This is a genomic window from Thermoplasmata archaeon (genome assembly GCA_038851035.1).
GTDB lineage: Archaea > Thermoplasmatota > DTKX01 > VGTL01 > VGTL01 > JAWCLH01.
Genome location: JAWCLH010000012.1, coordinates 1 through 57,671, shown reverse-complemented (window position 1 = coordinate 57,671; position 57,671 = coordinate 1). Strand labels below are relative to the sequence as shown.

The window sequence follows — 57,671 nt, the reverse complement described above, 5'->3', positions numbered from 1 at the left end:
TCGAGGAGGGCGCCACAACCGGCACCGGAGGCCCTTCCGGCCGTGAGAGGGGGACCGGCGATGCAGGAGCGGTATCGGCCGGAGGCTCGTCCGGGAAAGTAGATATCCCCAGCGCTGGGGTGTCCCGGACCGAGGAGAGGGGCACGGGGGAGCGGGTTAAGGACGAGAGCGAGCAGACCCAAGCTCCGGGCCAGAGGGGCTTCGTCACATCTCTTTTCGGTAGGCTATTGGGGAGAGCCCCCACGGGAGCTCCAAAACCATCCGAAGTGAAGGAATCAAAAGGCACCCATCCGGGTAGCGGGGAGGGGAAGAGCGAGGGTGAGGGAAAAGAGGCCGGGAGCGAGACGCGTGGGAAGTCGGAGGCAGGCGAGGTCGGAGACGGTATGGGGACCGCTGCGGGCCCCCCAGCCGGGAGTATCGTAGTGAGTCCCGCAGCGCCTGAAAAAGAGGGGACTGAAAAAGGCTGAGGCCCCCTCTTGGCCAGACGAGGTCAGAAGAGGGCAGGACGCCAGGAATGGATTTTAAAAATCAATTAATACTCTAACAGCAATTCACGGTCGGTGCGCCCATGAGCGCAGATGTGCCAAGAATCGGGATAATCGGCGGGTCCGGGTTGTACGACATGGAGATGTTCAAGAATGTGGAGTCTGTGAAAGTGGGGACGCCCTATGGAGCTCCATCTGGGATTGTCGAGGTGGGAGAGTTCAAAGGAAGAAGGGTGGCTTTCCTGCCTAGGCACGGGAAGGGGCATCAGATCCCACCCCACAAAATAAATTACAGAGCCAATATCTGGGCCCTGAAGAGCCTGGGTGTGGAGAGGGTTATATCGCCCTGCGCAGTGGGCTCGTTGCAGATGAGGCTGCGACCAGGCACCATCGTGATTCCCGACCAATTCATCGATTTCACCAAGACGCGCCAGTATACTTTCTACGATGGCGGGAGGACGATGCACGTCTCGACCGCCGACCCCTTTTGCGAGGAGCTGAGGGGCCTGCTCATATCCTCTGCAAAGCGTCTCAGATTACCCCTCTCTGCAAAGGGGACCTACGTCTGCATCGAAGGACCCAGGTTCTCGACTCGGGCGGAGAGCCGGATGTTCAGGCAGTTCGCTGACATAATAGGAATGACACTGTGTCCTGAGGCCCAACTCGCCCGGGAGCAGGAGATGTGCTATGCCAGCGTCGCTATGGTCACTGACTATGATGTCTGGGCCGAGAGACCCGTGAGCGCAGAGGAGGTTATGAAGACCTTTGCGGAAAACGTCAGAAACACCCGAAGGCTTCTGGAGGATGTGCTTCAGAGAATTCCATTCGATAGAAGGAACTGCGCCTGCGGGGAGGCGCTGAGAAATGCGGGGGTCTGAAAGAGGTATGCGTCTTGGCAATGAGTGAAAGAAGAACGGGTGAGGGGTGAAAGCGTGGAGAAGGGCGAGGCAGTCGAATCGTTCAGGTGCAGGCTGGTTAGATGGGATGAAATCGCGAAATGGACTTCGGAGGTTGCACAAAAGATTCGTGAATGCGGCTGCCGGCCGACGATCGTAATCGGCCTCACGCGGGGCGGCTGGATTCCCGCCCGCCTCCTTTGCGACCACCTGAAGGTCAAGAAGCTCTACGCTGTCAAGACTGAACACTGGGGGGTCACCGCCAATCCAGATGGGAAGGCCTTACTCACCCAAGAGCTGAACGTGAGTATTGAGAAGGAGAGCGTGCTCGTGGTCGACGACATCACCGACACTGGGGAGAGCATGACCCTAGCCCTCGCGCATCTGTTCAAGATGAGGCCGAGGGAGATTCGAACCGCGACCCTCCTCCACATCACTCACTCTAAAATCGAGCCAGACTTCTATACAGTCAAGGTGCCGAAGGAGAAATGGACCTGGTTTATTTTCCCGTGGAACTTGAATGAGGACATGCGCACCCTGACGCCCAAAACGCTCGACAGGCCCAAAACCGTGAAGGAGATAAGGTCGGCCTTTAAAAAGCAGTTCTTCATCAGCCCTCCAGAAGCGCTCATCAGAACCGCCCTCGCCGACCTCGAGGCCGAGGGAAAGGTCAGGAGGAAGGGCGCGCTTTGGGAGAGAGCTGTCTGACCGCGATCAGGTTGTTCGTGCTGCACTTTGGCCAGTGCGACCCGAAGAAGTGCACGGCAATGAAAATGGCGCGGTTCGGCAGGGCCGTTCTCGTCAAGGACCTACGCTCCCTACTTCTGCCCCACGGCGCGCCGCTTCTTGACCCCTTCGCACCCAGATTTCTGTCGAGGGAGGACTCACCGCTCGCTGAGAGGAAGGGGCTGATAGCCCTGGACTCATCTTGGGACCAAACCGACGGCCAGAGCTTCCGCGCAATGACGAGAGGGTTGAGGACCCAGCCCCGGGCGCTTCCGTATCTATTAGCCGCCAACCCGGTGAAGTTCGGCCAACCGTTCCGTCTCTCGACGCTAGAGGCCTTGGCCGCCGCGCTCATAATACTCGGCAGAAGAAGGCAGGCCGAGGAACTGCTCGGCCTCTATACATGGGGTCCGAGGTTCCTCGAGCTCAACCGGGAGCCGCTGAAAGACTACGAGGAGGCTGTGGACGAAGGGGCCATTAGGAGAGCGTCATCGAGCTACTCGGGTGTTGTCGAGGGAACATTGGAGGGAACACAGGAGAAAAGGTATTAATATGCAAATCGGTATTTGAGCCGGCGGTAGCGTCGTATGGCTAGGTTCGTCGAGGCTGAAAGGAGGAGACTGGACAAGAAGATCTGCATGAATTGCAGCGCGCGGAACTCGGTGAGGGCCACGAGATGCAGGAAGTGCGGGTACGAGGGACTAAGAATAAAGACAAAGGAAGTGAGGAAGACCTGAAATCCGCGTCGGGCGGAATGGGTCAGAGAAGAATCGGGGGTGGGCGATTGGGTGAACAGGGAGAATTGGGAGAGGAAGCCTTGCCAGAGGGTGAGGGAGGTCTCACGAGAAGGCTTCAGACCGAGATGGAGATTCTCCAGAGGCACGTGCTCATGCTTCGAACAATCAAACAGCACGGACCGATAGGCATTATCCGGCTCGCCGAACTCCTCAAGCACCCCCAGCATAAGATTCGGTACTCTCTGAGAATTCTTGAGCAGGAGGGGCTGATTCGGCCCTCCCCGGAGGGCGCGGTGGTCACAGAGAAGGTCGGGGAATTCCTTCCGCGCATGGACGCCCTCCTGAGCGAGATGGAGACTACGATAAAGAAAGTCAGGGAGTCGCTTGGTCCCCTGAGACAAATGCCGCCGTAGCTCAGTTGGTGGAGCGTCCGGCTGTTAACCGGGTTGCACCCGGCGCGGCAACCGGGAGGTCGATGGTTCAAATCCGTCCGGCGGCGATTAATCATTCTCGGAAAACGACCTCCCCCGAACTCCGGATGAACAACAGGAATCACCCAAATAGCCGGGTATCCATGAATTTTTCATCTCTCTATGTTCCAATCTCTCTGTCTTTTTATATTTTTACTATTATAACAGAAAAATAATATACTACTAATTTTATGATTAAAATAGAGGAGTTGAAAAGATGATTCGGTCTAGAGCCCCCCCACGGCGGTTTAGTGCTGTACTCCTTGGTGCTCTCCTCGTCCTGAGCGGCCTCATTCTTCTTATTCCAACGGCCACCGCGGCAGACTACTGGATAAAGGTCGACATGGGAAGGCCATATGGAGGCCAAATCGGCTCCGGCCTCTGGGGAATCGACGTTGGGGACGGGGACAGGGACGGGAGGACAGAAGTCTACGTGAGTTGTAACCAGAACGGCATTATCTACCGTTTCAATTGCACAAACGATACTTGGTCAAGTACCGAGGTGGGGCCCATCGCCAGGGCCAATGAGGCCCAGGCTTTCGCACTCGCAATAGGCGATGGCGATGATGATGGGAAGTTAGATATCTACGTTAGTGGCAGGTATAGGGACCAGTTTTGGCAGGCGTGGGTGAACAGGATGTTCCAGTTCTATCACAACGGCACAACTTGGAACAGGGTGGATATGGGTGGGGCGGGAGGCGAATACATCACAGGAATCGCTATAGGTGACGGAAACAACGACAGCAGGAAAGAGGTCTTCTGCTCCAACAGGGACGGGCATATGTACATGTACACGAAGGGTAACGACTGGAACACCCAAGACATGGGGAACGCCACGAGATATTATCGGAACAATCAATGGAACACCCCCATTATGCGAGACGTGGCTGTGGGGGACGGCGACAACGACGGGTACCCTGAAGTCTATGGCGCCGCTTCTGACCAGCAGGTATACCAATTCAAGTACACCGGCAATAGCTGGGCAGTGAAGGAAATGGGACGAGGGGAGGACGACGGAACGGACAATGCCTGGAGCCAGGGGATGTACGCCGTGGCCGTGGGCGACCCGGACGGGGACGGCAGGAACGAGGTCTATTCCGCTTCATACATCAATGCCACTATCTACAGATACAACTACAATAAAAATACCACAAAGTGGGATATTCAAAAGCTCGTCTCCCTCGGCGGAAGCATCAACGCGCTAACCTTGACAATCGGCGACGCAAACATGGACGGCAAGGACGAGCTTTACGCCGGCTGCTCCAACAATCAGGTCTATCAGATTCTCTATGACAGCGTTGGCGCCAAATGGGTATCGTCCTCCGTTGGGTCAGGGGACGGAGCCATCAGGGGCGTCGCTGTGGGGTCGGCCACCGGAGACCCGAGCCTAACTGAGGTTTACGCAGCCTCCGCCGACGGCCACGCGTATCAGTTCTACGCCGACAAGGTACCCCCTCCCAACCCGATAGTATGGAGCGATACGCACCCTGAGACTTCAAAATGGTACACCAATGCCACCGTGCGAGTTCTCTGGAAGGACGGGGGGAAGGACATCAGTGGAATCGACGGCTACTCATATCTCTGGGACACTAAACCCCTCACCATCCCCGACGACATCAAGGATTCCGAGGAATCGGTCAGCAGCTACACCACTACCCTTCCTGACGGAATCTGGTACTTCCATATTAAGGCCCGGGACAATGCCCTGAACTGGAACAAGAGCGCCTCGCATTATGGCCCCATCTGGATAGACACAACCCCTCCGGAATCCGTAAAGGTCTCAATCAATGACGGAGCGGATTATACAAATGAGAAAATCGTCTCGCTGTCCCTGAGTGCCACCGACCCATCCCCCGGCTCCGGGGTGGCGTGGCTGGCGATAAGCAACGACGGGAGCGCATGGACTGGCTGGGAGGTCTGGACCGGCTCCCTCTCCGGATGGGACCTGACCAACTCGGCCTACGGAGGTACGAACACTGACGGAGTTAAATGGGTTTATGTGAAGGCCAAAGACGCGGCCGGGAACGAGATGCCCTCGGAGAGGAAAGGTAGCGACAGCATCTTTCTTGATAGGGTGGCGCCCCAAGAGCTGTCCATAGTTATCAACGGAGACACCGAATTCGCTACAAGCGCGAACGTCTCCCTGAAGCTCGGAGCGACTGACCCCTCTCCCGCTTCGGGCCTCTGGAAGATGAGCCTGAGCAACGATGGAATAAGCTGGAGCGATTGGGTCGACTGGTCCGGAGAGTGCTCGTGGTCCCTCACTTCGGGCGCTGGGGGCTCGGAGGCCGACGGGGACAGAACGGTCAGCCTGCGCGTAATGGACCGCGCCGGCAACATCGGGGGCCCCGTCCGGGACAGCATATTCCTCGACAGGAGACCCCCGGAGGGCCTGAGCATCGTGATAAACGACGGGAGGGAATACACCAACTCGAGCTCAGTGTCCCTCGCAATATACGCAACGGACCCGACCCCTTCGTCTCAGCTCTCAGAGATGGCTCTGGCGAACGAGGAGGGTGCGCTCATCAACTGGGAATTCTTCTCGACCTCGAAAGACGGCTGGAGCCTCACGTCGGGCCCGGGGGGAATAGACGCGGATGGAGAGAAGGGGGTCTACCTAAAGGTCCGCGACCGGGCCGGAAATGTTGCTGGACCTGTGAAAGACACGATATTTCTCGACCGCGTGAGTCCCGTGAATCTGAGTGTAACGATTAACGATGGAGCGAGCTATACCACAAGCCCCGTGATAACCCTGTCTCTCAGAGCGACCGACCCCGCACCTGCTTCGGGCACATATGCGATGCGATTCAGCGAAGACCTCTCAGCCTGGACAGACTGGGAGGCTTTCTCTACAATCCGGAGTTTCACCCTCAGCCCTGGCGATGGGACAAAGACAGTCTATTTTATGGTCAGGGATAAAGCGGGCAATGAGGCGGGGCCGGTCTATGACTCGATTGTGCTCGACACGCACCCTCCTGTCATTTCCTCGGTCTCCGTGAGCGGCATTACCGACTCTTCAGCAATCGTCTCCTGGGTCACGGACGAGGAGGCGGACAGCCGGGTCGAGTTCGGCACAACGACCTCGTACAGCTCCTCAGCCGGAGATGATTCATATGTCATCGCCCATTCTGTCACCCTCCAGGGGCTCTCGCCCGGTACCACGTACCACTTCAGGGTTCGTTCTATGGACCGCGCAGGAAACCCACCCTCCTATTCCGAGGACTACATTTTCATCACCGCCCCTGCCCCCGACAAATTCCCGCCAGTAATCACATCGGTGTCGGTATCCGGCATAACCGACAGAATAGCGATTGTCAGCTGGGTGACCAACGAGCCAGCCGACAGCGTGGTTCTGTATGGAAGGGACACATCCTACGGCCTCAGGGCCGGCGATCCCGCCTTCGTGCTGAAGCACATCGTGACGCTGACAGATCTCCAGCCCTCGACAACATACCACTTCATCGTCCAGTCCACCGACACGAGCGGGAATGGGCCCTCAACGAGCGAGGACATGACATTCACGACTCTCGCGGAGCCTGATACAAAACCGCCCATAATATCTGGTGTGAAGGTAGGAGGTATAACGGACAACGTTGCGGTTGTCAGCTGGGAGACGGACGAGCCCGCCGACAGCGCGGTCGAGTACGGCACAACAACGGCCTATGGCCAGAGCGTGAGGGACGCGTCTCTACTGCAGCTCCACTCTATCGTCCTGCGCAACCTCCTCCCCTCGACGACTTATCACTTCCGGGTCAGCTCCACCGACGCCACCGGAAACGGGCCATCCTTCAGCGAAGACCTCACCTTCACAACCCTCGCCGAACCGGACACGAGAGCACCCGTGATTTTGAACGTGAGGGTTGAGGGAGTGACGGAGAGCTCGGCGACAATCATCTGGGAAACGGACGAGCTGGCGGATGCTGTGGTCGAGTATGGTAAGACCACCGCCTACGGCCTATATGCATCGGTTCCAGACTACACCCTACAGCACAGTGTTCTTTTACTGAAGCTTGAACCCGACACCACCTACCACTTCAGAGTCCGCTCCAGGGACCCGAGTGGCAACTCGAAGACGGGCGAGGACATGAGCTTCAGAACGAGAAAGAGCTCTCCAGGCCCTGACAAAGTCCCCCCTGTTATCTCGGAGCTCGTGGTCGCAGGCGTTTCGGACACGCGCGCGGTAGTAATGTGGAGAACTGACGAGCCAGCTAGTGGAGAGGTCGAGTACGGGACCACAACCGCCTACGGCTTAAGAATGAGCGAGGCCGCCTTCGGGATAATCCACAGTGTTCTTCTTGATGGCTTGCAGCCATCCACGGAATACCATCTCAGGGTCAGGTGTTTCGACGTTTATGGTAACGGCCCATCCCTCAGTCCTGACATAACCTTCACCACGGGCTCGAAGCCGGACACCACTCCACCTGTCATAACCGGGGTTCAAGTGGTCAATATCACAGACAGCAGCGCGACCATTATCTGGAACACCGATGAGCCCTCGACCAGCTCGGTCGAATTCGGGACGGACTTATTTTATGGCCGGAACGTGTCCTCGATGATGATGGTCCTGAACCACTCGATTCACCTCACGGGACTCAGTCCAGGCACCACCTATCGCTTCAGGGTGGTCTCTGTGGACCCTGCCGGGAACATTGCTAGATCGATAGCTGACCTCAACTTCACGACATTGAAGGGCCCGGGACCGCTGCCCAGCCCCAACCCCAGGGCTGTGAGGAGTGAGTTTCCGTGGATGTTGGTGGTCCTCGCCGTGGCCTTTATACTGCTCCTTGCAGCCAGCGTGGCCATTTTCCACCGCCAGAGGCCCCGGCCAGGAGTGCCCTCGGGCCCTGCTACGGAAGAGCCAGAAGTCGAGGTGCTCGAGATGGAAGACAGGGGAGCGGAGGCCCCTGCACCCAAGGACTCAATATCGAAGTCAGCAGCGTCAACGCCAGAAGTCGGAGGTGGGGCAAGACAGGGTGAAATAAGGGCCGCTGGGGCTGCAGAGGCTCGGAGTGCGGAGGTTGGAGCGATTCCAGTGGGGCCACAGAGGAGCCAGCCCATGGAGGCCCCCGTCCGGGAGCCGGTGAAGCATATCCGGTGCCCCGTATGTAGAACGAGAATTCCGCTTTACCACGACGGTCCGCAGGAGGTCGTTTGCCCCATCTGTGGCAGGAGAGGCCCCTACAAGCCGGGTGGGGCCGGTAGGGGGACGCAGGGGACGCAACAGGGGGGCGGGGGTGAAACTATCCCAGGCGCGGCCCAAGCAGGAACTCAGGGGGCTCCTGGACAACAGACACCCCCGGCGGGGGAGGCACCTGCTCCCGTCAAAACAATACGATGCTCTGCCTGCGGAGCCCGGGTCCCGATATATACCAGCACCTACCCTGTGAAAATCACCTGCCCCGGATGCGGGAGGAGCGGGCTCTACAAGGGCCCCAGGGCGACCTAGTCAGAAGGCCGCGCCCGGCCCGGCTCCTCCGGAATCGGTTTCCGCTCCAGAGGAGGAGCAAAGCGGCGAGGAGGCCGGCGGCCTCGAAGCCGGGCATGAAGCCCCCTTTCTTCCCGGGTGGCTTCTTCACCTTTATTGCGACGGGTGCGGAGGAAACGGTCTCCTTTCCGTCGCTGACTTTGACTGTGATTGAATGGTCGCCGGCCTTCAGGGCCTTGGTGCTCACCACCCTCCCCTTGCCCAGCTCGCTCCCGCCGGAGTACCAGGTGTAGGTCAGCTCGTCCCCATCCTCGTCCTCCGCCTCCGCCTCGAGCGTCACCTCCTTTCCTTCGATGAAGCTCTGGCCCTCCAGAGGACTCAGAATTCTCACCCTCTCAGGCGGGTCGTTGACATTGAGGACGGTCAGGTTGAACTCCACCGACGCTCTCGCCCCTGCGCTGTCTGTCACTGTGATGCGGACAAGGTGCTTTCCGACGTCTTTCTGGGTCGGGGTGAAGGATATCTCCCCGGCTTGGCTTATAATGAATAGGGATGTCGAGGAGCTGAACCTGAGCGAGTCTCCCGCGTCCTCGTCCGTGGCGTTGAGCTTCATATAGAACGGCCGGTCCTCCTCCGCCGTCAGGTCGCCGGGGTTCAGGAGCACGGGCGGGTCGTTGACATTGAGGACCGTCAGCGTCATGCCTTTCGTGTCCGAGAGACCGGTGGAGTCCGTCACAGTGAAGTTGACCCTGTGGACGCCGACGTGCTCGTCGTCCGGGAGGAAGCGTACGAGACCCTCCGGAGTGGTCGTCACCAGCGGCGAGTCGTCCGAGAATCTCAAGGCATCGAGACCGAGCTCAACGTCCGGGTCCCGGGCCTCAAGTCTCATCGTGAACTCCTGCCCCTCCTCCACCGTTGCGTCCTCAGGCTGGGAGAGCACTGGAGGGTCGTTCACGTTCTCTACGACGAGGGTGAAGTTGAGCGAGTCCCTGCCCCCCGCCCCGTCCTCGACAGCCACTTTCAACATGTGGACGCCTATGTCCCTAGCGGAGGGTGTGAAGCGCGCCAGCCCGGTCGATGGGTCGATGCTCATAATGCTTGAGTTCAGCGAGTAGGTCAGCCTGTCCCCGTCCACATCGGTGGCGTTGAAGTCGTACTCGAATGGGACCCTTTCCCTCGCCCTGAGCTCGCCCACGGGCTCAAGCACCGGCGGGTCATTCACGGGCATAACCCGCACCTTGAACGAGTTGGAGACCGCGACCTGACCCTTGGCATCGGTAGCGTTCACGTGCGCCCTGAGGTCACCGTTCCAGTCCGGAGCCCGGGCGAAGAGGCTGAGCACCCCGCCCTCTATCACGGCCTCGACCTCGCCGCTCCCGCCCTCCCACACGAACTCAAAGCTCAGGTTGCCGGCCCCTCCGTCGTCGCTGAAGTGCTCCCTCAGGTCCAAAGCGCCCGTGATGTTGCCGTCCTCGGGGAGCTCGAGAGCGGGGATGCTCCTGACCAGCGCGGGAGGCAGGTCCTTCGGTCCATAGCCGATGCTCAGGTTGGAGAGGAAGAGCAGGCCGCCGCTGGTGGAAGTGAATTTGAGGGGAATTCGCACGGTGCCGCCATGGGCTGCGTCCACAGCCTTCTGAAGCGCGCTAACAAAGGCGGCCCCGGAGAAGATCTCGGTTGCGTTGAGGGGCCCCCGGCGCTCCCACTCCACGCTCCCGTCCGCGCCCACGTCGAGAGTGAGGTTCTCCGGGTAGGACGCGTAGTACGCGCCAAAGGTCAACTTAACATAATCCGTCTCGAGTTCGTTACTGTATTGAATTCGCTTGGGGGCCACGAAAGCATATATGTACCCTTCTTGGTCGATGTATCTCAAGGGATTCACCGTCGAGCTCGCAGTCAGGACAACCTCCATGGGCACTTCGGGCGTGCCTTGGGTGTCCATCGCTACCCAGACCCTCGCGACGCGGTCCCAGAGATAGATGGTTGCGCCGTTGTCTCCGAAGCCGATCTGGGGCTGGGTGAAGCCTATGCCCTCCCAGGTGATGTTGAATGCGCTCACATTCGCCTCACCGACGTAGAACTCGAAGAGATGGTAGGGGGCGGAGTTGATGGTGTAGCTCTCGTACCTGACGTCGTCGCTCTTCTTGATTCCCGGCGCAGCCGTGATATTCAGGGCCTCATAGCTCGCCGGGGGCAGAACCGGGGGTAGAACGCTGGCGTTGCCTGCCCACGCCAGGTTCCTCTGCGGAATGAAGAAGTCGGTCGTGTAGTTTGTCGAGCCGTTCAGGGCCCGCCTGCCCTCAAGGTCCATCGAGGCGTTGAGGACCTCGACCCCCGCCGGCAGCTCGACGGCGACGGAGGAGTTCTCGCCACCCCCGGGAGGGAACAGAATGAGCTGGTCCGGAAGGCCGCCGGCGAAGAGCGTCTGCTCCTCCCCGCCGATATTGACCGGGGCCGATGCGATGAGCACGGCGGCGAGCAGGAGACATCCCGCTCTCTCTCTGCGGAGCATGCTTGTCACCCACTTTTACATTGACTCCTAATCTATAAATTTCTTGTTGTGCAGAGGGCCTGCGGTGGGAAAACTTTTCCTACGGGAGCGCTTTGAGGGTTGGGGGAAGGGAATGGTCGAGAGAGTTGAGAGCGGTTCGCTCGGTCCGGCGGTCCCGATGCTCAGGGCAGCGGAGCTTAGGTCCAGGAGCGGCCATCCGGCGGCCATCGGGGCCTTCAATGTGAACTTCTACAGCCAGGCCGAGGGAATTCTCGAGGGCCTTCGCAGGGCGGGCGCCCCGGGCATCCTGCAGGCGAGCCGCGGTGCGAACAAATTTCAGGGCGGGCCGGACAGGATAGCAGAGATGGTGCGCCTAGCCATCCGCGCCTCTGGACATTCCCTCCCGGTCTGCCTCCATCTGGACCACGGGGACGAGCCCTCCGCGCGCGAATGCATAGAGAAAGGCTTTGGCTCGGTCATGATTGACCTCTCCAAACTGGATTACGAGGCCAACATCGCGGCGACGGCGCGCATAGCCGGGCTCGCTCACGCGAGAGGTGTCTCCGTTGAGGCGGAGCTTGGCCAGCTCTCGGGCGTAGAGGAGGAGGTGAGGGCGGAGAGGACGACCTACGCCGACCCTGAGAAGGTACCCGACTTCTTGCGTCGTAGCGGGGCGGACATGCTGGCGATTGCATACGGAACCTCCCACGGTCCCAACAAGGGCGCGGGTCTGGAGAGGCTCGCGATTCATATCGTGGAGCGAAGCTACAGGCGCATGACGGAAGCCGGGCTGAGCGGCGAGCGCTTCCTGGTCTCCCATGGCTCCTCCACCGTCCCGCAGGAGCTGGTGCGCGAGATAAACAGCTTCGGCGGGGAGATAAAGGAGGCGAGGGGCATACCGATGGACCGCCTCCGGGCCGCCATCGGGGCGGGAATAAGGAAAATCAACATAGACACCGACCTCAGGCTGGGCATCACCGCCACCTTCCGAAGGTACTTCGTCGAGCACCCGGCCGTGGAAAGGAAGTCGGCGGAGCTGGCGGAGGTCAAGCGTGCGATCGAGGCAAACCCCGCCGCCATCGACCCGCGCGAGTACCTCGGTGGCTTGGATAGGACCCTTCTACGCGCAGACCCCCGGGGAACCCCCCTCGAAGAGGTGATGGGGATGGTGAGCGAGCGGGTGGCAGCTCAGGTCGAGCGCCTTTGCAGGGAGTTTGGGTGCGCGGGGCTGGCTCCGGAGGTCAGGGGGCACTCGATGGAGGAGATGATGGTCCATTACGGCGTCCGGAAGGCCAATTAAATTCTATGAACCATGAATCTTGTCAGTTGCCCACCGATGAGGAATTGATGCGCAGGAGTATTTGGTCCCTCGCTGTTATCGGTCTAGTCGGATTAATGACTCCTCTCGGGCCGGCTCCGGGGTAACCGCAACTCGAATCGGCCGGCTCCGTGAGGGCCCAATGATGCCCTCCCGGGCGGTTGAGCGTCTGGGTAGCACTTGCTACCCCAACCTGACCCCGACCTGAACAGGAGCGTGCTCGACTCTATGGTTCATTCTGATATTGGGGACCGGGAGCTCGCCGCCGGACCCCTCTCCCAACTTTTCGAGATAAACACACGCGGGCTCGAGAACGGCCCCTCAAGTCATCAAGGCAAAAGCACTCGACAGCCCGGTGAGTCCAGCGTTTTTGAGGGGAGCCTCATCGTAAACAACCGGCAGCCAGAGATGAGATCCCAAGCTGCAGAGGGCGACTAGAGATGATCCCGCTTCCCGGAAAAGCTGCAGTTTTTCTGCCGCCCCTAACGAGATGTCTTCAGAGGTTGGGGCGGGGCGGTGGGTTGCGACCCCGCCTCGCCTTCCTCCCTGACCAGGACTATCTCTATAGAAGATACGTTGGTCTGGCCACCCTGCTCCGACGCCAGTGACTCGGTCGATATCCTTATGTCCTTGACCCTCGCGCTCTGGACGAATTTGTTCCTGAGAATCTCCGCGACATCCACGGCCCTGCTTATCGCCTTACCTCGGGCTTTGATGACGACCTCTCTTGCATCGGAGTTTATCTGCATCACCGCTGCAAGAACATAGCTCATTAGGGGTTTCTTACCGACATAGACATAGAGTTCCTCGCCTTTCACGCAATCGCCTCCATTGTTCGGTTGTGTGGATATGCGGACCGTTTACATCCGCACGGCAATCAGCGTCTCAGTGCTCACGACGCCGTGTATCTTGCGGATGTCCCTGACCACTATTCCGAGAGCATCAGTGATATACTCTCCTGTGACCTTAACAATCAGGTCGTAGGCCCCCGTGACCGCAGAGACCTCTGTAACCTGGGGTTTCGCTTTTAGCTCCGCTATTATGTTCTCAAGCAGACCGGGCTCCGTCTTGACCAGGACATAGACCGTTTCCATGCGACCACCCACTGCGGTGAGAGCTCCCTGTCCTGTCGCACCGTGAAAATCCTTACTAGCGGAGGATAATATAAGCTTGTTCATTGAATAATATTAAATACGCGTTCAGGAATTCTCCAATCATGTTCCTACCGAACTGTGTGAGAAGAGTTAATCTCCTCGCCTGCTCCCTGATTCTGGTATGCCTCCTCTCCTTCAACACTCCCGGCGACCCATCGGTCTCAATTACCGCTCCTGAGGAGGGGGCGGTTTTGCTCACGTCCCACGTGAATGTTACCGGCAGCGCGCTGGGCTCGCCTAAGGATTGGACTCAGACAACTTTTGAGGACTTCAGCACCGGCACTACGGAGAATCTGACCATGGAGCCCAATGGCGACATGAGACTTCAGACTGTCATATACGACGACTTCAATGACGGCGAGCTCGACGCCTCGAAATGGACGAAGGAGGAATTCGGGGGAGTGGTTGTCTCTGAGACCGGCGGAAGGCTGGTGATAGGCGGCCCTGGAAACTCGGAGGGATGCTGGACGGCGCGTGCGGGTGTCAGCACCCTCGGCATGGTCTCTAGCCGAGTCTCCGCTGAATTATGGTCGTTCAGCGGCGCCGGGACTGGATATCGCGCAGGCTTCGGGTTCAGGGACGACACCGGTAACGAAATTCTTCTGGAGCTTGCGTTCGATATAGAACTCTATGGGCTCCAGCCAAAGACTGTGCTCGCCTACAATGTCTCCGGCGCAGCTTGCGAGACCGCTCTCGGTGACGCAGCGACGGGGGTCCACACATACTCCCTGGTGTATGAGGGAGGCCGCGTCTACGCCTACCGTGGAAGCACCCAGCTGGGCAGCTACTCGATCACTTTGAATAGCCCGCGGTGCGTTTTCCGGAGCAGGGTCTACATGTATGGAGGCGTCGTCGGGTCTGTGTGGGACAATGTTACTTGCTTTTTCAGCAAAGAGGGCCGGTACCTCTCAGAGGTGTATGACACCGGGTCTCCAGCGCCCACCCTGACGAAGGTGGCATGGTTAGAGACGGTCCCCGCCGGTACCCAGCTCTCTGTAAGAATTCGCTCCTCGGCGAGCGCGGACATGTCTTATCCCACACCATGGACAACAGTAACCAACGGCCAGAGCTCTAACCTGCCGGAGGCCCGGCGCTATATCCAATACTCTTTCGAGATGTCCAGTCCCCAAGGCCTGTCAAGCCCCATTTTCAAAGAGATACAGCTGAGCTACCGTGCAAATGTCCTCAAGGTCGAGGTCAGCACTGACAGCAAACAGACCTGGATACCGGCCGAGGGGACGGAGAGCTGGTACGTGACAATCGAGCTACCCGACGGCCACCACACGATTTGGGCCAGGGTGACCGATTATGAGGGCGACATCAAGGACACCGCCATCGAGCTGGACGTCGATACAACCAGGCCCATAGGCTCCATACTTATCGACCTCGGGGCACCCATAACCCCTCAGAGGGAGGTCGAACTACAGCTTAGGGCCACGGACAGCTACGGCGTAATGAAAGTGATGCTGAGCGAGAACTCTACCTTCAGTGGTGCTCAATGGCAGTCCTACCAGAGCTCGGTCAGGTGGATTTTATCTCCGGGCGATGGAGAGAAGACCGTTTATGCAAAATTCAGAGACGCCAACGGCTGGGAGTCGGAGGTCTGCAGCGACTCCATCATTCTTGATGAGACCCCCCCTAGGGGGAGCGTGGTTATTAATGGCGGGGCAGAGTTCACAGCCACGACCACGGTACGACTTACCCTAGATGCTTACGACCTGTCCGGGATATCGGATGTGATGCTCAGCAACAGGCAGTCCCTTGACGATGCGGAGTGGATTGACTATCAGCCCAGCATGGTGTGGGAGCTCAGACCGGGCGATGGGGAGAGAAGAGTCTATGCGGTCTTCAGGGACGCCGCCGGCCATACCTCGGGCCTCGAGAGCGATAGCATTATTTTAGACACAACCCCTCCGTCTCTCTCCCTGACCATTGACGGTGGTGCGGAATACACTATAGACCGCGCCGTGACGCTGGAGCTAGAGGCTTCAGATAATTACGGCGTCGCAGAGATGATGATATCCACGAACTCGAACTTCGTGGGTGAATCGTGGCAACCATTCAGAACCCTATGCACCATCGAACTCCCTTCCCAAGAGGGCCTGGTCCGCGTTTACGCAAAGGTGCGTGACCTAGCCGGAAACGCCGGTTATCCGGTCTCGGAGGCCATCATCTATGATGGCACTCCCCCCTCATGTGTGGTCTCGACCCTCCCTCCAGTGACGGAGACGGAGAGCTTCACGGTGCGTTGGAATGGCGCTGACGAGACGAGCGGAGTTAAATACTACGACGTCCAGGTCCGGGTGGGAGAAGGTCCATGGACCGACTGGCTAACGGGGGTGAATTACACATCCGCTGTCTTTACCGGGCGACACAATGAGACCTACTCGTTCAGGGCCAGAGCCGCCGATGTTGCAGGCAACGTTGGAGCTTATCCGGAAGTAGCCAAGGCTACCACGAGAGTTAGACTGCCCTGGGTCGATGAGAGCCCCATTAAAGTGAGCGTCTCGGGACCGGCTCCGGGAGCCACGGTGAGGGGGAAGGTTGTGATATCTGGGACTGCGCTGCACAAGCAGGCCGGAAAGAGCGTCACGCTCGTTCAGATTCGTATTGACAACGGCTCGTGGCAGGACGCCTCCGGCACAGAGAACTGGGCGTTCACCTGGGATACCACCAAAGAGAAAAATGGGCCCCACACGCTCCGGGTTAGGGCCTTTGACGGCGAGAGATACTCGGAGCTGGTCGAGCTCCGGATTGTAGTCAGGAATGAGCCCCTGAGCACCGCTTCCGCGGGGAGCGGTGAGATGGTGATAATAATTATTGTAATGATGATTATTGGGGCAGCCGTGGGCGCGGGGAGTTTCCTGTGGTCAAGGAAAAGGAGGTCCGGTGTCCCTCTTGTCCAACCCCCTTCCCTACCGCCCGCTGGAGCCGCATCTCCTAATCCCCTTGAAAAGGAGCCTGCCCGGGGTGCGGGGCCGTCCCCGACAGCTCTTTCAAAAGGTAAAGTGGAGGGAAAAAAGGAAAAGGAGGAGGAAAAAGAAGCTCTAGAAGAAGCCGAGCGTCTCGAGAGGGAGTATCTGGCGTCGCAAGACAAGAAAGGAGCTGCTCCGGGGGCGCTAGGGGAGGTCGCTGCGGAAGCTTCCTCCGCGCCGCAAACGGTTGTAGAAGGGGAAAAGCCGCTGGAAGAAGGGGCCGCGATGCCGCCAAGCCCTGCCCAGACAATAGAGGAGGCCGTTCCCAGTGAATTGTCCGGAGGAGGCGAGAGGCCAGAAATGGAAGAGGAAGAGACAAAGCCGGCCGGACCGCGCTGGATTCCCGAAGGTGAGACCGTCGCGCCGCCCGAGACAGAAACGCCGAGCTCCACCATTCCCGGAACGGAGGTTGGGGTCGGAGCAATAGAACAGGAGCAAACCGGCGGCAGGATAGCTCTTGAGCTGGAACCCCCTGTTGGAATGCAGCCCCAGGCGGATTACGACACTGTCCTCAGGACGATAAACTCCATGCGCCCCATGCTCCCGCTCGAACTTCAATACCTGAGTCCGGAAGAGCTCGCGAGTATGGTGGTTGATGGGGAGAGGGGTATGTCTCCACAAAACGAGCCACTAGTTGCTATAATGGGCAAGTGGTACTATGCAGACGAGAGCCGCCCGGAGTTCCTTCAGAGGTACAAGTGGTAGGAGGGCATCGTCTCTTCCGGAGCAGTGGGGGCGGGAGGTCGGCCCAGACTCCCTACCGAATCAATTCACCCAGCCGCAGCACTGACTATCCCGCTCGGGGATGCTTACGCAGCCATCTCTCAAATAGCGAATGGCGGCGAAACGGATGATGGGATAGTTACATGCTCGTACCAGCATATTTTAATATGGATTGGGCCCAATATTCGAACTGCATGGGGCAGATGCGCTCAGCGACAGTATTGCTCCTAATCGCTACAATCGCTGGAGCCTTCTTTACCATTCCCGTCCCGAGCGAGAGCCCCGCCAGTCGAGCTGGCGGGGACGAGGGGGTCGAGCCCAACGATGACCTTCCAACGGCCCACCCCCTGAAGTCGGGGGAGACCGGCCGGTACTGGCTCGGCGAGGGAGTGGATGACGTCGACTGGTTCAGCGTTCAGGCGGAGAAGGGGAAGGTCCTGAACGCCACCCTCTACACCCTCGATTGGCCATTTTTAAACGCCTCGCTTGAGGTCTACACGATAAGGGAGGGTATCCCCTTCAGGGAGGGTTACTCGACCTCGCCCCACCGTTACGAGACTGTTGTCGTCGTCACTCCCCTGACCGGATCCCACTACATTAGGGTATTCGTTGAGGCTGGAGGTGGTTCCGGAAATTACACCCTAACCGTCAATATCCAGGAGCCATACGAGGTTAAAAATGGTGGGCATTACTCTGGCACTCTCTATAATAACACCAACCATCCGTCAGATATTTATAAGGTGTGGCTCAATGCCGGCGACATTTTCAGGGCAGGGATGAACGAGACTCCCATTCCGCCTGCGAGTGACGTCTCAATAGACCTCTACCTGATGGACCTCTGGCCCCTCTCCCATCTATACACCTACCTCGACCTCTCTTGGTGGGGGGATCCCAGCGAGGCGCTGGAGGCCCGAGCCCCTCACGAGGGCTACTTTTTCATTCTCGTCACGGCCTTCAACGGCTCCGGCAGGTACGAGCTAAATATTACTATTGAGGCCGGTCAGCCGGGCGAGGACGATTTTCCGCCCCGTACTCGAGCAGTCTATGCCACCACAATATTTAACGACACAATTCACCAGTCCATGGACCACTACGACTGGTACAGATTCAGCGGGAAAACCGGAAACTCGGTCTCCGCCACGGTCTCTCTCCGAGACGGATGGAGGAGTGGACTGTTCGAGCTCTTCTTGCTCGATGAGAGGCTCACTGTGATTCGTTCCGTGACCAATTTCGTCCCCCCGCCGAGTCCAAAGGGAAAAGCCGCCACCACCGACCGTCTTGAGCTGGCGTGGAGAATTGAGGCAGATGGGATATATTATTTCTCGCTGATGGCAAAGTGGGGCCTCTCGATAGCCAACCCCATGGACCTGACCGACGCTCCAGCTGCCACTGCCTACAGCATCAGCTTTACGGTCGCTCGCGAGAACAGACCCCCTTTCGTGGCAACTCCCCCGCTTGTGTTATATACAGAGGAGGACACGGAGCTCCACCTTGAGCTAAGTGAGATATTCAGCGACCCGGACCTACCAGACGGCGACAGAATCAGCTTTACCGCTATAGGCTCAGGGCACCTCTCGACGCGGCTCACCGGCCCCTCAGAGCTTGCCGTGGTGCCGATTCCGAACTGGTCTGGAAGTGAGGAGCTGGTGGTGAAAGCGCTTGATTCAATGGGCGCCTCTGCGCGGTGGAGGACCACAATCACAGTCCTTCCTATCAACGACCCGCCTCTCCCGCGAGCACCTCCCCCGCCCCTTGTCCTGAGCGAAGGGGTCACCTATCCCTCTCTAATCAATGTCTCCGAGCTATTTGAAGACCCTGACCTGTTTTATGGCGACAAGCTAACATTCAGTGTTTCACCCTCGCCTCTGGAGCTTCGAATCGACCCCGGTGGCATGCTCGAATGCGGTCCGGTCCGCGCACCGCCCGGTGACTACAGAGTCAATGTCTGGGCTTTCGACACCTCAGGGGCAGAAGCAAGTGTCGAGCTCAATATCAGGGTGCTCAGGGTCCCGAAGCCCCCTATGGCTACATCCCTCTCGTTCCTACTCCATATTGACGAGGACACAGTCCACGTCGGTCCCGCCATCTCCGAGCTATTCTACGACCCCGAGGGCCAGTCCCTAAGCCTTGTTTTCAGGAATGAGGGCAGGGTCTCGGTCTCGGTCGACGAAACCGGTCTTCTCCGCATAACACCCAAGGAAAACTGGAGCGGGAGCGAGGAGATATATATCGAAGCGTGGGACACAGAAGGGCTCTCAACCAGTGCCACCCTAATGGTGGTGGTGAAGCCCATCCCCGACCCGCCCACTTTTATCTCAATCCAACCACCCGAGAACCTAAGCGCGCTGGAGGGAACAGATCTGGTCTTGCGCGTTACGGCCACCGATTCAGATTCAACGAACATCTCCTACGAATGGAGGTTGGACGGGAAGACCATTAATGCTTCATCAAAACATGGCAATGCCCTTTCCATCAAGGCCCTCACACCTGGAAATCATATAGTGACGGTAGTCGCCTGCGACCCAGAGGGCCTACTGTGCTCCCATACTTGGGCGCTGACGATTCTGGAGAAACCGAAAGAGCCCAACGGTCCAAAGGCGGCAAGAGCCATACAAGCTTCGGGGGCCGCTGCCGTGGTAGGGCTGGCTGCATGGGTGGCCGTACTGGTTGGCGTCTCGGAGCACGGGAAATATGCCATATTTAAGATGCTTTTCATTCCCCTCTACACCAAGCTCCATAAGGAGGAGGTACTCGACCACTTTACCAGAGGACGAATCTACGGTCTGGTTGAGAGCAACCCGGGAATTCACTATACGCTAATTAAAAAGAGGTTGGGAGTGGGCAACGGGACCCTAACCTACCACCTCTCCACCCTTCAGAGAGAGGGCTTCATCCGCTCGGAGTGGGATGGTCTCTACAAAAGGTTTTACCCCGCCCAGATGCCCTACTCAAAGAGGGGCGATGTGGAGCTCACGCCAGTCCAGAAGGAGATTCTCGAGCTCATTAAAAAAACCCCGAGCATCTCCCAGAAGGAGATATGCCATAGCACTGGCCTGAGTAAAAGGGTGGTCTCATACCACATTTCCAAAATGGTTGAAGCGAAGCTCGTGCGTGTCGAGAAAAGGGGTAAGGGTTGCCATTGCTACCCCTCTGAGCGCGCTTGGTGATTCATCTCCCCGGGGTCAGGAATGGTCCTAGCCGTCCCCGGCTATGCAGGAAGGGGTGGGCAGGGAGGCACGGAGGCACGCTATAACGGGCACAGGGGACTCCACCTTCCGCCGCTTAGCAGTCGTTCAGTTACATTTTTGTCCCACATAATATTTAAATGGAGGAACTATATTAGTCCAGCCGTAGGCAAGTGGAGGTCAGAGAATGCGGAGGCTTTCGGGTGGAGCAGCCAAGGGACTAATGCTCGGCTTGTTAATGGTCATTTCAACCCTCGGGCTTTCCAACGTCTCCTTTGGGGACGACGCTGGAAGAGTTTACGTTCTTGAGGGACCGGACACAGACGTTTCGAACAACGATGATTTTTCGACGGCCCAGGAGCTGAACAGTGGCGACTATGTGACGGGCATGACGGGCCTTGGGGATCCCCACAGAATAGATACGTATGTACTACGGAATGTCCCCGCTGGCAAAATCATCAACGCTTCCTGCAGAATAACCAATTTTAACAACCAGGCTCTCATCCTGAAGGCATTCAACAAGTACCATCTTGATACACTAGCATGGTCTAACAGGGAGGACAATCCCGACCGGAGGCAGTGGGAGGCCCTCACCCTCTTGTGTGTTATTACGGGCGACTACTACCTCCAGCTCAACCCGATTGCCGGAACGGGCGACATCAGCTATATCCTCCATGTCCAGTATTCCGACGCCGAGGATATCACGAGCAAGATAGGCACGGGCGGAATGTACGGGGCGACGATACCCGGCCAGATCTCCTCCTTGAAATGGTATCCTGGCAAGTGGTATAGATTCAAACTCACGGGCGAACAGACAATAGGCGACCAAAAGATGAATGACTATCTTTATGTCAACGTTACCGAGCCTGGGGCACCAGAGCAGAGACTTTGGGGCGATGTTTATGTTCGGAACTTCGAGCCCGAGACCTTCTCCTATTGGCTCAACCACTCGTGGTGGTTGGATAGTTATGTTCAGTATGAGGAGGTACATGCGGCCGCCTGCTATCCGGGCGAGAGATGGTATTACTTAGATATGCAGGCCTACAACACCTCAGGGGGAAGGTCCGAGAACTATGAGCTTCGCCTGACTAAAACGCAGATAGAGAGCGACGGCGACAACCATTTACTGACTGCGACGCCAGTGACCTACGAGCAGGGCAAGACCACCGTGACAAAGTACGGGAGCGTAATTCGCGGCGAGGACATGTTCGACTGGTACAAAGTCTATTTGAAAAAAGGCGAGGGCGTCCAAGCCACCATGACCCTATTAGAGAGGTCCTCCGCTATATTCAGGCTTTCCATCTATCGCGAGAATCTGACATCGCCCTATCCGGAGAAGGGATACGATCTGATGAGCTCTTGGACCAATAAGCCCGAGCACACGATTCTCAACCGGGTGACCTCACTGGCCACAAACGTGACGCAGGAGGGTTGGTATTATATAGGTGTTATTGCCCAGATAGGGCTCGTTCCCGGAAACATATCCAACCTAGCCGACTGGACGGTTCAGACCGCCTGGTGCAAGTACAAGCTCGACATCACCCTCCCAGACAGGACGCTACCCCCCATCATCCAGAACGAGCCGCCCCAGATAGTGATGCCAGAGGACGGTGTCGACACCACCCTAAAGCTGAACTACACCGGAACTAATAATGGCGTCTTCACCGACGTCGATTTCACAAAAGAATGGGGTGAGGCCCTGACATTCACATCCAGCGGCCATCCGGACTTCCAGATAAAGATCAACAACAATTGGAGCGAGGACCCGGAGGCGACAGCAACCATCAAGCCCAACGAGAACTGGAACGGTGAGGCCGACATTACCTTCACGGCCACAGACCTCTACGGAAAATCCAACTCAACGGTGGTCCATGTGAGGGTGCTGCCCGTCAACGACCCACCCCTTATTAAGACGAGAATTCCCGACTTCACTGTGCGTGAGGGAGAGTTCAACGCCACAATGAAGGATATCAACCTATTCAACGTATTCACCGACCCGGACATGCCTCCGTTCGGGGACGATAACATCACTTTTTATGTGGACAACTCGACCTTCCCCGCTTGGATAAAGGACGACAAGTTGACATTCGGAACCGCACCAAGCTTCCCAGGTAAAGAGAATGTGGTGGTGGTGGTGAATGTGACCGCAAGAGACAAATCTGGTGCGGAGGTCATCCACCCGGTCAACATCACAGTTTTGAACTTGAACCATCCTCCGGAGTATCTTGAGGCAAACAACCTTCTCGCAATCAATGAAGACGAGGTGTCTTACTTCGACCTAAACAGGCTATTCTCCGACCCGGACAACGACCCCCTGACCTTTGCCTACCTCGGAGGTGCTTCGGACAACCTGACCGTGAATATCGCAGGTAACGGCAGCGCGGTCTTTACCCCCTCCCCCAACTACTTCACCGCGCAGGAGGTCGTCAGGTTCAGGGCGATAGACCCGCTAGGTGCGAACCGCTCCGGAGAGCTTCTGATTCGCATCCAGAACATAAACGACCCGCCCTACCTCCTTCCGGGCGGCCAGATACCCGACCCCTACGAGCAGCTGATGATGAACGAGGGAGAGATGATGACCTTCAGGGTCTCCGCCGCCGACATCGACAATAAGACCTCCGAACTCAGATACATCTGGTTCGTGGACGACGTTGAAAAGACCAAGCTCGGCACATCGGCCTATACATACCGCGCAAGTTTCGACGATGCAGGCCTGCATGTTATAAAGGTGAGAATAAGCGATGGAATTGATTTTATAGACGCTGAGTGGAACATCACGGTCAACGAAACAAATCAGCCCCCTGTGATAAACGAGGTATGGCCCCAGAACAACACCGAGGTGGATGCGGGTAAGAAGATAACCTTCACCGCCAATGCCACCGATCCCGACAACGACCCGCTCACATTCTACTGGAGGCTCGCGGATGGCACGCTACTCAAGACCACAACGGGAAGCACCACCTCTACCTTCTCTAAGGTACTCTCCGCCGGGAAACAGCACGTCGTGGTGCTCGAGGTTCAAGATGGACGAGGAGGGGTTGCGAGGCATTACATTTACATAAAAGTCAGGCCGGAGAGTAAGGGCACCGGAATTCCCGGCTTCGAAGGCCTCGCGGTCGGAATGGCCCTTGTAATAGCGGGTCTGGGTTACGCGTTGCTTAGGAGAAAGTCCTGAGGACCATCTATTCCCCCTCCCTCTCAAGCCACCCAGAGGAATCTTTATCTCTGCCCCGCCCGATGATACTGCCCGTTGACACGGGTCCGTGCCTCACCAGCCATTCCACCCTGGAACGCGCTACTCTGGCGGTGAGAGGAGGCAGCTACAATTGCCCTACGACCCCCGTCCTGGGCTGGATGGAAGGGGAGTGCGCGCGGCCCAGAACTAGAAATTGGGGGGGATTGCTCATGGAACTCGTCGAGGCGATTGAGGGGAGGAGGAGCGTCAGGGCATTTAAAAATGAAGAGCTGCCGGAGGGTTTTATCGAAGAAGCTGTCAGAGTAGGCAACCTGGCCCCCTCCGCGGGGAATCTGCAGGCCCGGGACTTTGTCGTTGTGAGGGACGCAGGCACAAAGAAGAGACTTGCTGAAGCTGCGCTCGGACAGGATTTCATAGCAGAGGCGCCGGTGGTACTCGTTGTCTGCGCCAACGCGCGCAGAATCGCTCACTATGGCGAGAGGGGAAGGGAGCTCTACATGCTCCAGGACACTGCGGCCGCAATAGAGAACATACTTCTATATGTCCACTCAAAGGGGCTGGGCTCCTGCTGGGTGGGGGCCTTCAACGACGCAGAGGTCTCGGAGGCGCTCGATCTCCCGAACTGGGTCAGGCCCGTCGCGATTCTGCCCATCGGTGTCCCAGCAGAGAGGCCGGCGAAGAGAAGGAGGCTGGCGCTTTCAGAGATTCTGCACCATGAGAGGTGGTGAGCAACAGTAGAAGGGGCAGCCGTGCCCCAGAGCGATATTCGGGGGGACGGGTGCCGGATGTTGTACTCCGACCAAGGTGAGGATCCCTCAACAGCCGCCATATTGGTCAAATGCCTGAAAGCGCTTTAATCAAAGGTCTGGGCCCATGAGCCCAAATATGGGTAGAATATTTTTCCCGTGAGACGAAATAACAGATGTGCCTGTAGGTCACAGGCCAACAAGCCTGATTCTCTCTTTATCGCTATCCTTGCCCCCTCTTGGGACAAGGCTCTCGAAGAGTGGAATCTGAATCGGAATGGCGAATCTGGTGAACACGGAGCTGACGAGCGCCTCTCCCTTGTCGAGGGCTGCTATCATGTTGCTGTCGCTCGAGAGGTCCTGCGAAGCACTGCCGATTATCGCTTCCCTCTCGGCCCTCATCTCGTTGCCCAGAATAATTTTTGTGTTGAGGTTGGCTAGAATCTCTCTCGGTATCAGGCTGGCGAGCTGGGTGACCGCAACCAACCCCACCCCAAACTTGCGCCCCTCGCGGGCTATCGTCCCAAAAACGTTGCTCTCCTCGCTGGTGTGCAGGACTCGAGGGGCCTCTTCTATTACGATCGATATCACCGGCCTTCCGGTCGATTCTCCATCCCCCCTATAGCTCTTGTACCTGTCCAGAATCTCATTGGCGATTATACTGCCGATGATGAGCTCGGCCTGGTCGGTGAGTCGGGAAGTGTCGACCAGGACCTTTTTTCCCTCCTCGAGATGGCGCACGATGTCCTCCACTGTCGACTCGCCGCCCTCCGAAACAAATACCTGGTTCCTGCTGCGCAAATAGCCTTCCTGATTGACATAGATGCCCAGCACGAGGTCTAGGCGCCTCTTCAGGGTCAGGGCGGTGATCGGCTGCACCTTTAGCCTGTTCAGCGCCTCCTCCTCTGGCGTCTGCATCAGGGCCGAAATCCAACTCTCCCCATGGCGGTTGTAGAATGCCCTCATCGCTTCGTACTGGGCATCGGTGAGGGGCACGATGCCCCTGAAGTGCCAGGGCCGGAGGAGGGAGAGGTTGAAGCGCAGGGACCGCGCTCCCTTGGGCGGGGATGGTGAGTAGTAGACAAGTCCCTGCGAGGCCTGGGGGTGGTCCTTAAGCCCGGGCCCCGAGCGGCCGTAGTACTCATCGTGCGAGTCGAGAATCAGCACGCCGCAGTAGGACTGGCCTATCACACTCCAGAGCATGACCTTCACAAGATTACTCTTGCCCCTGCCGGTGGTCGCGGGAATGAGGACGTGGTGAGAGAAGAGCTCTCGGCCGTCGAGATAGACATCCACATCCACCACTCTCGAGCCGCTCCTGACCTTACCCAAATAGACCGGGTTGGGCGGCCGCTCGAGAAAGGCCAAATGCTCGGCCGAGGCGCTGTACACCTCGGAGAAGAACGGGGGAAGAATCTTTGGTGTCTTAATTATCCAGCGGCCGTCCTTTCGCCTGACATGCACGAGCGCCTTAGCTTTCGCAAGAATATATGCCCTCAGATTTCGATCCATGAAATCCGCGCCCTCTCCGTACCCTTCAAGCTTCATCCCGCTCATCATCTCAATGACCTTCGGTTCGAGCTGGCTTCCATAAAGGAGGTCGAAAACCTGGAGGATAATGTACTCATCTCCCGAGGAATTGAGAGGGGCAACAAGCAGCTCCCCTAGCTCCAAACCGCTCTCGCTCCTCTGGCGGAGGACGAGAGCCCCGTGCTCCCCACCAGTTAGCTGGCCAACGACGGTCATCGAACCCCGACCCCCCTCCAACGAGCTGGAGGATGAAATCGTTTCTGGGCAACATTTATATCGGAGCCCCATGATGGGCTGGGGGAAGGGTTTCGATGACAGGAATAGTGGCAAAACCGGTGAGCGACTTTGTGGAAGAGGTGGCGTCGAGCTCTCCCGCTCCCGGCGGGGGTAGCGTCTCCGCCCTTGCGGGCGCGCTCGGTGCAGCGCTCGGGTGCATGGTGGCCCGGCTAACAATCGGGAAGCCTGGCTACGAGCGGGTCAGCGGCGAGCTCCAGAATGACCTCGAGAAACTGGAATCCCTGAGGAAAGAGATGCTTGAAATAGTGGACCGGGACACAGAGGCCTTCAACAGGGTGACCGCCGCTTTCGCGATGCCGAGGGAGACGGGCAACCAGAAGCAGGAGCGCTCGAAAGCGATTCAGGAGGCGCTCAAGGGCGCCGCCCTCGTGCCCCTGAAGCTGGCGGGTAAATGCAGCGCCGCGCTGGACGGTCTCAGGGTGTTGGCTGAGAAGGGCAACCCGAGTGCGGCGAGCGACGCCGGCGTGGGCGCGCTGCTCGTTCACGCAGGTCTGATGGGGGCCGCCCTCAATGTCGAGATCAACCTAAAGAACATCAGGGACCAGGATTTCAATGAGCGGATTCTCAAGGAGTTAAAGAGCTACACGAGCTTCTCTGACGAACGCCTCAGGGATATTCTGACCGCCTGCCGCTCCCGGATGGGTTGATATTATGGGAAGAAAGGTGGCGGAGGAGGCGGGCGGGGGAAGAGGCGAGAAGAACGGAGGAAGAGGCTCAAGTGAGAACAGCGGCAACGGAGCGGGAGGCGACGGATGGGAGGGGTGGAAGAGCGATAGGGTGAACGGCGGGGGCGAAGCCGGACAGAAGAGACCAATCCAATTCTCCGGCGCGCCGGAGCTCCAGCCCCTTGCTCTGCTGTTCGCGTGGTTCGAGGGGGGCGACAGGCTTCAATTCGGCGAGTTATGTGCATCCTGTCCGGATGAGGCGAGGAGGGAGTGCGGGGCCTGGAGGGAGAGGACGCTCAGCGGTCTGAGGGCCCAGGAGCCGGGCACCCTGCGCAAATGCCCCTACTTCCTCGCCTGGAGTTCTCAGGAGCTGGATATTGGTTCACTGACCGAAGAGGAACTCAGGGAGGGGGCGGCGAACCTCTCCCTCTGCCCCCGTTGCGGAAAGGAGACCATGGCTACAGCCGCGCGCGTTGCATCTGAGTTTGCCACCCGCCTCAACCCCCGTCTCACACTGATTCACTGGTGCGGGTGCGGGTATTTCGCGACCGAGAAAAAGGAGCTTACAGGAGACAGAACAAGGTGCGTGCTCTGCGGGGGAGAAGTGGCCAGGGATGCAGTTTATCCCAGAGCGGGTACCGGACCAGACCAGGGCGGAGAAGCGGAATCGGCAACCGCAAGGGGCGCGGATGGCGCCGAAGGGGAAGGAATAGCCGCGGAGGCCGGGAGAGGGGGTACCGTCTTCCGGGGAGCGCTCTACCACATCGATTGCTTTCTCAGGCTCAGGTATTTTCTTGCAACGAGCGAGATGCTCCGGGTGGCCCAGAGGTACCTGCAGACCGGTGAGCCCCTCACTCCAGAAGAGGCGGCCTCCGCGCTCGTCAAGACCCTCGAAACAGTCAGGGCGTTCAGGCTCACAGGCAACTCAAATGTGCTGGGCGTGAATAGGGTGATTCATTGGCTCGAGGGCGACTCACCACTGATATCGAAGATGACAGTGCTGCGCAGCCGAAAGGCTCTCTTGGAGAGCCTTCGGGAAAGCTTTATCGGGGAGAATGAGGGGTCCGTGGGGGTGCACATCCTCGAGGATGCTTATATCATCTATCAAAGAGCTGATGAGGTCCGGTGGATAACCCACGGTACCTACCTACCCGCCCGGGGCGTTGAGGATTTCATCGATAAATACGTGGACTCCGCGGCTAGGGGAGAGTGGCAGGAGCTGGAGCCGCTTCTCATTAGAGAGGTTCCTGACGGCAGGTGCGTTCTCTGCGGCTCCATGACGCGGAGCCATAGGGTCGCAACGGGAGAGAGCGGCGAGCCCGTCTACATCTGTCACCACTGCTGGACGGGGAGGGCAAAGAGCTAGGTGCCCGCCCGCAGCAGCATCGGACGACATTAAACATTTCCCCGAACGCCACCGGACAAGCCATAACACCCGATGAGGATGAGCCAGTATAATTAATAAATACAAGACCCATTACCTTAATGAGTAATTGAACGCGGGGCCTCGCTATGCCCAGATGCAGCAAGTGCGGTTTCATGAACCCCGAGGACGCAAAGTCCTGCTCGAAGTGCGGCCAGCGAATCACGGGTGGAGCCCTGCTCGACGACACGTCCGGTCTCCGCAGGAGACCGGCGGCCCGCGCCTCGACCTCAATCTCCGTGGGCCCGACGACATACGGCGACGCCCTGAGCTTCGTTTCCGAAGGTGACGTCGTCCAGCAGATCAAGAGCATAAACGTGCGCTCGCTGACCGAGGCCCAGCTCGAGGCGATGGCAAACCAGCTCAACCTTCTGATGAACAGGATGGGCGTGTCGCTGGACATGGACAAGGACGCCAAGCTCCAGCTCGCCAAGGGCGACAGGGCCGTCGTGGAGTTGATAAGCCAGAAGGTCAAGGAGGTCGAAGAGGCGACCGGGAAGCTCGTGGGCAACCCCGAGACATATCTGAGGCTTGGCAATGTCGCGTACAGCTACGGCGACCTGCAGAAGGCGATAGAAAACTACGATAAAGCCCTGAAGCTTAAGCCCGACTACGAGACCGCCCTATACAACAAGGGCAACGCCCTCGACGACATGAAGAGGCATCAGGAGGCGGTCGAGTGCTACACAAAGGCCCTCCAGCTCAACCCGAAGAACGAGAAGGCCTGGTACAACAAGGGCGTGGCGCTCTACCACCTCGAGAGGCATATAGAAGCGATACAGGCCTTCGACCGCGCCACTGAGCTCAAACCGGATTATGAAAAGGCCTGGAACAACAAGGGCGTCGCCTACCATTACCTGGGCCAGTTCAACGAGGCAGTCCGGTGCTATGATAAGGTTCTAGAGCTCAACCCCAACGATGTCGATGTCTGCATAAACAAGGGCGTGGCGCTGAAGAAGCTTGGAAGGGTTATGGAGGCGATTCAAGCCTATGACAGGGCGATTTCGATAAACCCCACGCGCATGGAGGCATGGTACAACAAGGCCAACGCGCTACACGAGATAGGCAAGTACAGCGAGGCCGTCATGTGCTTCGACCGGGTGCTGGAGAGTGCCCCTGGAGACAAGGACGCCTGGTTCAAGAAGGGCGTCGGCCTGACGAAGCTGGGCAAGCCCGCGGAGGCCCTCTCCTGCTTCGACCGGGTTCTGGAGATAGACCCCCTGAACGCCCTGGCCCATTTCGAGAGGGGACTGGTTCTTAAGCACTTCCAGAGAAAAAGGGAGGCGATGGAGGCGCTTGATAAGGCAGTCGGCATAGAGCCGACCCACTGGGAGGCTTGGTACGAGCTCGGCCTACTCGCGCAGGAGGCGAGGGACTGGGGAATCGCCATCAAGGCCTTCAACAGGGTGACGGAGCTAAACCCGAACCACAAGGACGTCTGGGGCCCGAGGGGGGAGGTCCTGCTCAGGCTCGGGAAGCACATTGATGCTGCCCGGTCCTTCGAGAAGGCCCTCAGCCACTACCCCGACGAGAAGGCCTGGATGATTGGAAAGGGCCACGCTCTCTATGGTCTGGAGCGCTACGAGGACGCTCTAAAGACATATGACCGTGTTCTCTCCATCGACCCGTCCAACGCGGAGGTCCTGAACGCCCGGGGTAATATTTTCTACAAACTCGAGAGGTACAAGGAGGCTGTCGAGGCGTACGAGAAGGCTCTGAAAGTGAAGCCCAACCTCGAGGAGGCCTGGAGGAACAAGGCCGCTGCCCTCCGCAAAATGAAGAACCCGGGTGAGGCCGTGAAGTGCTACGACATGGTAATCAAGCTCAACCCGAATGACGCGGAGGTCTGGCTGAATCGGGGAACCGCCCTCGCAGAGCTGGGCCGCCACCAGGACGCTCTGAAGAGCTACAACCGCTCTCTGGAGCTTGAGCCTCGCGGCGAGAGGTGTTGGTTCGAGAAGGCGGTGACGCTGGAGCAGCTCGGCCTCTTCCAGGACGCCCTTGACGCCTGGGACCAGGTGACCAAGCTCAACCCGAAGAACACCGAGGCCTGGAAGAGGAAGGAGGAGGCCCTAGTCAAGGCCGGGAGGCTCGAGGCGGCCCTCGAGGTATACGACAACGCCATCCGCCAGAACCCCAACGACTACAATGCGTGGTACAAGAAGGGTGATGTTCTCATCAAGCTCAAAAGGCCCGAGGAGGCCATCCAGTGCTTCGACCGCGCCACGCTGATCAACCCCAATTTCGTCGAGGCTTGGAAGGCCATGGCTCGGACCCACTATGCTCTAGGCAGGATGGCCGAGGCCGTAAAAGCCTTGGACCGCTTGCTCGAGCTCAGGCCTGACGACGTCGAGAGCTGGCAGATGAAGGGCGACGCCCTCTACGCCCTCGAGCGATACGAGGAGGCCCTGATGGTCTACGACCGACTGATGGAGATGAGCCCAAGCGAGAGGGTCTGGCACGGGAAGGGCTATACGCTATTCAATTTGGGGAGGTATGAAGAGGCGATATCGTGCTTCGACTGGCTTCTCGACCGGAACCCAAAGGACCATGACGCCTGGACGAACAAGGGCAGGGCGCTCCACTTCCTCGGAAAAGAGGAGCTGGCGCTGAGGGCCCTGGACATGGCCATCAAGCTCAAGCCCGACCTCGAGATAGCCTACAGGTACAAGGCCGAGACCCTGCGCGCCGGAAAGAAATGGGTCGAGGCCGCGAAGGTATACGACCAGATTCTGAAGTTCAACGAGAACGACGCCGAGGTTCTTTTCCACAAAGGCGAGGCCCTCCTGAACCTTGAGAAGAATACCGAGGCTCTGGCGGCGCTGAAGCGCTCCCTGGAGCTCCAGCCGAACAACGAGATGGGCTGGTTCTACCGTGGCGTCATCGTGGAGAGGATGAGGCTGGTCAACGAGGCCGTCGAGGCCTACAACAAGGTTCTGGCCCTGAACCCCAAGAACCAGGAGGCCTGGAGCAGGCTCGAGGACGTTTTGGTCAGGGCGGGGCGGTTTGAGGAGGCGCTCGCGTGCTACGATAACGCCATAGCCAACAACCCCAACGACTACGATGCGTGGTACAAAAAGGGTACCGTTCTAAGGAGGCTGGGCAGGGACGAGGAGGCGATTCAGTGCTTGGACAAGGCCACGATGATAAATCTCAATTTTGAGGCCGCCTGGTTCGACCTCGGGGAGCTCTACCTCTCTAGGAAACTCATCGACGAGGCCCTGCGCTGCTTCGAGAGGACGGTGGACATCAACCCAGACAACCTGAGGGCCTGGCAACACAGAGGCGGAATTCTCTATTCCCTTGGCAGATATATGGAGGCTCTGCCGTGCTTCGACCGCGTTCTCGAGAAGGACCAGAAGAACGTCGAGGCCTGGAACAACAAGGGCAACGTCCTTTTCAAGATCGACCGGCTGGAGGAGGCGATAAAGTGCTACGACAGAGCGCTCGAGCTCAGGCCTAAGCTCGAGGAAGCCCTTCAGAACAAGGCGACCGCGCTCAGAAGTCTGGGCAGGGACGAAGATGCGATTAGGGTTCTTGACACCCTCATCCGAATTCGCCCGGAGGACGATTCGCTCTTCAGAACCAAGGCCGAGCTCCTCAGGCGGAATGGAAGGCTCCAGGATGCAATTATATGCTACAACAAAATCCTCCGCCTGAAGCCCAAGGACGAGGAAATATGGTTTAAGAAAGGGACCGCGCTCCACGAACTAATGAAGGTCGAGGAAGCCCTCAAGTGCTACAGGCGCTCTTTGAAGCTCAACCCGAAGAACGAGGAGGGCTGGTGGAGGGTCGGGGCGATATTCGAGGAGCTTAACGACACCGAGAGCGCCATCCAGAACTACGACAAAGCGCTTGAGGTCAACCCCAACTACGACAATGCATGGAAGAGCAAGCTCGACCTTCTCGAGAGGCTGGGGAGAATAGAAGAGGCAATCGAGTGCCTGGACAAGGCGATACAGGCCAACCCCAGCGACCACAGTGCCTGGAACAGCAAGGGGAGGGCGCTGCGCAAGCTCAACAGGAATTCAGAGGCGCTGGAGTGCTTTGACTCGGCCTTGAAAATAAAGCCCGACTTCGCCGAGGCCTGGTGGAATAAGGGACTTACGCTTCAGGCGCTAGGGCGCGACGGTGATGCTCTGGACGCGCTCGATCGAGCCATTGAGCTACTGCCCTCGGAGAAAGAGCTCTGGGTCGCAAAGGGCAACTCGCTAACGTCCCTCAAGAGGGTCGAGGAGGCGATTGAGGCCTACGACAGGGCACTAGAGCTTGACGCAAAATGTGTGGAGGCTTGGGTTGGGAGGGGCAGGGCGCACGTTGAAGCCGGCCAACCAGAAGAGGCCCTGAAGGCCTATGATAGGGCCATCCTGATAGATCCCAATTACCCCAAGATATATTTCTACCGGGGGCTTGCGCTCAATGCGCTGAAGCGCCACCATGACGCCCTTCAGGCCTATGAAAAAGCGGTGGAGCTCGACCAGAAATTCATGGAAGCATGGCTCAACAAGGGCAAAACACACTCTGCGCTGGGCCAGCCGAGAGAAGCCATCCGCTGCTTCGACAAGGCCATAGACCTCGACCCTGCAAGAGAGGAGCCATGGAACCTCAAGGGGTGGGAGCTGAGCAAGCTGAGCAAAATCAAAAGGGCTTTGGAGTGTTTTGACAGGGCCATCGAGCTCAACCCAAAAAACGGGGAGGGCTGGTTCAATAAAGGCTCCCTCAACCTGCAGCTCGGGAGGCTGAAAGAGGCGGTCGAGTGCTTTGATAAGGCGATAGACCTCAACCCGGGCTACGACAGACCCTGGGACGAGAAGGGCCTCGCCCTCCTCGAAATGGGCGAGGTCGAGGACGCTCTGGACTGTTTTGAGAAGGCGCTTGATATCAACTCGAACAACGCGGAGGCTTGGTACCACAAGGGCGCCGCCTTGTATAGGCTGGACAGGGCAGAGGAGGCCATCGAGTGCTTTGACAATGCGCTCGAGCTCGTGCCGGACCATCATAAGGCTTGGGTGGGGAAGGGGAGCGCGCTGGTCAGAGAGGGGGAGCATGTGGCCGCGATAGAGTGCTTCGACAAGGGTTTGCGCCACGGTCCGAACTACGATGTGGGATGGTACAGCAAGGGCAGCGCCCTGCACGACCTCGGCCTGATAAAGGAGGCTGTGAAGTCCTACCATAGGGCGATATCCATTAACCCGAGTCTAGAGGACTGCTGGGTCGATATCGGAGTTGCGCTTCACGAGCTCGGGAACAGCGAGGCTGCGGTCACATGTTTCGATAAGGCCCTGGACATAAATAGCAAGGACGAAGTGGCGTGGATGAACAAAGGCAGTGCGCTCATCGACTTGAACAGGAACGAGGAGGCCCTGAGGTGTTTCGAGAGGGCGACGGTGCTGGCGCCGAAGGACGAGCGAACCTGGTACAACAAGGGAGTGGCCCTGATGAACCTCGGGGACGTGAAGCACGCCCTCAGGTGCTTTGACATCGCTGTGAATTTGAACGAAAAGTATGTGAAGGCACACGTGAACAGGGGGGCCGCCCTAGCCGCTCTCAACAGGCATGAGATGGCGCTCGACGCCTATGAGAAGGCCATAAAGCACGACCCCAAGTTCGCGGCCGCCTGGCATAACAAGGGGAGGGCGCTGGAGCATCTGGGAAGACTGGACGAGGCCGTCGCCGCTTATGAGAAGGCCCAGGACCTATCCCCCAAGGACATTGAGATTCAGAGGGACAGGCGCATTTGCGCCGAAAAGTTGGACAAAAAAATCAAGGAGGAGGAGAGGGCCCGCGAGAAGAGGGAGCTCGAGGAGGACGCTAGAACGCTCCGCGAGGCGGAGCGAAGGATAAGGCCCTCGGAGATTCTTTGAAAAAAGCGTCTGGGGAGCGCCCCGTCCCATTCCTGACGCATGCCAGTAGATTTACGCCCTTGAGAGGAGGCTCTAGAGGGGGCACTACCTTGTGAGTTCGCCGTAGATGCCGAGAAGCGCCTCCGTCACGGCATCCCAGTTAAAGTGCCTCCGGACACGCTCGCGCCCCGCCTTGCCCATCCTCCTCCTAAGGCCCTCATCGGCCAAAAGCCGGGAGATTCCCCCAGCCAGAGCGCCCGCGTCTCCATAGTCAACCATCAGCCCGCAGGAGGTCTCGACAGCCCCTCCGAAGCGCCGCTCCGCACCTCCCTCCTGGGGAGCCTCGCGCCTCCCCAGTCCAGACCTCCGACGACCACTCCACCCATCGACTTCTCGGGAGGCAAGATTCTTCTCGGTATACTCAAGCCCTAGGACCTCCGGCACGCCGCCCACCGCCGTGGCGACCACTGGCTTTGAGGAGGCCATGGCCTCCAGAAGCACAAGCCCGAACGCCTCGTACTCCGAGGGCAGAACGAAGACGTCGCAAGCGCCGTAGGCTGACCTGAACAGCGTCTCATCGGCAATGTGGCCGGTCAGGAGGAACCGCTCCCTGATGCCGAGCTCCTCCAGCCTCTTCAGAAGGGCGTCCTTCACACCCATGTCCCCACCCGCGAGCACGAAGCGCGTATCGGGGTGCTCTCGGAGCACGAGGGGGGCAGCCTCCGCCAAGACCATCAGTCCTTTGTTTACCGCAAGCCGACCGGTATACAGCACTACACGCTCACCGCGTGGGATGCCGAAGAACTCTCGGAACTGGGTGCCGTCCGGAGGGGGATCGAATTTTGAGAAATCGACCCCTGCGGGCAAGACCCTGACCCTTTTGCCTGAAGTGTCGAGGCCGAGCTCTGCCATCAGACGGACTTCGCTTCTTGTGTGAGCGATGATGATGTCGAAATGATTGAGCGCCCATTGGCCGACGGTCGAATCGTAGATACCACGCAGCATCCTTCTCTTATCACCGCCCCATGTGGACCAGCGGGGGTGAAAGTGGGCTGTCAGCACGGTGTGGACTCCTCGAATTCTCCCGACAAAGGGTGCGACATTGGCCTGAAAATAGCCATAGGAGTGTGCGTGTATGATGTCCGCATCGTGGCTCAGGGCTCCCGTTATCATGCCGGGATAAAATACGTAGTGGGCTTCTCCCCCGGGAGTCCAGGCTCTAAAGCGCCTGACCGGCACCCCCTCGACCTCCTCCTCCAACGGTGCGCGTGCTCCGCCGGTTGCCATCCCAATCTTCGGGTCCCGCTCCTGGAGCCGTAGAAAGGGGGTCTCCGAGTATAAATCAGAGGTTAGCACGGTGACTTCATGTCCACGGGAACGCATTGCTTTGGATATCTCCAGTACATGGGTCTCGACCCCTCCCGGGGCCGGAGGGAAGCGGGTGCACAATTGCAGAATTCTCACAGCCCCAAATTGATGCCCCCCATATTAAATATCTATCTCAATTGTTCTGGTTCGCCGATTTCTTCGTGCCAGATACAACAGGCGCAATAGCCCTCGTCCATAGCCCCCGCACCAACAATTAATTATATTATCGTCGAGGTATTGAGGGTGGGAGAGGAAAAATGTCAGCAACCGGCGGGGGGCGACCCCGGTGGCTCTTTCTTTCAATCTCCATTGCAATCCTACTCGTCTCCCTCCCCTCGGCATCCCTCCCGGTCGAACCGGCGACCCCCAAACACCACACCCATCTACCGGCTCTCCCCAGACCGGATTCGGTGCTTGACCGGGCCCTTGCTGAAACGCTCGCCCTGAAGCGCCCCGGCGATGAGGTCGGGGTTATCGCCCAATTCGTCGGGAGGATAACCAGCGAGGACCGGGAAGTTCTGAGCAACCTCGGCATTCGCGTTTTAAGGGAATACCGGGCCCTCCCAGCGGTCTACGCGATCGGCACGAGAGAGGCCATCTTCCTCCTCTCCCAGTACCCCCGAACCTTTTGGATGGAGCACAATTCGAGAATGGAACTCCTGATGAACGGAACGACGACCGTTATAAATGCCACAACAGTGTGGGCCTCGGAGATAATCGAGAGGGGAGGCTACACCCGTCATCCGATAGATGGGACTGGCGTGACGGTGGCTCTGGTGGACACGGGGTGCGACGGTGGCCACCCGGACTTCGACTACGGGGAGAAGGTGATAATCAATCTCAAGTCGGACTTTGACCAGAGCTTCACTGAGATGCAGGACACGGACACTGGGAGCGGGCACGGGACTCACTGCGCTGGGACCATCCTAGGGAACGGCGACGCCTCCGCTGGAGCCCGGAGGGGCGTGGCACCTGGTGCGAGGCTGGTCTCAATTAGTACCGGGGAGCATTGGCTGCAGAACGTCGTGGGCGCGCTGGAGTGGGTCTACGAGCACAGCCGGCCCGGAAACAACCCCTGGAATATAAGGGCCTGTAGCAACTCTTGGGGCGCCGGAGCAGGAGAATATGACCCTCAGGATGCTGTTAGCCAGCTAGCAATGAAGCTGACCTACGAGAACAATGTCGTCGTGGTCTTTGCAGCCGGCAACTCGGGCGAGAACAACCACGACGGCCACACCATAGAGACCAGCACCTACGGCAACACTCCATGTATAATCGAAGTCGCGGCGGCGCTGCACGATGGTGGGGGTCTGGCCTACTTCAGCTCGCGGGGACAGTCGGACCTAAACCAGACATGGCCCGACGTCGCGGCCCCCGGCTACAGAATCTGGGCCACTGAGGCCAGAGGGACGCAGATAACCGCGATGGTCAAGCTCAACAATCCATCCACGGACGCTCCTGATGCATATTATATGGCGATAAGTGGCACATCGATGGCCACGCCGCACGTTTCCGGTCTGGTGGCCCTTCTATGGCAGGCCTGCCCGAGCCTAAGGGTTATGGAGCTCCACGAGAACTACAACGGCTCCGACCCAACATGGTGGACAGACCCCCTGACCCGAATTCACGAGGCGGAGTACATCCTCGAGGTCACGGCCGACTACATGGTTAACGAGAGCACCAACGGCGTCCCTCCCAACAACTCGACCTCTCCGACCCACTTCAACCACCCCTACGACTATGGCCAGGGCTATGGCCTAGTCAACGCAAGTCGGGCGGTGGAGGTGGCGCTGACTCTCGAAGAGATGAGGAGGACCGACGTCTGCGCCACCGCCCAGCAAGCCTTCGAGGCTTATATGAGGGCTCAGGGCCTGCTTGTTAAAAAGGAGGTGAAGAAGCAGACCGATACCATCGTGACGAGCTGGAAGGGTGACTGGGGATACCTCATGGATAACCGGAATACCCTAGTCACCCACCACGCCCGGAAAGTGCTTATTCCCGAGAACGCCGGTAAGCTCATCATAGACCTCAACTACAACCCGACCATAGGCAAGCAGAGGGCGCTCGGGGAGCTCACTGTTGCAGTCGATTCCAACGGCGACGGGAGCATAGACTGGAGGGGCCACGGGGGGTGGTCCAATTCGGGCTCGAAGCACGACGAGGTGGATGCGAGCGCGATAGGCCCCACGGGCTCCGTATGGGACTTCTACATCGAGGGAAACTTCATTAGGCTACCGAGCTGGGACGGGAACCCGATAACGAACCAGTTCAGGGAGCTTCTGGTGGAGTACACCATTGGAATTCAGGCCCAGCTCAATCCGGTGGACGGAGGGGCGAGGATACCGGAGGTGGACCTGCACGCTGCCTATGCCCAATGGGAATTCGGCCCCTACACCGGGGGTAATATGTCGGTGACCATGGAGCGCCTGTTCTACGACCTCAACAGACTAACCCCGCCGGAGAGGCCGCGGCCCTCACCCTCTGAGGGTGCCCCGGGACCCTGGCTGGCGGCGCTCGCGCTGGGTCTGGTCGTCGGTGTTGCGTTGTTCTGGTACGCCCGAAAAAGGGGCTCGCTATCAAAGTTTCTCCAGCTGGGCAGATAGGAGTTCTCTCAGTCAAGTCAGGAATGGCCCCACGAATTTCGCTGGGACGCACGAGGCTTTGAATTCGGGAATAGTCGGAGGTGGCGAAATTCGTGAGACGCAACCCGCCTCAGCGGTTGGAGAAACAGTAGATTATTCATGCTAGATAAATTGATAGACCAAATAGAATAAGCACCACAAACCACTCAGCTCGCCCATCACTCATCACCGGTCAGCGTGAGATGCGTTCTTCATCATCGTGGCGCTTATCCTATGCGTTTGAGACCAGAAAAAGGCTTTCAATAACGGTTATAAAGGAGGAAGAGCCTAGTTCTGAAGCGCATGTCGCAGCCCGAACTGGATGGGAGCCGGAGGGCCGGGGCCGCATTTCTGGCCACAATCCTCGCACTCTGTGCGCTGGGCCTGCCTCCCGGGCCCGCCCAGGGAATTCCAAACAACAACATCACCCTCAGGTCATCCGCTGACCTCACGCCCGATTTCGCCCCCCCGGGCGTCACTAATCTCACCATCCTGACATTCACTCTCAGGGATGACGCCCTCAACGAGTACTTCACGGAGGCGCGGGTGGAGTACAGAGGCACATCAATAAGCGACCTAGCCGCCGTCCACATCTTCTGCGAGACTGACCGGAGCGGTGGTAGCTTCGACGCCTCCCAGGACGCTCTCCTCGCTTCCAATTTCACTCCTTCCTCGAACCCGATAGTGCTCAGCCTCAACTTCAAAATGCCCTTCCTTCAGGACCAACAGTTCTACCTCGCTGTGGATATAAAGGGGAGCGCCACCCACGGGAACAAGGTGGACCTGAGAATTCCAAAGAACGAGCTCACCATCGACGGCCGTACGTGTCCGGGGAGCAGCATAGATCCATCGGGGGAGACGGTCATCGATGCAAAGCCGCCGGAGGGGTGGGCTTCATTCCAGCCGGATGGGTGGACCAACGACACAAGCCCGGACTGCTCGATTCGCGTTCAGGACACAACGTCGGGCTTGAATGTTTCCAGTGCGAGCTACCAGTTCTCTACCGACAACGGAACGAGATGGTCTGAGTGGCTACCAGCGGAATGCGAGGGCCCACAGGGCACCACCGCACAGCAAACCCTGCTCGCGCGGGGGGTTCCATTCGGAAACTCCTCAGAGACCAACAACCTCATCCGCTTCATGGTAAGGGATGTCGTTGGATATCTGAACATCAGCCCCACCTATTATGTACGGGTTGACGACTCCCCGCCCGAAGGATGGAGGCTTGAAGCGCCCGTTGGCTGGCACACCTCCGACCGAAGCCCCACTGTCAATGTAAGCGTCGCTGATGTGCTGTCCGGCCTAAACTGCTCCTCGGCCGAAGCCAGCTTCTCGGTCGATGGAGGGGAGAGCTGGTCCCCAGTTCCCAACTTGACATTCTCGGGCGGGCGGGTTTCGGGGGCGCCACTGGTACTAAGCCTATCAGCCGCGAGGGTTCCATTTAATAGGGAATCCGCATCCCGGAACCTCATCCGGTTCACAATCCGTGACATCGCTGGTAACCTGAACTCGAGCCCGTCGTTTGTGATTCCCGTAGACACCACACCCCCCGGCGCACCTGTGATGAGGGAAATGTCGTTATTTACGCGTGGGACCCAGAACAATGTGAGCTGGAGCGCTCCTGAAGAGGTGACATCCGGTATCGACCGCTACACGCTCATCTGTGACGACGGCCCGGACTTCAGGAACCCTGTGGCGGTTGTGGATGTCCGAAATCGGACCTTCCACGTATTTGAGGGTCTGGCCGATGGGGTTAGATATTTTTATATAGTGTCGGCCGTGGACTGCGCAGGGCTACAGGGTCCCCCATCAGCGCCCGTCCACTCGGCCCAGGACGCGTCACCGCCTGTCACCGAACTGCAAACCGAGCCGCCAGAACCAGATGGAGAGAACGGATGGTTCACGAGTCCGGTCCGCGTCCTTCTTAACGCCTCCGACGCATGCAGCGGCGTCGCCCACACGTTCTACATATTAGACGGCGGCCAGCTAATCACTGGGAGGGAGCTGATTCTCGAGAGCGATGGGGAGCATGTGCTGCTCTTCTGGTCCTCCGATAATGTGGGAAATCAGGAGCGGCCGGAGGAGCGCGTGGTCAAAGTTGACCGCACCCCGCCCATAGCAGTGATGTCGGTCCCCTATCCAATATACTTAGGCGAGACGGCCCTCTTTGATGGCAGCCAGTCGGTGGACGCAGTCTCGCACGAGTGGGAGTTCGGAGACGGCTCGGGGCCCGTGAAAGGTACAGTCGTAAATCACACCTTCAACCAGCCCGGCGTCTTCAGGGTCACCCTGACGGTCCGAGACCGCGCGGGGCTTACCTGCACAACCCGCAGCGACGTCCGGGTGTTGGTCAGAGGCGCCGATTACCCACCCTCAGCCAGAATCGCATCTATTCCGACCGTATACACAGACGTGCCGGTCACATTCGACGGCTCCGGCTCCACGGACGAGGACCCGCAGACGCTAAGGTACGAGTGGGATTTCGGGGACGGCTCGGGAGCAATGGGCGCTGTGGTATCACATGTATATAAAAAAGAGGGGACATACACCGTGAGGCTGAGGGTCACAGACTCCTCCGGACAGTCGGACACCGCCTATCGCTCCATTAAAGTCTTCGTCCAGGGCACGAATCTGCCCCCTCTTGCCCAAATAACACAGCACAATATGGCCTACGCCGGAGAACCCGTGATTTTCGACGCCTCCAACTCTTCTGACGAGGATCTCGCATCCGCCAGTTTCGAATGGGACTTCGGAGACGGCGGAATCGGGCGTGGTGTGCTGGTCTCACACATCTATTCGAGGGACGGGGCCTTCGTGGTCCGGCTGGTCGTTAGAGACTCTATGAACCAGAGCTCCGAGGCCATGCTGGCTGTGAGGGTTTTCAGGAGGGGCGAGAACCTGCCCCCGGTCGCCCAGTTCTCCTTCAGGCCATTCTCCCCGAAAGTGGGGCAAGAGGTCGAATTCGACGCCTCTCTTACCATCGACGAGGACTCCATGAGCTTGAACTACAGCTGGGATTTCGGGGATGGTCAGGGGGCTCTGGGGAAAGTAGTGTATCATGTCTACCACACTCCGGGGGCCTACACCGTCAGACTCAGGGTCAGGGACCGTGGCGGCCTCACCGACGTGTATACATCGGAACTCAGGGTCGCTGGAAAGGGTCCATCCGAGGGCCCTGAAATGACCCGGCTCGCTATCTTGGCCCTCCTCATCGGTCTACTGGCCCTCCTAAGCGCCTTTGCAGCGGTTGTGGTATTGAGGAGGAGGCAGCGCGCGCCCGCGACCACGCCTCTCCGGGGTCCACCGAAGGGGCCTCCTCCTGTGGTTGAGATGGGGCTGAACTATCTGATAGACACCGAAAAGCCAGAACCCGCCTATGACGCCCTGCGCAGATTGGTATCGGAGGGAGCGAGAGGCCTCCTGATCTCCCACACCCACCCGAAGAAAATACCAGGAATTCTGGAAACCCGAGGCATCGATGTCCTTTGGCTCTCCGAGATATCCGATGAAGAGGCTCCAAACATTGAACCCTCCAAGATGGACTATGAAATGACCGAGAGAATTCTGGAGTTCATAAAGACTCACCGCTCGAGCGCTGTGGTGGTGATTGATGGTCTTGAGCTACTGATTCAGACCCATGGATTCGAGAAAGTACTGGAGTTCGTACACAATATCAATGAGGTTGCGTCGCTTCACGAGGCCACGGTGCTTGTTCCCGTGAACAGCCGGGCATTGAAGGAGCTGGAGTATAACCAGCTCAAGAGAAAGTTCGACAGATGGTAGCACTAGTGCGCCGGTCGATGGAGGCCTGAGGGCTGGGGCGGGCGGGGCTGATCCCAGAGCCCATAGTATCGGTCGTTCAGCGGGTCCCCCGGCGACTCCGCTCGCGATCTGCCGGACCCGTCTCGTCCAACGCATAATCCTCCCATTTCCTCCTACCGAGCGCGATCTCAAGCTCTGGTGGGGTCAGTACAGGGAATGGGTAGCGAGCCGAATCCTCTATAGCGATTCTGGGGCACGCAGTGCTGACAGCTGCGTCTATTCCTAGGTGGGAGAGGCTCTCAGGGTCGAAACGTCCTGCCGCCAATATAAGGGCCTCCCTTCCGCTCCCCTCCAGAAGCCGTTTCAATGCCAGCGCCCTCGTTCTTCTCGCCTGTCCTGGGAAAAGACCGAGGAAGACGCCGAACACCTTTGCGTCTCTTGCTACCTCGACAGCTGCATGCCTGATACGGAGAATTCTGTCCCGGACATCTTCACAGGTACGCGCTACTCCCTCGTACGGGTCTGCGCAGACCACGCGTTTTCCAGTGGCCAGCTCCACTCCGACAGGATGAAAGCTGCCGCTGCCAACAAAGAGGAACGAGCCCACCCGCGATGCTATTGCGCGGGCAGCGCTCAGGTCGCAGCCCAACAGCACTCCCTTTCTCTGGGTTCTTCTCCCTCTGGCCGTGAGGGGGTCAAGGCTTGCGCCCCGCAGCACTCCCATGACCTCCTCAAGCTGATGGGCGTGTGTGGCTGTTGTAACCACGCCCACGGGGCGCTTGAGCATTGGTAAGGCCTCCATGACAGACTTTTTAACATCAAGGCGCGGGCAGTACGGAATGTAGATTATCCTGGGTTGATGGCTTAAAATTCTGTCGTGCGCTATATGTAGAACGAAGTCGAGGGAGGTAGGTAGGTAAGCCATGCATGCCCCGTAGCAGGGCTCTGTCAAGAAGGCGCTCGCAGCCCCTGCCCTCGCCTCTATGAACGCGGCGAGCTCCCTGAAATACCCCCGGAGACCGTCTGGAAGCTGAACTCCAATGAGCCGTGCCTTCTTCTTTCTTATTAAGGCACAAGCGCGTTCCAGCCCCGGCTGCAGCGCCTCTATAAATTGCTCCTCTCCTCCCGGACCTCCATTTCTGGCCGCCATCAAGCGCCTCCAGTGCCCCTCTGTGGCTCCATCATCTCCCACCCCACCTTACCCTCTTTTCCCTTCGTATTTTTCCACAATTGACTATCCCATTTTTCGACCCACATCTGGATTAACCGCCCTTTCCCCCCTCACCCCGTTCCCGGCCTGCTGGGCATCGAGTAGGCGCTCGGTCCTCACCCTCCCTCCCTCGAGCCGGACCCTCACCAACGCCCCGATCCGGACGCCAAGCTCCCTCTCGAGCGAGCTCTTGTCCGACGATTTATCAATCACCACAAATGCTCCGCAGAGCACCGCGCCCACCTGATGAAGGGCGGAGGCAACGGCCCTGAGAGTTCCGCCAGTACTGAGCACATCGTCCACGAAGACCACCCTCTCCCCGCGCCTCAGGCCGTTAAGGTATAGCTCGTGGCTCGCATAGCCTGTGCTGGCGCGCACCGAGACCTCGCCGGGCAGGCCGTACTTCTTTTTCCGGACCACCGTCAATGGGACCTTTAGAATGAGGGAGATGGCGGTGGCCACAGGTATTCCGAGGGCCTCGACTGTCAGGAGGCGGTCGAAGCTCAGGTCCATCATGTCGGCCATTAGAATCGCCACCGCCTCCAGCTCTGAGGGGTCCAGGGCCGGAACGCCATCCGCGAGGGGGTGGACGAAGTACTCATACCCCCCCATTCTCACCACCGGTGAGGCCTCGAGTGAGCGCCTCAGACGCTCGATAGTGTCCATCTGAGACCCCCACACATCCTCCCAATTTAATATTCTTTTGGAAGTGAAGGCTTTTTATCGTGGAGCCCCATCCGAGGAAAAGTTACGCCGTCATGAAATTCAGGAGGGACGCGGCACCCGGGCTGGGAAAAAAGGGAGGAGGGAAGATAGATGGTGCGCGTAAAAAGAAAGGGGAAGGGAGGCGCGAGTGGAGCCGAGTCGTGGGCCATGAGGCAGAGGGCGACAGCGGAGGTTAAAGCCGGATGTCGCCACTGGGCAGGTGAATACGTTAGCATCGCGCTGAAAATGGGCGCCCTCCACGCCGTCCCCATCCGCGCATCCGAGGTCGTCCTCGACCCCAGGACATACCTCAAATGCATGTTCGGCTGCAAGGACTGGGGAAAGAACTGGACCTGCCCCTCCGCGCCGGGAGCGGTAAAGCCCTGGGAATTCCCGATGATAATGAAGAGGTACAGGAGGGCTCTTCTGATTCACTGTCGGGACAAGAAGACTTCGCAGGAGATATCCTTCGAGATAGAGCGCCGGGCATTCTTGGACGGCCACTACTTCGCTTTTTCAATGAGCGACTGCGCGCTTTGCGAGGGCTGCGCCCTACCGGAGTCGTGCAGGAACCCGAGGAAGGCCCGACCGGCGATGCAAGCGCTCGGAATCGACGTCTATGCGACCGCTCGGAAACAGGGACTGCCTATAGAGACCCTAAGGGAGGAGAGAGAGCCGCAGAACTGGTACAGTCTGGTTTTGATAGAATGAAGGTGACCACCATGCCCCATTCGAGAATTCTCAAGCTGGTCAAAAAGCATGAGCAGATGCGCAATCAGGGCCTCAACCTCATCCCGTCCGAGAACTGGCTCTCGCCCCTAGTCAGGACGGTGATGACCAGCGACATGGGTGGAAGGTACCACTCGAGCTGGTATGGGGGGACTCAGTACATAAGGAAAATAATCGAGGAGACTGAAAGGCTCGCATGCAGAGCATTCAGGGCAAGACATGCACTCGTGACTCCCTTATCCGGGCTGATATGCGACCTGACCGTCCTCCACACATTCACTGCCCCCGCCGACAAGGTGGCTATTCCCCCGTTCAGCCACGGGGGTTTTCCTTTGGGCATCGACAAGTTCCACAGGAAAAGAGTGTTTCTGCCTGTGGACGAAAGTACTTATGCGGTGGATGCGGCGGGAGCCGCGGCCCTGCTTGAGAGGGAGAGGCCGGCGCTCGCCTTCCTCGGCTCCTCGTTCATCTTCTTCCCCCACCCTGTGGAGGAGGTGCGAAAGGCTGTGCGCCGGGCGGGACTTCCCACGCGTGTTACATACGACGGTGCCCACGTCCTGGGCCTCATCGCAACCGGTGCGTTCCAGGACCCCTTGAAAGAGGGCGCGGATGTGCTCTTTGGAAGCACCCACAAGTCCTTGTACGGTCCGCAGGGGGGCGTGATTCTCACAAACTCGGAAGAGCTGGACGCGGCAATGAGGTCATTCCTCGATGTCGACATCGAGAGGGGGATAGGGCTGGTGGACAATCCACACCCGAACAGAATCGCTGCTCTGGGCGTAGCACTCGAAGAAATTCTAAGGGACAAAAGCTACGGCAGGAGGGTGGTGAGAAACGCGAAAGCCCTTGGAAAGGCGCTGGAGGAGCGCGGCGTCCCGATGAAGTTCTCCGGGCGGGGCTACACCAAGACGCATCAGCTCCTTATGGACCTCAGGCCGGACAGAGCGGCGGAGCTCTGCCATCAGGGAGAGAGGGTGGGTATTTTCATTGACGAGGGCGGGAGGCTCGGGACCGCAGAGCTGACCCACAGGGGTATGAGGGAAGGAGATATGGAGAATGTGGCGGGATTCATAGCGCGGCTATATAAATCAGGCCCCAGCAGGACCCTTGCCAGAGACGTGAAAGGCTTCGTAAGTTCACGCTGGTGAGCGGACCCCTCCCCTGACGGGCTGCCGCTCAGCTCATCGAAGGCGACCTCAGCGGTCGGCGGCTGCAGGTTCTATACCATGTCCCGGTGACTCCCGTCCCTCCGGACTTCAATCCTTCCTCCATCGAGTGACCACCAGTGCTGGAGCGGCGACCAGTAGGAGCCCGCCAATCACTATCGCGCTCCTGCAAAAGTCCCTGAGTCTCTCGGCGGGCTCAGGACCAAAGAAGACTGTATACGTCGGGTCGTGCTCGACCCTGTAGCCCCTCCAGGACGGGAAGGCGACGCCGTACCACAGGGCCGCGGCCCAGAACCCCTCCCTTCCCTTCAGATATAGGTCGAGGGGGGAGGAGTACTTCTCCCGCATCTGCTTGCTAAGGCCGTAGGCCATGGTGCAGAGGACATCGAGGGAGAAGCCCGCCTGCCAGCGAATCAGCCAGGTGTCGCCCGGCCTCGCGGCCACTAGTGAATTATAGGCCCGCTTATCCTTCTCGATATAATTACCGGTAACCTCGTCCTTCAGGTCGAAGGTCCCCCTGTACCCTATCTCCATCGCCCTCTCGCCCCTCCCGATTCTAAGGGTCAGGTTCTCGTCAATGGGCTTGTTCACGCCGGCTGAGACCCTCGTCCCGGTTGAGCTCCCCGTGAACTCGTACCGTGCGGCGAAAATGGCGACATAGTGCACCGCGGCGATTCCCAAACTCTCCGGCAGGGCCTCCCTGCCGACGTTCACGCCCCACAGCCAGAGCCTATCCACCTGACCGAGGGTGTAGAAGGTCTCTGCCGTCGCGTTCCCCGACTCCGGGTTTATTTTGATATCGTATATTATGCTCAGCTCGCTGAATCGCGCGATGTAGATGGGCAGGGCTGCGGAGAGCCAGAACGAGACGATGTTGTTTGCGTCTATTATCTTGGCATACATATTCTGGTAGCGCATGCCGAACCTGTAGTGCCCGTCGCCGAGCTTCTCGGCGGGAATGACCGACACATCGGGAACGAAGTTCTCCGAGACGTTCTTGAGAGAGTCGGAGACGCCGAACGGAATCACATAGTAGGTCGGCTCGTTCCCGTGGTCTGGCATCCCGTTTCCGTTCGTGTCGTTGTAGGCGAGCAGAAACGCAAGAACGGCCGCCAGGAAATTCTCCGTGCCCTTCTTTGTGTAGTAGTGCATTCCGAAGAGCTGCCAGGGGAGTGTTCCGAGGGTGCCGTTCTTCTTGATTGTGTTCAGGGCAATGAGGAAGGCCTGCACATCCTTGTAGTTGCAGTAGGAGATGCTGAAGCTCGCCTCCACGCCATCCTCGGTCGTGTTGGTAATGGCGTCCTTGGTCCAATACTCCTCGTCGAAGGAGTGGCCAGTTATCTCCTTCTCCCTCCCCTCCTCCCAGGCAGAAGGGGGAAGGGCGGAGCCGGTCGGGACGGCCAGAAGGGCAGTCACGAAAAGCACGAGGGCTGCGACAAAGGGTCTGTACATTTTTAGCACCTCACAGGCCCCCGACGGAGGGCCTTCGGTCGTTTTAAATGGACAAGCTGCTATTTAAATATAGGTGGAAGAGCTCACCGAAATCGCTCCGCAGAGTTGTGGCCAGGACCTCGGCCCCGATGCGCTGACCGCGCCGGCCCGCAGTCCCACCCTTTCCGCCAATCTCCTGACCACCTCGTCTGCCACGGCTCTCAGATTCTGGCAATCGGCGCGGTTGTAATCGATGAGCAGCCGTAGGGCGTTTCGACTGCCTTTCCTTTCCCAAATTCTCCACAGATAGGCCGCATCGTGAGAGACCAGGAGGCGAATCTCGCGGGGGCGGGAGATGCCCAGCGCCCTCTCGACCCTCTTCAGCCCACCATGTAGACCGGCCCGGGGCGCAATGTGACGGAGGTCGAGGTGGGGGAAGTTCAGGGGTAGTGATGGGAAAGATGCCCTGAGCATTGGAAGGTCGAAGGACGAGCCATTGAAGGTGACAAGAATATCGGTGTTGCTCAGGACCCTCCGGAGGTTAGCCTCGCACAGATTGATGCCACGGATGAGTGGCGTGTAGCGGTCGGCTAGGAAAACTCCCACAACCGTGATGTCAGCCCTGATATCTAGGCCGGTGGTCTCGATGTCTAGAAAAGCGGCGCGGTGCCTAAAGTCGGGATAAATTCTCCAGCGTTCCCGCACCGGAAGGGATTCGAAAAGAACGCTTGCATTACCCCTGATAAGGCACCTATCTAAGGCGAGCAGATGGGCATCAAACGCGGCCTTTCTCTCCCTTCCAATGCCCGGAATCTTCGGCGTCTCGAGAAAATCCCTCCAATCCCGCACCCCAACGCTCCATAGCCTCCGCTCCATCGCCCTGCCCACACCCCTTAGAAAAACGAAGGTGTGACGCAGCATTCAGGAATGCCATCAAGAAGGTGGTATTTAAAAAGAGCCTGGGGGTAAGTGAAAGAGGTGGTGTCGACCACTCCCATCTGTCTCAGTGGTAGAAAGAACTGCCCGAGAGGGCGTTGATGCAAGAAATGATATACCCGTAAACCAAATCCAAGGCGCTTGACAGAAAGGGATCTGAGCAAGGAGAGGTTTCCGAGCATGGGCCCCCCTGGCGGCCCCCCCCAGAGGGAGCGCAAGCCCATGGTTTTAGCGGGAGACACCTCCACTCCTGAGACAATTCCTGCAGAGATGGTGAGGAGCGCTCGTTCTATCAAAGAGCTCGGTCTGCCAGGGCGCTCTTCCCTCCTCCTCTCGCCGTCCCCCTCACCCCCCTACCGCATCTTTCACGCGCTACTGAAAAATAGGAATGGAATGGTGGTCAGCGGTGTACACCCAAATCGATTGAAGGAAAAATACGGAATTGAGGGTACGGACTTTCTTTGGATTACTGAGTACACCGGAGCCAGCCAGCCCCACGCCCGTCCCCAGGACCTCGAGTACGAAGTCTTGGGAAGAGTGATATCCTATATGAAAAGGAAAAGGGGCGGGGTTCTTTTCCTCGACGACATCGAATATCTGATGGCACAGCTCGGCCTGGAGACCGTACTCCGGTTCGTGAAAGGCACCTCTGATGGCGCTTCTGAGCACGGAGCCACCTTTCTGGCCACTCTAGACCCACTCTGCCTGTCTGACCGTGAACTCTTATCAATTTCTAAATGCTTCGACACAGCCAGGCCGCTCGGCGAGTCCTCAAGACTCGTGCGGTCCTACTCCCGGCCCCTCCCGCTGCCCGCAACCTCATCACTCTTGATGGCCTCAGGCCCCGAAGCCTATAGACTCCTTGGCCTTCTTTCGTTATCTAGAAAGGCTATCTGCCTCACACCCATTTCACCAGCGAAGCTCAGGGAGAGATACGGACTGGCGAAGGTGGATTTCATCTGGCTGACGGAGACCTCAACAAGCAAGGAGGCCATCCCCCCTACCAAGCTCGGTTACGAGGTCCAGAGAGAGGCGCTGGCGCATATCCGCTCGGCCGAACGGCCCCTAATTTTCCTCGATGCGCTGGAGCTTATCAGGCCATTCGTCCCATTCCAGGAATCGCTAAGGTTTGTGAAATGCGTCTGTGACGCTTGTATCGAGCACAGCGCAAGCGTTATAGCGGCTTTCAACCCCTCAGCTTTTGAGAAAAAGGAGGCGGCTCTGCTCGCAAAGCGATTCGATATTGTAAGATGGGGGGTCTAAAAGAAAGTCAAACGAAGTCCCTCCACCCCCAAATAAAACCCCGACCGCCTAGCCTTCTTTCCTTATGACCTCCCAGAGCTTCTCCTGAATATTGTACTTAGCCTGGACAAGCCTCTGAATATAATTGATTACCTGGAGAACAGGGTCCAGGCCATTGGCCTCGCAATATTCGCGATAACGCCTGTACAGCTCCGGGTCCATCCGGATGTTGAACTGAGCTTGCTTAACCTTCTTAGCCACGCCAATAATATACCTGTGCTACTATTTCAAACCTTCCCTACTAAAAAGCTACATATGCTACATTCCGTAGCAAATTATATATTCCTGTACATCAATATGGGTATTGGGGAATGAGCAGAATGGGGAAGAAGAAGTGAGAACGCGTATATGGCGCGGTGGACCGACCGGGGGCCATCATTCGCGCTCAGTTTCCTCAGTGCAGAATCGGTTGGTGCCCTTGGACGAGGAACCATCCTTGAGAATCCTAGGCTTCCCTCCGCGACATTTGCGCAGGGAATATCTAATCTGGACCGTGCTAGGGAGCAAATGTCGCGATAAAGTGGCTAGAGCGTGCCCGTTTATCTATTGGGAGGTTGGTTCCGGTAAGTTGGGGCCGTACAAGGTCTGACGGGCTTTGGAAACCATGGTTTCTGGGTCTCTGTAGAACCCGGCGATTATCTTGGCGAACTCGATATGATTGCTCACATTGATTTTCATCATGTAATTAAGTACATCTATCCTCTTTTGGTATTCCTCTTTCATCTGCTCACTGGTCAGGTTCTTGGCCGACATTATCTTTTCGAACATGAAAGAGTGGCCATTATAGGTGAATACATCATTAGCCGGGTTCCATGAAAAAACGGTGTTGGTTATCAGCTCGTTTGTCTCCGGTTCTATACCCACTATTTCTATTATGCCCTTGACTCGCCTGGTCATCTGCCTGCCGACTTTCACCTGCCCCTGGAGGAGAACCAAATTGAGCGATGAGAGAAGAAGTCGGGGAAGCTCGATGGGCGGGTTCTCCAGCCTGTGCACCATCGAGCGCACGGAGTCGGCGTGAATGGTGCTGTAGACCGTCTTGCCGGTCGCCATGGCCTGGAACAGCGTGTAGGCCTCCTTGCCTCTGACCTCTCCCACGATCAGGTACTGGGGACGCTGGCGCATCGCCGCTCTCATCAGCTCGAACATGTCTATGTCGCTGACGGTCTTCGACCCGCCTTTCCCGCCTGTCCCCTGACGGGTGAGGCCCGCAATCCAGTTCTCGTGTGGAATATTTATCTCACGTGTGTCCTCGATGCTCACTATCTTCATCTGTGGTGGTATGAAAAGGAAGAGCGCGTTTAGGGTGGTGGTTTTTCCGCTTGCAGTGCCCCCTACAACGAACATCGACTCTCCGTGCTCTATCGCGAGCCACAGGTAGGCGACGATGTCCACCGACATCGTTTTCATCCTCATCAGGTCGCAGGGGGTGAAGGGGTTGTCCCTGAAGCGCCTGATGGTGAACGAGGTTCCTCTAGTCGTCACCTCGCGGGCCAGAGTCGCCTGCAAGCGGGAACCGTCCGGCACGGTGGCGTCGAGAAGTGGCTCGGCAACAGATATCGTTTTCCCGCACTTCTGGGCGAGACCGATGATGAAAGAATTCGCTTCGTCGTCGGTGTTGAATACGAGGTTGGATTTCATAGACTGGTACTTTCTGTGGAATATGTAGATGGGGACACGAGTCCCATCGCAGGAGATATCCTCGATGTTCGGATCAATCATCATGACATCTATGATTCCGTAGCCGACGAAATCACGGATGATATAGTACATGATTTTGTCTTTTGACGTGTCGGAGAGCTTGATGCCCCTGCTCAGGAGGAGGGCGTCTATACTCTTCCGGAGATACTCTTCCTTGTCTTTTGTGGTGGCCTCTTCAAGGGTGTAGTCGAGGGTCTTGGATATAGTGTCCTTTAGAAAAGCGAGAATCTCCTTCTCCTTCTCGTTGAGCTGCGGCTCGATAACCTCGTACAAATAGGAATTTGTCTCCCTGTTAAGGGTTATCCTCACATAAGAGTAGGGTTCCCGAATTGGGCGAATCTCTATCTCCTCGATTTTGGGGTCGGTGATTCTGGGGATGATGGTCGGTGCCCGCTCCGCCTCCTTGGTCACCTCTTCCATCTCCTCAATGGTGGAGGACTTGGGCAGCATCACTCTTCGGGGCTTTCTCCTGGCCAGCATCTCTGCAAGGCTCGCTGCCGGAGTTTTGCGCTCGCTCGCCGCCGAGGTTTCCGATTTCTCCATTGCTCACCACCCTCTCGACCCTTCTTGCCTCTTCACCGGGATCAAATCAGCATCACCCTCAGCGCCAGATAAGCGATCAGGACCATGAAGAAGCTGTGCCTCAGCCCATTGGGTATCTGTCCATTCTCCAGAATTCCGGCGGTAACGCCGTCGCCAATGCCATGAATGAGGGCCGAAGCCAGATAAATGAACCTGACCTGAGGAATCAGCTGGGCATTGACGGTCGTCATGCCGCCCGCGGAAATTTCCGAGGCCCCTGTCCCACCCGCGGCTTCTATCTGCGGGATGAAGACGGCGTTGAGAATGAGGACGGTCGCGAGGAAAACGAAGAAGGCGACGTATATGACGACCATGTAAGCCTTCATGTTGAGCTCCTTCTCCGCCTGCATAATCTGATTCTCTTTAATGTCCGTTGACACGAGGGTCAGTATATCGGCAACGTTTCCCCCCGCATTCGAAGCCTTGATGATAATGCCGCAGGTCCGGTTGATGAGGGGGGTGTTGAGCCTCTCGCTGAAGTGCCTGAGGGCCTCGGTCGCCGAAACTCCCCAGCCGATTTGATTGGCCATTCTCTTTATCTCGGGTGTGAGATCACCATACCTCCCTTTGGAGGCGGTCCTTATGGACGCCGCGAGGGTCATCCCGAACTTCCCCGACTCGGCCAGGTCCCTTAGAAAGTCTGGGAGCTTCTCCTCGAGCGCTTTTATTTTTTTGTATCTGCGGTGTTCATAGAAGCCGTACGGGCCAATGGCGCATAGAAGAGCGATGACGAGGAAATCCAAAGGTTTGAGGGCGCCTAGTTCTACGACACCTGTCTGAATCAGCACCGCCACGAGAATGTTCACCGCCGAGACAGCACCCGCAATCAGATATATTATTAGTCTCCAATTGGTCTGCTTTTCTATTCTAGGCCCGTAAATCTCCTCGAGCGTCATGGGCCTGGTCTGCTTCCAGAAGGCGAGCTCAGCCATGGCTACGCCTCCTCCGTCATTGACTGGATGGCGATGATGAAGCCAAACTGGGATAAGGGAATCATCAGGAAAACGATGAGGTAGAGGAGCAGAATCGAAGAGCCGGAAGTCTTCCCGACCAAGGCCATGAGAGACATCATGACGATAAGGAAGAGCGGCATGGCGACCACAACGGTAACGAAGCTCTCGGCGAGCATGCCTAGGGTCTCTTGGTTCTTCTTGCTCTCCAGCTTCGCTAGCCTGGAGTACTGCTCAGCCTTGAGGATGAAGTAGGGCTTGAGCTGGCCGCCGGAGAGAGTGGTTGTCACGACGCCCTGAAGGAAGTCCTGGAACTTGGCTGAGGGTGTGCGCGCCGCTGCCTCCCGAATGGCGGTAAGAACGTCCTTGCCCAACAGCTCTATGTCCCGGGTTATCCACTGGGCCTCTTTCTGTATCTCGCCATATATTTTTTGTTTCGCAAGCTCGCTGAAGATGACGTCAATGGTCACGTCAGCAGAGGCTAGGGTCGAGATGAAGTTCATGGCATGGGCTATCTTTTTATCTATGTCTTTCCCACGGCTAGAAGCCCGGCTCGCGGGAGTGTGCATGAGCACGATGTAGGCTATCAGGGGCATCAGGGCGAGGAGGATGTAGACCAGCAGGAGGATGGGAGTGGGAATTTTGTAAGCGAGCGCTAGCGCCCCAATAATCACTCCAGAAATCAGGGCAGCAGCGATGAGGAGGAAGACGGTGAACCAGACATAGGCGAGGAAGTCCTCCACCCTGAACTTCATGTGCGCTTTGAGGAGGTCCATCTCTAGCTTGGACCCCTCGCCTATATGGGAAAAATACTTTTTTATGAAGGGGGACATTAGAATTCTGGCGTATTTCTGATAATTCGAGAGGGCCTCATGATAAGGAACGGTGCCGCGCGAGAGCTTGACCTGATGGGGAATTCGTGCCTTCGCGAGCTGGTCCTCCCTTCCTGGTTGTATCGGAGCGGAAGGCTTCGTTTCGAGCCTCTCGAAGAGGGTCCTCTTCCTTTCCTCTTTATGTACCATACAGCTCGCTCCTGACCTTTTTAATGGTCGCCTCCGGGTCCTTATAGTAGGCCGAAATAATGCTGGCGACCTCGATATAATTCCTCACGTTGGCCTTACCCATCCACTCGATTATCTCCACCCGCCGCTTGAACTCCTCCTTCATTTGGCTGGTGGTCATATTCTTCATGCTCATTATCCGCTCGAAAAGGAAGGAGTGGCCGTTGTAGGTGAAGTTGTCGTCCGCGGAGTTCCAGACATACACAGTGTTGGTTATTAGTTCGTTTGTCTCCTGCTCTATCCCCACTATCTCGACTATGCTCCTTATCCTGCGGGCGATTCCCTTGCCTACCTTCACCTGGGCCTGAATGACCACTATATTAAGCGAGGAGAGGAGAATTCTAGGCAGGTTGATGGGTGGGTTCTCGAGCCTATAGACCATGCTTTTAACGGAATCGGCGTGCATGGTCGAGAAGACCGTGTGCCCGGTTGCCATCGCCTGGAACATAGTGTAGGTCTCGATGCCTCTGACCTCGCCGACTATTAAGTACTGAGGTCTCTGCCTCAGCGCAGCCCTCAGCAGGTCGTACATGTCGATTTCGCCGGCGAGTTTCCCATTGGGGCCACGGGCGCCGAAGCCGCTTCTGGTCAGTCCCGCGATCCAGTTCTCGTGGGGAAGGTTGATCTCCCTAGTGTCCTCAATGGTGATGATTTTCATCGCGGGCGGGATGAAGAGAAGAATGGCGTTCAGGGTTGAGGTCTTGCCGGACGCCGTGCCGCCGCACACGACAATCGACTCGCCTTGTTCCACGGCAAGCCAGAGATAAGCCAGCATCTCCGCCGACATCGTTTTGACCCTCAGGAGGTCTGGGGGCGTGAAGGGATTGGCTCGGAATCGCCTAATCGTGAAGGATGAACCCCGCGTGGTGACCTCTCGGGCCAGAGTGGCTTGGAGCCTGGAGCCATCGGGGATGGTGGCGTCGAGCATCGGCTCCGCTACAGAGATGTGCTTGCCGCACTTCTGGGCTAGGCTGATCACAAAGCTATCGAGTTCTGCGTCGTTCTTGAACACTATGTTCGAGCGCATTGACTCATATTTCTTGTGATATATAAACAGGGGAATTCCAGGACCATCACAGGAAATATCTTCTATTAGCTCGTCGGTCATGAGAACGTCAATGGGTCCATAACCAACGAAGTCCCGAATCATATAATACGTTACCTTCTGCAGCGTCACCTCGTTCAGGCCCAAGCCTATTTTTTTCAGAAGCTGGCGAATGTGGTTCTTAATATAATCCTCCTTCTCCTTCACAGTGGACTCATCGAAATGGTACTCCATCGTTTTTATCATCGCTTTCATTAGGAAATCAAGCACTCTACTCTCTTCGAGAGAGAGCTGTGGCTCAATCACTTCGTATATGTATTCATTTAAGTCTCGATTGTAAAGAATTCGGACGAAAGAGAATGGCTCTTTAATGGGTTGAATCTCGATTTCCTCGAGCTTTTCATTAGTTATTTTGGGGATGATGGTAGGTAGATTTTTTCTCTGCTGCTCCGTCTGCTTCGCCATCTCCTCGACCGTACTCGCTTTGGGCAATAAAATCCGTCTTGGCCGGTTCTTGAGAAAGGAGGAGGCTAGACGCCCTATGGTGCCCTGGGGCTGGCCAGATGCGGTCTTCTTCTCAACCCTGGTTACCATGGACCTCTCAGCTAATTGCTAGAGCCATCACTGTATATATTTCTATCTATTCCTTTTACTATATTGCGCCATATATATTAATAATAATAGGATAGATGAGCGGAGCGGGTTATCTGAGTGGCCCTGATTGGCCCCCCTTATGATCTCTACTACTTCACCTTAAGTACCGTGGCGGTCCTTGAAATCTTTACAATATATAATTTATAGTAGAGGAGGGACAACGCTCCAGAGAGTGGTAAGACTCTCAAAATTATATTCTTTTGGGCTTTGTCAGAACGGGAGCGGTGGGCGGGAACTTCTTAGGAAAGAGGATTGGTTGCGCCATCGGCCCTTTGAAGGTCCTTACTGACGAGCCTCATTAGATACCTACCGGTAGTGAGGATAGGGGACTGGTAGAAGTTCATCGTATTCATATGGGTGTAAAATTGGAGTTCGGCGGATTCGAATGAGGGGCTGAGGGGGTATCGTGAGGAGGCGGGCCATGGCCAAATATTGGACCAAAAAAACTCTTGACGCTACCGGTCCTCTCCATTAGACTGGGGGCTTGGAGAAAGACGAGGACCCAGAATAGCTAGGTGATGGTGAAAATCAGTGCTGTAATACCTGCGCCGGGTCTCAACTTGAGGCAGACGAGGAAAAAGGGAACGAGGAGCCCTGCGCCGAGGCCAGCGGCAGCGGTGGGGAGGGTAAAGGAGAGAATTCTCCTGAGTACCATCACTGGACCGCCAGCGGCGCCTCCTCCTTCCCCGGCCCCGATCCCAAGAGGGGGAGAATGGCGTGAAGAAGGCGAGCTGGATGGCCGCCCTAATTCCGAACTCTTCGCGCAAGAGCTCCACACTATCGCCTCCGGCAATCCTCCCTGCAATACGAAAACCCACGGCGTTGCCCATGATTAAGGCAAAGGCATAGAGGCTCATTGTAAATTTCCTCTGCTTTCATGCACGCGATTGGTTTGGGCGGCGGAGATTCTGGACAAGGTCCGCGGATTACCAAACCGCAAGAACAAAATGGCGTGGGTGGAATGCCAGGGCTCAGTGCCGTGGATACCAGAGGGTAGGAAATCGCGGTGGCTGGCAACCCGAGGGCCGGGAGAGCGTGAGAGGCCAAAATTGAAGACGCCCCAGCCGATGGAGAGTTATGGTGCCCATAAGTATAAATGCGGAGTGGGGTCAGAAAAATCAAAGAACGCCTGGGAAGAGGGGGCTTCCGCTTCACCCTCTCGCCTCTTTCCCTCCTTTCAATCTATCCAGCGAAAGTTCCTCCTAGTCTCATCATTAATTTGTCCTATGGGATAATGCGAGGGGGGCGATTCGAACGCCCGAACCACTCAGGATAGGATCTTGAGTCCTACGCCTTTGACCAGGCTTGGCTACCCTCGCGCCCCATTGAACGTTCTTCCTATCCATAAACATTGCTGAAATTGCAAAAAGTGGTTCAGCGTGTGGTAATTGCGCCTGAAGTCCTGACTACTCCATCCGTCCTTGCCTCTTTTATCGCTTTCAAAAGGCCATCGAGGTCCATAGCTTCGCAAACGGTGAGACCTTTTCCCAGCCCTTCCAGAGAATGGGCGTCCGAACCTCCCACCGCTGCCCTTTTATACATACCAGCCACCCTCCGGGCCCTCGCGTTGTCAACCGACACCTTGGGACTCGTCACCTCCAGACCATCTATCCTATCGATAATATCGAAAACACGCTCGTTCATGCAGATGGACGTAAGAGCCCCGGAGAAGGGGTGAGGGATAACCACCGCTCCGCCCTGGGCATGAACTCTGTCTATAATTTCCGGTACAGAGAGGCCAGGAGGCGGAAGCTCCTGAATTCCGAGCGCCAGGAGGTCCCCCCAAGGGGTCGAGAGCTCCGCGCCCGGAACGAGCAAGACCTCCTCATACGGATTGCTCACCATGGTCAGGGTATTGTGGTCTGTGAGGGCTAGGCCACGCAGCCCAAGCTCCCTTGCCCTTATTAGGGCCGCCGAGGGGGAGATGGAGGAGTCGAGTGAGCGTTTGGTGTGGACGTGGAGATCAAAGAAGCCGCACATCTGGGGGCGTGGAAAGCGAGCGAGGATATAAAATATAATGGTAGCTATCCTGTGATATCCCGAAAGTAGTTGCTCTCGGGGAATCCAGGTACCTCTCGTCCTAATATATATCACCTTTTGTCCTCCGGGTGGTTCCGGAGATAAATCCTCCTTTCCCCGGGTCTCAACTTCCTTATAAACGCCATC

The 57,671-nt window shown here is 57.6% G+C and carries 36 protein-coding genes and 2 tRNA genes (1 of these 38 running past the window's edge); 21 read left to right on the top strand and 17 right to left on the bottom strand.

Going from position 1 to position 57,671, the window contains the following annotated elements; translation table 11 throughout:
• From QW379_05435 to QW379_05400, 8 genes are all read left to right on the top strand, one after another.
• Positions 1-467: the 3' portion of a helix-hairpin-helix domain-containing protein gene (locus QW379_05435; GenBank protein MEM2869846.1), read on the top strand. Its footprint begins 310 nt before the window's first position; only the last 467 of its 777 coding nucleotides appear in the window; its start codon lies beyond the left edge, outside the window; its stop codon occupies positions 465-467.
• Positions 468-580: 113 nt separating this feature from the next.
• Complete coding sequence (locus QW379_05430) at positions 581-1,363, top strand: S-methyl-5'-thioadenosine phosphorylase (protein MEM2869845.1); 783 nt, start codon at positions 581-583, stop codon at positions 1,361-1,363.
• Between the two features lie 39 nt (positions 1,364-1,402).
• Positions 1,403-2,089: a phosphoribosyltransferase gene (locus QW379_05425; GenBank protein ID MEM2869844.1), complete on the top strand. Its 687-nt coding sequence runs from the start codon at positions 1,403-1,405 to the stop codon at positions 2,087-2,089.
• On the top strand, positions 2,071-2,658 hold the full coding sequence (locus tag QW379_05420; protein MEM2869843.1) for a DUF367 family protein: 588 nt from the start codon (positions 2,071-2,073) through the stop codon (positions 2,656-2,658). The genes QW379_05425 and QW379_05420 overlap by 19 nt, the downstream gene beginning before the upstream one ends.
• Positions 2,659-2,694: 36 nt before the next feature.
• Complete coding sequence (locus QW379_05415; protein MEM2869842.1) at positions 2,695-2,844, top strand: 50S ribosomal protein L40e; 150 nt, start codon at positions 2,695-2,697, stop codon at positions 2,842-2,844.
• A gap of 80 nt (positions 2,845-2,924) precedes the next feature.
• Positions 2,925-3,257, top strand: coding sequence for a winged-helix domain-containing protein (locus tag QW379_05410; GenBank protein MEM2869841.1), 333 nt, complete (start codon positions 2,925-2,927; stop codon positions 3,255-3,257).
• Positions 3,248-3,343, top strand: a tRNA-Asn gene (locus QW379_05405). Before QW379_05410 ends, QW379_05405 begins: the two co-directional genes overlap by 10 nt.
• Positions 3,344-3,531: 188 nt before the next feature.
• On the top strand, positions 3,532-8,760 hold the full coding sequence (locus QW379_05400) for a fibronectin type III domain-containing protein (GenBank protein ID MEM2869840.1): 5,229 nt from the start codon (positions 3,532-3,534) through the stop codon (positions 8,758-8,760).
• Here QW379_05400 and QW379_05395 read toward each other — a convergent pair.
• Positions 8,705-11,248 (bottom strand): tandem-95 repeat protein, encoded by a 2,544-nt coding sequence (locus QW379_05395; protein MEM2869839.1) that lies wholly within the window; start codon positions 11,246-11,248, stop codon positions 8,705-8,707. The two genes, QW379_05400 and QW379_05395, sit on opposite strands and share 56 nt — an antisense overlap.
• A gap of 64 nt (positions 11,249-11,312) precedes the next feature.
• Between QW379_05395 and QW379_05390 the strand changes: the two genes are divergently transcribed.
• The gene (locus QW379_05390) at positions 11,313-12,527 is read left to right on the top strand and encodes a class II fructose-bisphosphate aldolase (protein ID MEM2869838.1); all 1,215 of its coding nucleotides are present in this window, start codon (positions 11,313-11,315) and stop codon (positions 12,525-12,527) included.
• Positions 12,528-13,027: 500 nt separating this feature from the next.
• On the opposite strand, the gene albA is transcribed toward QW379_05390, so the two are convergent.
• Together albA and QW379_05380 are read right to left on the bottom strand one after the other, a co-directional pair.
• Complete coding sequence (gene albA / locus QW379_05385; protein ID MEM2869837.1) at positions 13,028-13,363, bottom strand: DNA-binding protein Alba; 336 nt, start codon at positions 13,361-13,363, stop codon at positions 13,028-13,030.
• Positions 13,364-13,405: 42 nt separating this feature from the next.
• Complete coding sequence (locus QW379_05380) at positions 13,406-13,639, bottom strand: Lrp/AsnC ligand binding domain-containing protein (GenBank protein ID MEM2869836.1); 234 nt, start codon at positions 13,637-13,639, stop codon at positions 13,406-13,408.
• Positions 13,640-13,761: 122 nt separating this feature from the next.
• Between QW379_05380 and QW379_05375 the strand changes: the two genes are divergently transcribed.
• From QW379_05375 to QW379_05360, 4 genes are all read left to right on the top strand, one after another.
• Positions 13,762-17,379 (top strand): Ig-like domain-containing protein, encoded by a 3,618-nt coding sequence (locus QW379_05375; GenBank protein MEM2869835.1) that lies wholly within the window; start codon positions 13,762-13,764, stop codon positions 17,377-17,379.
• A 212-nt stretch (positions 17,380-17,591) separates the two neighbouring features.
• Positions 17,592-20,564 carry a winged helix-turn-helix transcriptional regulator gene (locus QW379_05370; GenBank protein MEM2869834.1) on the top strand — a complete coding sequence of 991 codons (2,973 nt, stop codon included), beginning with the start codon at positions 17,592-17,594 and terminating at the stop codon, positions 20,562-20,564.
• A gap of 205 nt (positions 20,565-20,769) precedes the next feature.
• Positions 20,770-23,757 (top strand): tandem-95 repeat protein, encoded by a 2,988-nt coding sequence (locus tag QW379_05365; GenBank protein MEM2869833.1) that lies wholly within the window; start codon positions 20,770-20,772, stop codon positions 23,755-23,757.
• A gap of 230 nt (positions 23,758-23,987) precedes the next feature.
• Positions 23,988-24,506 carry a nitroreductase family protein gene (locus QW379_05360; protein MEM2869832.1) on the top strand — a complete coding sequence of 173 codons (519 nt, stop codon included), beginning with the start codon at positions 23,988-23,990 and terminating at the stop codon, positions 24,504-24,506.
• 207 nt (positions 24,507-24,713) lie between these two features.
• Here QW379_05360 and QW379_05355 read toward each other — a convergent pair whose 3' ends face one another.
• Positions 24,714-26,270: an ATP-binding protein gene (locus QW379_05355; GenBank protein MEM2869831.1), complete on the bottom strand. Its 1,557-nt coding sequence runs from the start codon at positions 26,268-26,270 to the stop codon at positions 24,714-24,716.
• A 95-nt stretch (positions 26,271-26,365) separates the two neighbouring features.
• On the opposite strand from QW379_05355, the gene QW379_05350 reads away from it, so the two are divergent.
• The 3 genes from QW379_05350 (at position 26,366) to QW379_05340 (ending at position 34,303) form a co-directional block, all read left to right on the top strand.
• Positions 26,366-26,998, top strand: a complete 633-nt coding sequence (locus tag QW379_05350; protein ID MEM2869830.1) for a cyclodeaminase/cyclohydrolase family protein — start codon at positions 26,366-26,368, stop codon at positions 26,996-26,998.
• Positions 26,999-27,002: 4 nt separating this feature from the next.
• Positions 27,003-28,382 carry a hypothetical protein gene (locus tag QW379_05345; GenBank protein MEM2869829.1) on the top strand — a complete coding sequence of 460 codons (1,380 nt, stop codon included), beginning with the start codon at positions 27,003-27,005 and terminating at the stop codon, positions 28,380-28,382.
• Between the two features lie 146 nt (positions 28,383-28,528).
• On the top strand, positions 28,529-34,303 hold the full coding sequence (locus tag QW379_05340; GenBank protein ID MEM2869828.1) for a tetratricopeptide repeat protein: 5,775 nt from the start codon (positions 28,529-28,531) through the stop codon (positions 34,301-34,303).
• Positions 34,304-34,387: 84 nt separating this feature from the next.
• Here the strand turns inward: QW379_05340 and QW379_05335 are convergent, their stop codons facing one another.
• On the bottom strand, positions 34,388-35,746 hold the full coding sequence (locus QW379_05335) for a glycosyltransferase family 4 protein (protein ID MEM2869827.1): 1,359 nt from the start codon (positions 35,744-35,746) through the stop codon (positions 34,388-34,390).
• 314 nt (positions 35,747-36,060) lie between these two features.
• Between QW379_05335 and QW379_05330 the strand changes: the two genes are divergently transcribed.
• Both QW379_05330 and QW379_05325 read left to right on the top strand, forming a co-directional pair.
• Positions 36,061-38,253 carry a S8 family serine peptidase gene (locus QW379_05330; protein MEM2869826.1) on the top strand — a complete coding sequence of 731 codons (2,193 nt, stop codon included), beginning with the start codon at positions 36,061-36,063 and terminating at the stop codon, positions 38,251-38,253.
• A 321-nt stretch (positions 38,254-38,574) separates the two neighbouring features.
• A complete protein-coding gene (locus QW379_05325; GenBank protein ID MEM2869825.1) occupies positions 38,575-42,054 on the top strand; it encodes a PKD domain-containing protein in 3,480 nt (1,159 codons plus the stop codon).
• Between the two features lie 76 nt (positions 42,055-42,130).
• Here the strand turns inward: QW379_05325 and dph2 are convergent, their stop codons facing one another.
• Together dph2 and hpt are read right to left on the bottom strand one after the other, a co-directional pair.
• The gene (gene dph2 / locus QW379_05320) at positions 42,131-43,225 is read right to left on the bottom strand and encodes a diphthamide biosynthesis enzyme Dph2 (protein MEM2869824.1); all 1,095 of its coding nucleotides are present in this window, start codon (positions 43,223-43,225) and stop codon (positions 42,131-42,133) included.
• A gap of 42 nt (positions 43,226-43,267) precedes the next feature.
• The gene (gene hpt / locus QW379_05315) at positions 43,268-43,909 is read right to left on the bottom strand and encodes a hypoxanthine/guanine phosphoribosyltransferase (GenBank protein ID MEM2869823.1); all 642 of its coding nucleotides are present in this window, start codon (positions 43,907-43,909) and stop codon (positions 43,268-43,270) included.
• Positions 43,910-44,059: 150 nt separating this feature from the next.
• On the opposite strand from hpt, the gene QW379_05310 reads away from it, so the two are divergent.
• Together QW379_05310 and QW379_05305 are read left to right on the top strand one after the other, a co-directional pair.
• Positions 44,060-44,659 carry a DUF2284 domain-containing protein gene (locus QW379_05310; GenBank protein ID MEM2869822.1) on the top strand — a complete coding sequence of 200 codons (600 nt, stop codon included), beginning with the start codon at positions 44,060-44,062 and terminating at the stop codon, positions 44,657-44,659.
• The gene (locus QW379_05305; protein ID MEM2869821.1) at positions 44,656-45,825 is read left to right on the top strand and encodes a hypothetical protein; all 1,170 of its coding nucleotides are present in this window, start codon (positions 44,656-44,658) and stop codon (positions 45,823-45,825) included. The genes QW379_05310 and QW379_05305 overlap by 4 nt, the downstream gene beginning before the upstream one ends.
• A 108-nt stretch (positions 45,826-45,933) precedes the next feature.
• On the opposite strand, the gene QW379_05300 is transcribed toward QW379_05305, so the two are convergent.
• Positions 45,934-47,295 carry a hypothetical protein gene (locus QW379_05300; protein MEM2869820.1) on the bottom strand — a complete coding sequence of 454 codons (1,362 nt, stop codon included), beginning with the start codon at positions 47,293-47,295 and terminating at the stop codon, positions 45,934-45,936.
• 63 nt (positions 47,296-47,358) lie between these two features.
• Entirely contained in the window at positions 47,359-48,195 is an 837-nt protein-coding gene (locus QW379_05295) for a ribonuclease H-like domain-containing protein (GenBank protein ID MEM2869819.1), read from the bottom strand.
• A gap of 195 nt (positions 48,196-48,390) precedes the next feature.
• Between QW379_05295 and QW379_05290 the strand changes: the two genes are divergently transcribed.
• Positions 48,391-49,473: a DUF835 domain-containing protein gene (locus QW379_05290; GenBank protein ID MEM2869818.1), complete on the top strand. Its 1,083-nt coding sequence runs from the start codon at positions 48,391-48,393 to the stop codon at positions 49,471-49,473.
• 48 nt (positions 49,474-49,521) lie between these two features.
• On the opposite strand, the gene QW379_05285 is transcribed toward QW379_05290, so the two are convergent.
• From QW379_05285 to QW379_05250, 8 genes are all read right to left on the bottom strand, one after another.
• On the bottom strand, positions 49,522-49,713 hold the full coding sequence (locus tag QW379_05285) for a hypothetical protein (GenBank protein MEM2869817.1): 192 nt from the start codon (positions 49,711-49,713) through the stop codon (positions 49,522-49,524).
• A 342-nt stretch (positions 49,714-50,055) separates the two neighbouring features.
• A complete protein-coding gene (locus tag QW379_05280) occupies positions 50,056-51,756 on the bottom strand; it encodes a type II/IV secretion system ATPase subunit (protein ID MEM2869816.1) in 1,701 nt (566 codons plus the stop codon).
• Positions 51,757-51,797: 41 nt separating this feature from the next.
• Entirely contained in the window at positions 51,798-52,727 is a 930-nt protein-coding gene (locus tag QW379_05275; protein MEM2869815.1) for a type II secretion system F family protein, read from the bottom strand.
• A 2-nt stretch (positions 52,728-52,729) separates the two neighbouring features.
• Positions 52,730-53,767, bottom strand: coding sequence for a type II secretion system F family protein (locus QW379_05270; GenBank protein MEM2869814.1), 1,038 nt, complete (start codon positions 53,765-53,767; stop codon positions 52,730-52,732).
• Positions 53,757-55,445 (bottom strand): type II/IV secretion system ATPase subunit, encoded by a 1,689-nt coding sequence (locus tag QW379_05265; protein MEM2869813.1) that lies wholly within the window; start codon positions 55,443-55,445, stop codon positions 53,757-53,759. The genes QW379_05270 and QW379_05265 overlap by 11 nt, the downstream gene beginning before the upstream one ends.
• Before the next feature lie 571 nt (positions 55,446-56,016).
• On the bottom strand, positions 56,017-56,160 hold the full coding sequence (locus QW379_05260) for a hypothetical protein (protein ID MEM2869812.1): 144 nt from the start codon (positions 56,158-56,160) through the stop codon (positions 56,017-56,019).
• 580 nt (positions 56,161-56,740) lie between these two features.
• Positions 56,741-56,824: transfer RNA gene (locus QW379_05255), tRNA-Leu, on the bottom strand.
• Positions 56,825-56,879: 55 nt separating this feature from the next.
• Entirely contained in the window at positions 56,880-57,485 is a 606-nt protein-coding gene (locus QW379_05250) for a PHP-associated domain-containing protein (protein MEM2869811.1), read from the bottom strand.
• Positions 57,486-57,671: the final 186 nt, after the last annotated feature.

Coding starts and splice junctions, on each gene's coding strand:
- QW379_05415 (MEM2869842.1), top strand. CDS start 2,695: ATGGCTAGGTTCGTCGAGGCTGAAAGGAGGAGACTGGACAAGAAGATC.
- QW379_05400 (MEM2869840.1), top strand. CDS start 3,532: ATGATTCGGTCTAGAGCCCCCCCACGGCGGTTTAGTGCTGTACTCCTT.
- QW379_05395 (MEM2869839.1), bottom strand. CDS start 11,248: ATGCTCCGCAGAGAGAGAGCGGGATGTCTCCTGCTCGCCGCCGTGCTC.
- QW379_05380 (MEM2869836.1), bottom strand. CDS start 13,639: ATGGAAACGGTCTATGTCCTGGTCAAGACGGAGCCCGGTCTGCTTGAG.
- QW379_05375 (MEM2869835.1), top strand. CDS start 13,762: ATGTTCCTACCGAACTGTGTGAGAAGAGTTAATCTCCTCGCCTGCTCC.
- QW379_05370 (MEM2869834.1), top strand. CDS start 17,592: ATGGGGCAGATGCGCTCAGCGACAGTATTGCTCCTAATCGCTACAATC.
- QW379_05365 (MEM2869833.1), top strand. CDS start 20,770: ATGCGGAGGCTTTCGGGTGGAGCAGCCAAGGGACTAATGCTCGGCTTG.
- QW379_05360 (MEM2869832.1), top strand. CDS start 23,988: ATGGAACTCGTCGAGGCGATTGAGGGGAGGAGGAGCGTCAGGGCATTT.
- QW379_05355 (MEM2869831.1), bottom strand. CDS start 26,270: ATGACCGTCGTTGGCCAGCTAACTGGTGGGGAGCACGGGGCTCTCGTC.
- QW379_05350 (MEM2869830.1), top strand. CDS start 26,366: ATGACAGGAATAGTGGCAAAACCGGTGAGCGACTTTGTGGAAGAGGTG.
- QW379_05345 (MEM2869829.1), top strand. CDS start 27,003: ATGGGAAGAAAGGTGGCGGAGGAGGCGGGCGGGGGAAGAGGCGAGAAG.
- QW379_05340 (MEM2869828.1), top strand. CDS start 28,529: ATGCCCAGATGCAGCAAGTGCGGTTTCATGAACCCCGAGGACGCAAAG.
- QW379_05325 (MEM2869825.1), top strand. CDS start 38,575: ATGTCGCAGCCCGAACTGGATGGGAGCCGGAGGGCCGGGGCCGCATTT.
- hpt (MEM2869823.1), bottom strand. CDS start 43,909: ATGGACACTATCGAGCGTCTGAGGCGCTCACTCGAGGCCTCACCGGTG.
- QW379_05310 (MEM2869822.1), top strand. CDS start 44,060: ATGGTGCGCGTAAAAAGAAAGGGGAAGGGAGGCGCGAGTGGAGCCGAG.
- QW379_05305 (MEM2869821.1), top strand. CDS start 44,656: ATGAAGGTGACCACCATGCCCCATTCGAGAATTCTCAAGCTGGTCAAA.
- QW379_05300 (MEM2869820.1), bottom strand. CDS start 47,295: ATGTACAGACCCTTTGTCGCAGCCCTCGTGCTTTTCGTGACTGCCCTT.
- QW379_05295 (MEM2869819.1), bottom strand. CDS start 48,195: ATGCTGCGTCACACCTTCGTTTTTCTAAGGGGTGTGGGCAGGGCGATG.
- QW379_05290 (MEM2869818.1), top strand. CDS start 48,391: ATGGGCCCCCCTGGCGGCCCCCCCCAGAGGGAGCGCAAGCCCATGGTT.
- QW379_05280 (MEM2869816.1), bottom strand. CDS start 51,756: ATGGAGAAATCGGAAACCTCGGCGGCGAGCGAGCGCAAAACTCCGGCA.
- QW379_05275 (MEM2869815.1), bottom strand. CDS start 52,727: ATGGCTGAGCTCGCCTTCTGGAAGCAGACCAGGCCCATGACGCTCGAG.
- QW379_05270 (MEM2869814.1), bottom strand. CDS start 53,767: ATGGTACATAAAGAGGAAAGGAAGAGGACCCTCTTCGAGAGGCTCGAA.
- QW379_05265 (MEM2869813.1), bottom strand. CDS start 55,445: ATGGTAACCAGGGTTGAGAAGAAGACCGCATCTGGCCAGCCCCAGGGC.
- QW379_05260 (MEM2869812.1), bottom strand. CDS start 56,160: ATGGTACTCAGGAGAATTCTCTCCTTTACCCTCCCCACCGCTGCCGCT.
- QW379_05250 (MEM2869811.1), bottom strand. CDS start 57,485: ATGTGCGGCTTCTTTGATCTCCACGTCCACACCAAACGCTCACTCGAC.